Origin of the sequence: Vreelandella piezotolerans (assembly GCF_012427705.1) — a bacterium.
GTDB lineage: Bacteria > Pseudomonadota > Gammaproteobacteria > Pseudomonadales > Halomonadaceae > Vreelandella > Vreelandella piezotolerans.
Map to the genome: position 1 here is coordinate 3,503,302 of NZ_CP048602.1, position 57,089 is coordinate 3,560,390.

At 58.9% G+C, this 57,089-nt stretch carries 54 protein-coding genes (2 of these 54 only partly in view); 19 read left to right on the top strand and 35 right to left on the bottom strand.

Annotation, left to right across the window (positions count from 1 at the left end):
• Positions 1–224, top strand: partial view of a sulfite exporter TauE/SafE family protein gene (locus tag GYM47_RS16050; RefSeq protein ID WP_153842954.1) — the 3' portion only. Its footprint begins 517 nt before the window's first position; the window shows 224 of its 741 coding nt (coding positions 518–741); its start codon lies beyond the left edge, outside the window; the stop codon is at positions 222–224.
• 25 nt (positions 225–249) lie between these two features.
• Here the strand turns inward: GYM47_RS16050 and GYM47_RS16055 are convergent, their stop codons facing one another.
• The 3 genes from GYM47_RS16055 to GYM47_RS16065 form a co-directional block, all read right to left on the bottom strand.
• Positions 250–1,143 carry an EamA family transporter gene (locus GYM47_RS16055; protein ID WP_139525880.1) on the bottom strand — a complete coding sequence of 298 codons (894 nt, stop codon included), beginning with the start codon at positions 1,141–1,143 and terminating at the stop codon, positions 250–252.
• Between the two features lie 39 nt (positions 1,144–1,182).
• A complete protein-coding gene (locus GYM47_RS16060; protein WP_153842953.1) occupies positions 1,183–1,920 on the bottom strand; it encodes an HAD family hydrolase in 738 nt (245 codons plus the stop codon).
• Positions 1,921–1,995: 75 nt separating this feature from the next.
• Positions 1,996–4,695, bottom strand: a complete 2,700-nt coding sequence (locus GYM47_RS16065) for a bifunctional diguanylate cyclase/phosphodiesterase (RefSeq protein ID WP_153842952.1) — start codon at positions 4,693–4,695, stop codon at positions 1,996–1,998.
• 203 nt (positions 4,696–4,898) lie between these two features.
• Between GYM47_RS16065 and GYM47_RS16070 the strand changes: the two genes are divergently transcribed.
• Positions 4,899–6,428, top strand: a complete 1,530-nt coding sequence (locus tag GYM47_RS16070; protein WP_153842951.1) for a sensor domain-containing diguanylate cyclase — start codon at positions 4,899–4,901, stop codon at positions 6,426–6,428.
• Between the two features lie 9 nt (positions 6,429–6,437).
• Here the strand turns inward: GYM47_RS16070 and GYM47_RS16075 are convergent, their stop codons facing one another.
• From GYM47_RS16075 to GYM47_RS16095, 5 genes are all read right to left on the bottom strand, one after another.
• The gene (locus tag GYM47_RS16075; protein ID WP_139525884.1) at positions 6,438–7,742 is read right to left on the bottom strand and encodes a TRAP transporter large permease; all 1,305 of its coding nucleotides are present in this window, start codon (positions 7,740–7,742) and stop codon (positions 6,438–6,440) included.
• 23 nt (positions 7,743–7,765) lie between these two features.
• On the bottom strand, positions 7,766–8,329 hold the full coding sequence (locus GYM47_RS16080; protein ID WP_153842950.1) for a TRAP transporter small permease: 564 nt from the start codon (positions 8,327–8,329) through the stop codon (positions 7,766–7,768).
• Between the two features lie 76 nt (positions 8,330–8,405).
• Positions 8,406–9,395, bottom strand: a complete 990-nt coding sequence (locus tag GYM47_RS16085) for a TRAP transporter substrate-binding protein (protein WP_153842949.1) — start codon at positions 9,393–9,395, stop codon at positions 8,406–8,408.
• Between the two features lie 13 nt (positions 9,396–9,408).
• Positions 9,409–10,401, bottom strand: coding sequence for a LysR family transcriptional regulator (locus GYM47_RS16090; RefSeq protein ID WP_153842948.1), 993 nt, complete (start codon positions 10,399–10,401; stop codon positions 9,409–9,411).
• 4 nt (positions 10,402–10,405) lie between these two features.
• Positions 10,406–10,564 carry a hypothetical protein gene (locus GYM47_RS16095; protein ID WP_153842947.1) on the bottom strand — a complete coding sequence of 53 codons (159 nt, stop codon included), beginning with the start codon at positions 10,562–10,564 and terminating at the stop codon, positions 10,406–10,408.
• A 364-nt stretch (positions 10,565–10,928) separates the two neighbouring features.
• Here GYM47_RS16095 and GYM47_RS16100 point away from each other — a divergent pair, with 364 nt between their 5' ends.
• Genes GYM47_RS16100 through GYM47_RS16110 form a run of 3 tightly spaced genes read left to right on the top strand, consistent with a single transcriptional unit; the run spans position 10,929 to position 13,308 of the window.
• Positions 10,929–11,681 (top strand): 5-oxoprolinase subunit PxpA, encoded by a 753-nt coding sequence (locus GYM47_RS16100; protein WP_153842946.1) that lies wholly within the window; start codon positions 10,929–10,931, stop codon positions 11,679–11,681.
• Positions 11,678–12,382 carry a 5-oxoprolinase subunit PxpB gene (gene pxpB, locus GYM47_RS16105; protein ID WP_153842945.1) on the top strand — a complete coding sequence of 235 codons (705 nt, stop codon included), beginning with the start codon at positions 11,678–11,680 and terminating at the stop codon, positions 12,380–12,382. The genes GYM47_RS16100 and pxpB overlap by 4 nt, the downstream gene beginning before the upstream one ends.
• Entirely contained in the window at positions 12,379–13,308 is a 930-nt protein-coding gene (locus GYM47_RS16110) for a 5-oxoprolinase subunit C family protein (RefSeq protein ID WP_153842944.1), read from the top strand. Before pxpB ends, GYM47_RS16110 begins: the two co-directional genes overlap by 4 nt.
• Before the next feature lie 41 nt (positions 13,309–13,349).
• Here GYM47_RS16110 and GYM47_RS16115 read toward each other — a convergent pair whose 3' ends face one another.
• From GYM47_RS16115 to katG, 3 genes are all read right to left on the bottom strand, one after another.
• A complete protein-coding gene (locus tag GYM47_RS16115; RefSeq protein WP_153842943.1) occupies positions 13,350–14,870 on the bottom strand; it encodes a sodium:solute symporter family protein in 1,521 nt (506 codons plus the stop codon).
• Complete coding sequence (locus tag GYM47_RS16120; RefSeq protein WP_153842942.1) at positions 14,863–15,051, bottom strand: hypothetical protein; 189 nt, start codon at positions 15,049–15,051, stop codon at positions 14,863–14,865. Before GYM47_RS16120 ends, GYM47_RS16115 begins: the two co-directional genes overlap by 8 nt.
• A 136-nt stretch (positions 15,052–15,187) precedes the next feature.
• Entirely contained in the window at positions 15,188–17,344 is a 2,157-nt protein-coding gene (katG, locus tag GYM47_RS16125; protein ID WP_153842941.1) for a catalase/peroxidase HPI, read from the bottom strand.
• Positions 17,345–17,793: 449 nt separating this feature from the next.
• Here katG and GYM47_RS16130 point away from each other — a divergent pair, with 449 nt between their 5' ends.
• From GYM47_RS16130 to GYM47_RS16150, 5 genes are read left to right on the top strand one after another with little or no spacing between them, the layout of a single operon-like run.
• Positions 17,794–18,264: a GspH/FimT family pseudopilin gene (locus GYM47_RS16130; RefSeq protein WP_153842940.1), complete on the top strand. Its 471-nt coding sequence runs from the start codon at positions 17,794–17,796 to the stop codon at positions 18,262–18,264.
• A gap of 19 nt (positions 18,265–18,283) precedes the next feature.
• A complete protein-coding gene (gene pilV, locus GYM47_RS16135) occupies positions 18,284–18,691 on the top strand; it encodes a type IV pilus modification protein PilV (RefSeq protein WP_153842939.1) in 408 nt (135 codons plus the stop codon).
• A 1-nt stretch (position 18,692) separates the two neighbouring features.
• On the top strand, positions 18,693–19,727 hold the full coding sequence (locus GYM47_RS16140) for a PilW family protein (protein WP_231125582.1): 1,035 nt from the start codon (positions 18,693–18,695) through the stop codon (positions 19,725–19,727).
• A gap of 1 nt (position 19,728) precedes the next feature.
• The gene (locus GYM47_RS16145; RefSeq protein ID WP_153842938.1) at positions 19,729–20,175 is read left to right on the top strand and encodes a pilus assembly PilX family protein; all 447 of its coding nucleotides are present in this window, start codon (positions 19,729–19,731) and stop codon (positions 20,173–20,175) included.
• Positions 20,176–20,219: 44 nt separating this feature from the next.
• Positions 20,220–23,603 (top strand): pilus assembly protein, encoded by a 3,384-nt coding sequence (locus tag GYM47_RS16150; protein ID WP_153842937.1) that lies wholly within the window; start codon positions 20,220–20,222, stop codon positions 23,601–23,603.
• Between the two features lie 91 nt (positions 23,604–23,694).
• Here the strand turns inward: GYM47_RS16150 and GYM47_RS16155 are convergent, their stop codons facing one another.
• The 3 genes from GYM47_RS16155 to GYM47_RS16165 form a co-directional block, all read right to left on the bottom strand.
• A complete protein-coding gene (locus GYM47_RS16155; RefSeq protein WP_153842936.1) occupies positions 23,695–25,137 on the bottom strand; it encodes an NAD(P)(+) transhydrogenase (Re/Si-specific) subunit beta in 1,443 nt (480 codons plus the stop codon).
• Between the two features lie 16 nt (positions 25,138–25,153).
• Positions 25,154–26,725, bottom strand: coding sequence for a Re/Si-specific NAD(P)(+) transhydrogenase subunit alpha (locus tag GYM47_RS16160; RefSeq protein ID WP_153842935.1), 1,572 nt, complete (start codon positions 26,723–26,725; stop codon positions 25,154–25,156).
• A 216-nt stretch (positions 26,726–26,941) separates the two neighbouring features.
• Entirely contained in the window at positions 26,942–27,865 is a 924-nt protein-coding gene (locus GYM47_RS16165; protein ID WP_153842934.1) for a LysR family transcriptional regulator, read from the bottom strand.
• A 134-nt stretch (positions 27,866–27,999) separates the two neighbouring features.
• Between GYM47_RS16165 and speB the strand changes: the two genes are divergently transcribed.
• Complete coding sequence (gene speB, locus GYM47_RS16170; RefSeq protein WP_422822487.1) at positions 28,000–28,920, top strand: agmatinase; 921 nt, start codon at positions 28,000–28,002, stop codon at positions 28,918–28,920.
• On the opposite strand, the gene GYM47_RS16175 is transcribed toward speB, so the two are convergent.
• From GYM47_RS16175 to GYM47_RS16200, 6 genes are all read right to left on the bottom strand, one after another.
• Positions 28,912–29,148: a hypothetical protein gene (locus GYM47_RS16175; RefSeq protein WP_153842933.1), complete on the bottom strand. Its 237-nt coding sequence runs from the start codon at positions 29,146–29,148 to the stop codon at positions 28,912–28,914. The two genes, speB and GYM47_RS16175, sit on opposite strands and share 9 nt — an antisense overlap.
• 43 nt (positions 29,149–29,191) lie before the next feature.
• Entirely contained in the window at positions 29,192–29,773 is a 582-nt protein-coding gene (locus GYM47_RS16180) for a hypothetical protein (RefSeq protein ID WP_153842932.1), read from the bottom strand.
• A 102-nt stretch (positions 29,774–29,875) separates the two neighbouring features.
• Positions 29,876–30,691: a hypothetical protein gene (locus GYM47_RS16185; protein WP_168444474.1), complete on the bottom strand. Its 816-nt coding sequence runs from the start codon at positions 30,689–30,691 to the stop codon at positions 29,876–29,878.
• Positions 30,692–30,918: 227 nt separating this feature from the next.
• Positions 30,919–31,776, bottom strand: coding sequence for a CsgG/HfaB family protein (locus GYM47_RS16190; protein WP_153842930.1), 858 nt, complete (start codon positions 31,774–31,776; stop codon positions 30,919–30,921).
• Positions 31,777–31,851: 75 nt separating this feature from the next.
• Complete coding sequence (locus GYM47_RS16195) at positions 31,852–32,313, bottom strand: curli assembly protein CsgF (RefSeq protein ID WP_196781567.1); 462 nt, start codon at positions 32,311–32,313, stop codon at positions 31,852–31,854.
• 377 nt (positions 32,314–32,690) lie between these two features.
• Positions 32,691–34,454 (bottom strand): ABC transporter transmembrane domain-containing protein, encoded by a 1,764-nt coding sequence (locus tag GYM47_RS16200; protein WP_153842929.1) that lies wholly within the window; start codon positions 34,452–34,454, stop codon positions 32,691–32,693.
• 133 nt (positions 34,455–34,587) lie between these two features.
• On the opposite strand from GYM47_RS16200, the gene GYM47_RS16205 reads away from it, so the two are divergent.
• Positions 34,588–34,980, top strand: a complete 393-nt coding sequence (locus GYM47_RS16205) for a DUF4149 domain-containing protein (protein ID WP_153842928.1) — start codon at positions 34,588–34,590, stop codon at positions 34,978–34,980.
• On the opposite strand, the gene GYM47_RS16210 is transcribed toward GYM47_RS16205, so the two are convergent.
• A complete protein-coding gene (locus tag GYM47_RS16210; RefSeq protein ID WP_153842927.1) occupies positions 34,956–36,272 on the bottom strand; it encodes an MFS transporter in 1,317 nt (438 codons plus the stop codon). The two genes, GYM47_RS16205 and GYM47_RS16210, sit on opposite strands and share 25 nt — an antisense overlap.
• 42 nt (positions 36,273–36,314) lie before the next feature.
• On the opposite strand from GYM47_RS16210, the gene GYM47_RS16215 reads away from it, so the two are divergent.
• From GYM47_RS16215 to GYM47_RS16225, 3 genes are all read left to right on the top strand, one after another.
• Entirely contained in the window at positions 36,315–36,527 is a 213-nt protein-coding gene (locus GYM47_RS16215) for a hypothetical protein (RefSeq protein ID WP_153842926.1), read from the top strand.
• 45 nt (positions 36,528–36,572) lie between these two features.
• Entirely contained in the window at positions 36,573–37,742 is a 1,170-nt protein-coding gene (locus tag GYM47_RS16220) for a M20 metallopeptidase family protein (RefSeq protein WP_153842925.1), read from the top strand.
• 67 nt (positions 37,743–37,809) lie between these two features.
• A complete protein-coding gene (locus GYM47_RS16225) occupies positions 37,810–39,315 on the top strand; it encodes an AbgT family transporter (protein WP_153842924.1) in 1,506 nt (501 codons plus the stop codon).
• A 52-nt stretch (positions 39,316–39,367) separates the two neighbouring features.
• Here GYM47_RS16225 and GYM47_RS16230 read toward each other — a convergent pair whose 3' ends face one another.
• The 4 genes from GYM47_RS16230 to GYM47_RS16245 form a co-directional block, all read right to left on the bottom strand.
• A complete protein-coding gene (locus tag GYM47_RS16230; protein WP_139525910.1) occupies positions 39,368–40,264 on the bottom strand; it encodes a LysR family transcriptional regulator in 897 nt (298 codons plus the stop codon).
• Between the two features lie 223 nt (positions 40,265–40,487).
• Positions 40,488–41,993: a tripartite tricarboxylate transporter permease gene (locus tag GYM47_RS16235; RefSeq protein ID WP_139525911.1), complete on the bottom strand. Its 1,506-nt coding sequence runs from the start codon at positions 41,991–41,993 to the stop codon at positions 40,488–40,490.
• 12 nt (positions 41,994–42,005) lie between these two features.
• Complete coding sequence (locus GYM47_RS16240) at positions 42,006–42,455, bottom strand: tripartite tricarboxylate transporter TctB family protein (protein WP_139525912.1); 450 nt, start codon at positions 42,453–42,455, stop codon at positions 42,006–42,008.
• Positions 42,452–43,444, bottom strand: a complete 993-nt coding sequence (locus GYM47_RS16245) for a Bug family tripartite tricarboxylate transporter substrate binding protein (RefSeq protein ID WP_139525913.1) — start codon at positions 43,442–43,444, stop codon at positions 42,452–42,454. The genes GYM47_RS16240 and GYM47_RS16245 overlap by 4 nt, the downstream gene beginning before the upstream one ends.
• A 139-nt stretch (positions 43,445–43,583) precedes the next feature.
• On the opposite strand from GYM47_RS16245, the gene GYM47_RS16250 reads away from it, so the two are divergent.
• Genes GYM47_RS16250 through GYM47_RS16260 form a run of 3 tightly spaced genes read left to right on the top strand, consistent with a single transcriptional unit; the run spans position 43,584 to position 46,701 of the window.
• Entirely contained in the window at positions 43,584–44,252 is a 669-nt protein-coding gene (locus tag GYM47_RS16250; protein WP_139525914.1) for a response regulator, read from the top strand.
• Complete coding sequence (locus tag GYM47_RS16255) at positions 44,249–45,658, top strand: sensor histidine kinase (RefSeq protein WP_139525915.1); 1,410 nt, start codon at positions 44,249–44,251, stop codon at positions 45,656–45,658. The genes GYM47_RS16250 and GYM47_RS16255 overlap by 4 nt, the downstream gene beginning before the upstream one ends.
• On the top strand, positions 45,658–46,701 hold the full coding sequence (locus GYM47_RS16260) for an ABC transporter substrate-binding protein (RefSeq protein WP_139525916.1): 1,044 nt from the start codon (positions 45,658–45,660) through the stop codon (positions 46,699–46,701). Before GYM47_RS16255 ends, GYM47_RS16260 begins: the two co-directional genes overlap by 1 nt.
• Before the next feature lie 128 nt (positions 46,702–46,829).
• Here GYM47_RS16260 and GYM47_RS16265 read toward each other — a convergent pair whose 3' ends face one another.
• A complete protein-coding gene (locus GYM47_RS16265) occupies positions 46,830–47,270 on the bottom strand; it encodes a universal stress protein (RefSeq protein WP_139525917.1) in 441 nt (146 codons plus the stop codon).
• 174 nt (positions 47,271–47,444) lie between these two features.
• Between GYM47_RS16265 and GYM47_RS16270 the strand changes: the two genes are divergently transcribed.
• Complete coding sequence (locus tag GYM47_RS16270) at positions 47,445–48,347, top strand: LysR family transcriptional regulator (protein ID WP_096921917.1); 903 nt, start codon at positions 47,445–47,447, stop codon at positions 48,345–48,347.
• A 20-nt stretch (positions 48,348–48,367) separates the two neighbouring features.
• Here GYM47_RS16270 and GYM47_RS16275 read toward each other — a convergent pair whose 3' ends face one another.
• From GYM47_RS16275 to GYM47_RS16315, 9 genes are all read right to left on the bottom strand, one after another.
• Positions 48,368–49,174, bottom strand: a complete 807-nt coding sequence (locus GYM47_RS16275) for a universal stress protein (protein ID WP_139525918.1) — start codon at positions 49,172–49,174, stop codon at positions 48,368–48,370.
• 34 nt (positions 49,175–49,208) lie between these two features.
• On the bottom strand, positions 49,209–50,396 hold the full coding sequence (locus tag GYM47_RS16280; protein ID WP_139525919.1) for a benzoate/H(+) symporter BenE family transporter: 1,188 nt from the start codon (positions 50,394–50,396) through the stop codon (positions 49,209–49,211).
• Between the two features lie 78 nt (positions 50,397–50,474).
• On the bottom strand, positions 50,475–51,206 hold the full coding sequence (locus tag GYM47_RS16285) for an ABC transporter ATP-binding protein (RefSeq protein WP_153842923.1): 732 nt from the start codon (positions 51,204–51,206) through the stop codon (positions 50,475–50,477).
• Complete coding sequence (locus tag GYM47_RS16290; protein ID WP_139525921.1) at positions 51,203–51,970, bottom strand: ABC transporter ATP-binding protein; 768 nt, start codon at positions 51,968–51,970, stop codon at positions 51,203–51,205. The genes GYM47_RS16285 and GYM47_RS16290 overlap by 4 nt, the downstream gene beginning before the upstream one ends.
• Before the next feature lie 2 nt (positions 51,971–51,972).
• Positions 51,973–53,028, bottom strand: coding sequence for a branched-chain amino acid ABC transporter permease (locus GYM47_RS16295; protein ID WP_231125581.1), 1,056 nt, complete (start codon positions 53,026–53,028; stop codon positions 51,973–51,975).
• Positions 53,029–53,040: 12 nt separating this feature from the next.
• A complete protein-coding gene (locus tag GYM47_RS16300) occupies positions 53,041–53,901 on the bottom strand; it encodes a branched-chain amino acid ABC transporter permease (RefSeq protein WP_044630589.1) in 861 nt (286 codons plus the stop codon).
• Between the two features lie 64 nt (positions 53,902–53,965).
• Positions 53,966–55,138, bottom strand: a complete 1,173-nt coding sequence (locus GYM47_RS16305) for an ABC transporter substrate-binding protein (protein WP_139526233.1) — start codon at positions 55,136–55,138, stop codon at positions 53,966–53,968.
• Positions 55,139–55,239: 101 nt separating this feature from the next.
• Positions 55,240–55,728, bottom strand: coding sequence for a benzoate 1,2-dioxygenase small subunit (gene benB / locus GYM47_RS16310; RefSeq protein WP_096921910.1), 489 nt, complete (start codon positions 55,726–55,728; stop codon positions 55,240–55,242).
• Between the two features lie 32 nt (positions 55,729–55,760).
• Positions 55,761–57,089, bottom strand: the 3' portion of a protein-coding gene (locus GYM47_RS16315; protein ID WP_139525922.1) for a Rieske 2Fe-2S domain-containing protein. 39 nt of this gene lie beyond the right edge of the window; 1,329 of the gene's 1,368 nt are visible here — the last part of the coding sequence; its start codon lies beyond the right edge, outside the window; it ends in the stop codon at positions 55,761–55,763.

The window sequence follows — 57,089 nt, forward strand, 5'->3', positions numbered from 1 at the left end:
TGACCTATGCGGTAGTGAACACCATCAAGCTCGGACCGTACATGTGGCTAGGCGAGGTCAACATGACCAGCGCCTGGGCCTCGCTGCTGCTGGTGCCCGTGGCGTGGATCGGCGTACGTAACGGTCTTTGGCTACAGAGTCGCGTCAATGAAAAGCTGTTTTACCGTCTGGTGATCATCGCCATGTTCATAGTGGGGATCAACTTGGTGTGGGAGGCGCTCTAGTTGAGAGAGCAAGAAGGCGGCGCAACTACAGCGCCACCATCACCAGCCCCGCCAGCATCACCAAGGTGCCGAGTGTTTTAGCGGTGGAGGTAGGCTCTTTCAACCACAGCACGCCCATCAACACGCCCACCGGAATCGAGAGCTGGCGCAGCGCGACCACGTAGCTCACTTCATCGGTCATCGCCATGGCCATCAATACAAGCCCGTAGGTGCAGGTCATCATCAGCCCGGTCGTCACTAACACGGGCAGGCCCTGCTGGCGAAGTACCGGCAGGCGGCGGCGCTCGGCAGGCAGCAGGGCCAGCAGCGGCACTGCCCAAGTCAGCGTCATCACCGCTTGCAGCACCATAAAGACGGCTCCGGCGGTGAGCCCGCTGTGACCCGCGCTCTGCATCAGGCCCAAGGCCTGCTTATCGATGAGCGAATAGCCCACCGTGCCCGCCGCCGCCAGCAGCGCGAATCCCATGGCGGGCGTGACATAGGTGGACACCCGACGCGCCTCCGGGTGGCTGAGCGGCAGACAGAGCGCGCCCAAGACCACCAGTGCCATCCCCAGGCCATCCCAGGCATCCAGCACGCGGCTACCTAGTAACGCAATGGAGACCAGCGGCACCAGCACGACGGGCAACGCCCTGGCGATGGGGTAGAGCACGCTCACCTCCCCCCGTGCATAGGCCCAAGCCAAGCCGCCCATATAGAGCATCTGACATAGCCCCGAGAGTGCCAGCCACCCCCAAAATGCGCCTGGAAGCGCCAGCAGCGATGGTCCTAGTACCACTAGCGGCAGCATCACGACGCCGCCAGCGCCATAGGCCAGCACGAACGCCCCCAGCGAGGGCGTGTTGCGTTTGCCCAGCACGTTCCACCCGGCATGCATACACACCGAGACCAGTACCAGGGCGAGGGCCGCTGGACTCATGTGGTCGCCTTGACAACGACAGTACCTATGAAACGACCATCATGTTTTAGCAAGACTGGAGTATTCACTATTAACGGAGCTAGATAAGCGGTCATTACTAAAAGAGAATGCCCGCCAGTCTAAGCGTCGCCACCCTTCTACGCTAGCCACCTCGGCCAAGACCGGGTCGGGGTTGACCGCCACGGCGCAATCCACGTACTGCAACAGCGGCAAGTCGTTGCGCGAGTCGGAATAGAACGTGGTGTGGCTCGGCGTGATGGTGTGCTCCGCCAGCCACTGCTGAAAGCGGATCACCTTGCCGCCTCGGTACGAAAGCACGCCTTGGCTGCTCCCGGTGTAAACTCGACCCTCTTCGGACATAGTGATCTCCGGCTCCACCGCCAGCACGTGCTCGATGCCGAGCACTGTCGCGATGGGCGCCACCAAGTGGCGAGAGGAGGCGGAGATCAGTATCAAGGTATCGCCCGCTTTTCGATGGCTTTCTAGGCAGCGCCACGCTTGATCGAAAATACGCGGCTGCAAATGAGTAGCGACGAAGCGCTCGACTTCCTTTTCCACCTCAGCCACTCGCCGCCCCTTCAGGGGTGCCAGCGTCATGGCCAGGTACTCGTCTAGCTTGAGCTTGCCCGCATGGTAGGCCTGCTGCATCTGTTCGGCGCGTGTCATGAAGCGTTCCGCGTCGGTGACCCATCCTTGCTCGATCATCCATAAATTCCAGCGGTCGCTGCAGTCTCCGTCCAGGAGCGTGTCATCAAGGTCAAACAGGGCCAGGCGCATGGGAACTCCTATCGTCGCGGTTTGGCGCGCGTAGGGTATGCCAAGCATGATGACAGTAAGATGACGAACGTGCGCCTAGCGACTCAGCCAGGTTTGGGCGAAGCGATCGGCTGGCAGCGGCTTGCCGAAAAAGTAACCTTGCGCCTGATTACAGCCCATCTCGGCCAGAAGCGCCGCTTGGGCGGCACTCTCGACACCTTCGGCAAGGGTTTTCATGTCCAGCGTGTTGGCCATGGCAATGATCGTCTGCACGATGGCCCGATCGTGGTGGTTATCGAGCATTTCGCGCACGAACGAGATATCGATTTTTAGCGCGTCGGCGGCAAAGCGGCGCAGATAAGAGAGCGAGGAGTACCCGGTGCCGAAGTCGTCAATGAACAACGCATAGCCTGCCTGACGCATGGCCTGGGTAATGATGACCGCCTGATCCGGGTCGCGCATGAAATCGCTCTCGGTCAGCTCAATGGCAATCGCGCTGGGCGAGACGCTGGAGGTGAGTGCGGCAATATGAGTCGTTAGTCGCGGGTCGGCAAACTGCTGCGCGGAGATATTGATCGACAGCCGCCCCGGAAGCGGTGTGCCCGCTGCTTGCCAAGCGCTCAACTGACGCGCGGCCTCTTCCAGCACCCAGTCACCGAGTAAACGAATCAGCCCGCGCTCCTCGGCTAGGGGGATGAACTCCCCAGGGCTGACCCACCCCCACTCTGGGTCGTGCCAGCGGCACAGCGCCTCTGCACCGGTCAGCGCTTTCGTGTCTAAATCCACCTGGGGCTGGAAGTAGAGCTCTAGCCGCTGCTCTAAAATCGCCATGTGCAGCCGCTCGGTCATCCATTGGCGGCGTTCCAGCGTATGGCGCATGGCTTGCGTGTAGGGGGAGATATTGGTTTCACGCTTTTTGGCGTGATGTAGTGCAATACTGGCCGCATTGAACAGCTCGCTGGTGTTGGCCACATCGCCTGGGTAGCGCGCAAAACCAATGCTTACGTCCAAATTGAAGACGCGGTGCTCTAGACGAATCGGCCGTCTCACCAAGCTGCAAAGCTGCTTGACAAGCTCATCCAGCGCTGCGCGTTCGACGCGCGGTAACAGCAGCGCGAACTCATCCCCCGATAGCCTCGCACAGTGCAGGTTGGCTATATCCAAGTGGCGCAAACGCGCCGCCACCGTTGCCAGCAGTTGATCACCGACTTGATGTCCGTGCAGGTCGTTGACCTCTTTGAAGCGGCGCAAATCCAACAGCAGCAGCGCCAGCGGCGACGCCTGCTGCTCGGCCCGCTCGCCTATATCACGCAAGAGATCCATGAACTGCACCCGGTTGGGCAAGCCGGTCGTGCTGTCGGTGTAGGCCAACTGGTGCATGTGGCGGTGGTCGCGGCGTCGCTCGAGCTCGGCAGCAGCCCCCGTGGAGAGAATCTGCAGCACGGAGGTAGCAAAGGCATTGGTGGTTAACGGCGTTTGGTAAAACACCATCATCACCCCAATGGCTTCCCCTTTGGCGTTATCCAAGCGGCGTCCGATCCAGGCTTGCGCGTTCATCGTGGCGCCCGGCAGGCTAAACCGCTGCCCCTGCTGTACGACGCTCTCTTGTTCGAGCACCACGCGTTCGACGGGCGTGCCGCGCAGCAAGAAGGTGTGGTTTTTACGGGTCTGGCCAGCGACGACCAGACTCACGGTATGCCCCGTAGTGGCAGGCAACAGATTATTGGGATGAGAATGGCCCTGTGGTGCAGGCGGCACCGGTTGGTCCAACAGAGCGATGAATCCCGCATCGGCTTCCAACAGCGTGGTCAGCGTGGCAATGAGTTGCTGAAAGTAATCGTCGCCCACCCTAGAAGTGACGGTCGAGGCCACTTGAACCACCGCCTGCTGTACCCGCTGCGCCTCTTGCTGGTCGGTCACATCCGTAATGAAGCCTTCCAAGCAGAGTACCTCGCCTTGATTGGAAAAGACGGCCTGCCCTTGCTCCCACATCCAGCGCTCGCTACCGTCGCGGTGCCGAATGCGAAACGTCACGCGATAAGGACGGCGCTGGCGAATCGCAGCCGCTACCTCTTGCGCCAGCCGCGCTTGATCATCTGCGTGCACCAGGCTGGCAAAGGTCGTCACTCGGCTGTTTTCCAACTCTTCCGGCCGATAGCCGGTCAGCGCTTCGGCACCTTGGCTGACGAGCAGCATGGTCCAGTCATGATCGTTCAGGCAGCGGTAGGCCATGCCGGGCAGGTGATCGAGCAAGGTGTTCAGCCGTCGCTCGCTCTCTTTGGCGGCGGCCTCGCTTTTGCGTAGCGCGTTTTCTGCTTGACGCCTGCCTAGCTCAGCACCCGCTTGTGCGGCGGCAATTCGCAACACTTCGTTTTCTAGTCCATCGAACGCCATGGGGCGATTGCTCAGCACCGCTAGCAGACCGATGGCCGCCCCATCCGGCCCAAATAGCGGCAGGCCCATGTAGCTATCGGCACCGAGCTGGCGCAAAAGATCGTCTTCAGGAAAGCGGGATTGTACGTCGCAGGCGTAAAGGCATGGTTCATGGCCAACCACGGTCTCGCAAGGCGTGCCTGCCAAGGGGTAGGTGATATTGGCTTGTAAACCATTGCTTGACCAAACGGCCAGGGTTTCCGCTATATTGGCATCAGTGACGACCGCGATCAACGCATGATCGACGGCCAGTAAACGAGCAAGCTGTTCCACCAGGGAGGCAAAGAAGTTGGGCTGACTGCTACGCCCCACCCCTTCTGCTAGCTGGCGAAAAATCTCTGCTGCTTCTTTTCGTGTGTGCATCGTTGCACTCGCTTATGTCGTTATAGAGCAGCTAAGCTTTGCCACTGTTTTAACAAAGCACGGCGACGTTTGCACCATAAACAGCTACCTTTTGGAAGACGCCGATCGCGCCAAGCGGTATCGGCCAACCTGACAATATGATAAAAAAAACGATCGTTATTCAACTGACTGCCTACTTCGCTGCACGGCATTGAGGAGACACTATGACGGGGCCTACTGCCGTCAGCGAAACGCTTTATACCTCGCTGGCCAACCAGCTTCCCAGCTTTCTCAGCAACGCTTTGCTGCAGTGCAAGCGGCTACCGTCTTTGCCGGCGGTGGCGCTCAACGTGCTGGAGATCACCCGCACCTCGGATGCCACCTTGAGCGATTATGCACGCGCCATCGAGCACGACCCGGCCCTGACGGCACGGGTGATGAGCGTGGCCAATAGCGTGCACTATCTGCGCGCCGCCCAGCCGCCTCATACGTGTTTCGAAGCCACCCAGCGTATGGGGCTAGATGTCACGCTGGCCACGGTGCTGAGTTTTTGCCTGTTCGAAAATGACCACTCGGCACGCGGCCGCCAGCACTTCTGGCGGCGAGCCATTACCTCAGCCGTTGCCGCGAGTTATCTCGCGCAACAGCTCTGCCCTCACCAAGCGGGCAGCGTGTTTACAGCAGCACTACTGCAGGACATTGGCATCCTGGCGCTACAAACCGCCTACCCCAACGACGCTGAGCGGCTATACGGGACCGAGCAGGCCTCTCATGGCCATACCCAGCAGGTCGAAAAACGCTACTTTGGCTGCGACCACGCGCTGATCGGCGCTTGGTTACTCGCGAAATGGGGCGCTCATGACGATTTGATTCGCGCCATCCAGCGCAGCCACGAAGGGCTCGAGACCGACAATCCCTCGGTTCTCTGCCTGCGCGTCTCGGGTGCACTTGCCGATGCTTGGTTATCGGCCGATCCCGCCCAAGCATTAGCGGGCGTAATGCGTCAGCTTCGAACGTTGGCCACCGCTGACGAGTGGGCCCTTGCCGGGCTTTTGGCACACCTCGAATACACTCTGCCGCCCTTGATGGAGACTCTGGGGCTAAGCCAACCCGTCTCGATCGATAGCGTTAGGCTGTTACAAGAGGCTCAGCAGCTGCTGTACGAGCATACGCTGTCGCTTAGCGCCCGTCTGGACGCTCAGCAAAAGGCGCGGGATGCGCTGCTCGACGATTACGCCCAGCTAGAGCAGCGCAGCCGGATCGATCCGCTGACCCAACTGGCCAATCGCGCGTGGCTAGAGGAACAGCTGCGAGAGCGCTTCCACCTTTGCCTATCGACCAAGCGAACCATGTCGGTGGTGTTCATTGACCTCGATCACTTCAAAGTGCTCAACGACCGTTTCGGTCATCAGGCAGGCGACGAGGTACTGGCCCGCTTTGGTAAGATGCTCGCCTCGCTGGTGCGCGTGGGCGATCTAGCGGGCCGCTATGGTGGCGAAGAGTTCCTGGTGATTCTGCCGGATGAAAATGCCGAAGGCGCAAAACGCTTTGCCGAACGCATTACTCGGCGCTTGCAGGAGCGGCCCATGGCGCGGATCGAACAAGAGCCGCTCTATGTCTCGGTATCGATTGGCGTGGCGTGTTTGACCGACGGCGGTTTTGGTAATGAACGCGAGCTGATCGATGCCGCCGACCAGAGCATGTACTTCATCAAGCGCTCTGGCCGGGGCGGGGTGTCGGTCTATGGTCAATGACTCGGCCAATTAGCCGGTCATGGCGTAAGGCAGGTAAAGCGCAATGCTGGGGAAGAGATGCATCAGCGCAATGGCCAGCATCATCAGTAAAAAGAACGGCAGCGTCGCTTTGGTGATGGTCAGAATATCCTTACCGGTCAAGCCTTGAATCACGAATAGGTTAAACCCGACCGGCGGTGTGATTTGCGACATTTCGACCACGATCACCAAATAGATGCCGAACCAGATCAGATCGAAGCCCGCCGCGCTCACCACCGGCATGATAATGGCCGTCACCAGCAGAATCAGCGAAATACCGTCCAAGAAGCAGCCCATGATGAGCAGCAGCAGCGTGAGTGCCACCAGCAGCATGGTGGGCGATAGTCCCATCTCGCCAATGGCCTGAGCCAGCTTCATGGGCACTTGAGTAAAGCCCATGGCCGAGGTCAAGAACGATGCACCGGCAATGATGAAGGCGATCATGCAGGCCGTGCGCACTGCCGCAAAGAGAGAGTCGGTAAAAATCGACCGGTCGAAGTGACCATTGAACCGAGCAATGATCATCGATAGCACCACGCCCACCGCAGCCGCCTCCGTTGGCGAAGCCAGCCCGCCGTAAATCGATACGATGATGCCGCCAATCAGCAGCAAAATAGGCACCAGCGCCCAGGTATTGCGCAGCTTTTCAGCGATGCTCATATCCGATTCGTCGGCACCCGTCAGGCCAGCACGGTTGCCTTTGAGCAGCGCCCACAGCACCAAATACGTCATGAACATGGCCAAGATCATCAGGCCGGGGCCAATGCCCGCCATGAAGAGCCGCGAGATCGACTGCTCGGTGACCACGCCATACACGATCAGCACGATCGAGGGGGGTATCAACAAGCCCAGTGTGGACGCGCTGGCCAGCGTGCCAATCGCCATGTTGCTGTCGTAGCCGCGGCGTTCGAGCTCCGGCAGGGTCATTTTACCCACCGTGGCACAGGTGGCGGCTGACGAGCCACATACCGCTGCGAACATGCCACTGCCAATGATGTTGGTATGCAGCAGGCGGCCCGGCAGACGGTTGAGCCACGGCGACAGCCCGCGAAACATGTTGTCCGCTAGCCCCGAACGGAACAGAATTTCGCCCATCCAGATGAACATGGGCAGCGCCGTTAAGTCCCAGCCGTAGCTGGCGCCCCAAAAATCAGAGGCCAAAATGGGGCCTGGATCGAAAGGGCTAAAAAATTGTAGAGCAATCCATGCGGTGCCGATGAGCGCAAAGGCAATCCACACCCCGCTGCCCAACAGCACCACGAGGGTCACAATAGTCGCTAAACTGAGTAGTAGCACGAGGGTATCTCCCGAGTCGCCGCTTAGTGCGCGTCGTTATCGTCGATGGACATGGCTTCACGGAAGCTTGACGGGTCTCGCAGGGCAATACGCCCAGCCATCCATAGCGCCTCCAGCAGCGCCAGGGCCAGAAGACCAACGCCAACGGCCAGCACCACTTGCGGGATCCACAGAGGAATCGACAAGAAGCCCGACGACACATCGTTGTATTCCAGGCTCTCCCTCGCCAAACCGATCAAGCCATCGGTCAGCAGCACGCTGATGACCAGCGCAATCAGCAGACCAAACACCTCGAACCACACGCGCACCGCCGACGGCAGGCGTGAAATGAGCAGCGTGACCCGTATATGGGCGTGATGTACGAAGGTGTAAGCCAGACCCAGAAACGTCGCGCCGACCAATAAATAGGCGGCCATTTCCGAGACGCCGGTGATACTGATGCCGAGTCGACTAAGGCCCACCAGCACCAACAGAGCATCCACCAAACGGAAAGTGACTTGCAGCGCAATGAGCGCACAAATGGCCACCATGCACGCTGCTGCGCCCCAGGCACCCAGGCGGTAGAGTTTGTCGAATTTAAACGTCATGTTCGCAGTCTCACAGAGCGCGTAGGGAAAGGGGCAGCCCGCGGGCTGCCCCAGGCGTTACCGTGGCAACGAAGGGTTAGTTGCCACGCTGGGCGCGGTAGGCTTCCAGTGCCGCTTTGGCTTCGTCATCGGCGCGGGACTGCCAATCGGCGAACAGCTCGTCACCCGCCGCTTGCAGCGCAGCAGCTACCTCAGCGTTGGGTTCGGACACGCTGATGCCGTTCTCTTGCAGCGCCGAGAGGCTCTCGTCATTGTTCTCACGGCTCATTTGCCAGCCGCGCTCTTCGGCACGGGCCGCCGCTTCCATCAGCGCTTCTTGAGTCGCTTCGTCAAGACGATCGAAGCTACGCTGGCTGATGAAAACGATGTTCTTCGGCAGCCACAAGTTGGCATCGGTGTAGTCGGTGACGTAGTCCCAAGCGGCCATGGAGTTGCCGGTAGAGCTCGACGTAATCATCGCGTCGACGCGGCCGGTGCTAAAGGCCGTGGGGATATCCGACTCTTCGGTTTCGGTGGGGCTACCGCCTAGGTTATCGACGAAGCGCTGGGTGTTGATGTTCGGCGCGCGCACGCGAAGCCCCTCGAACTGGGCCGGATCCGTCAGCGGTTCCGCCGTATAGATGCCCTGAGCAGGCCAGGCAACGGCATACAGCGGAATCAGCCCTTCATAGGCGAACAGCTCGGTAATCATCGGCTTAGTCGCTTCCCACAGCGCGTAGGCGTCATCGTAGCTACCGGCCACACCGGGCAGCGTATCGACTTCAAAAATCGGGTCGTCGTTAGAGAGAATGGAGAGGAACACCTCACCGGCGTCGATGGTGCCGCGACGTACAGACGGTTTGATTTCACCGTGGGATACTAGCGAGCCACCGCTGTGAACGGTAATGGTGAGCTCGCCGTCCGTGGCTTCCGCCACATCTTCCGCGAACTGCTTGGTGTTTTGGGTGTGGAAGCTGGCATCCCCGTAGGGCGTGGCCATGGTCCACTCGGCGGCTTGAGCCGTGGCGGCAGCGGCAAGGCTGCACGCCGTGGCAAGAAGCAGGGGGGTCGCAATGCGAGTACGCATAGGTAAAGTCCTCTTATTCATAGGGATGGAGGTGCTGCACAGGGGTGGAGGAGGCGGCGTTAGGGGTCACCCAACGCCCGGTAAAACACGTGTTAGTAATCTCGTTATGCTTTTCAGTGGCATACTCACGCGCGCACTCTTGGGCCAATCGGCCCACGCCGCGACAAAAGCGCGGATGATTGGCGCTGCGCCAAATCACATCATAGTGCATGGCGGGTAACGGCGCGGGGAGCGCCAGACGATACAGCTCGCCCCGTCGCCACTCGTCCAGCACGGTAGCGACCGGCAGCGCGCCGATGCCTAATCCCTCGGTCGTCAAGCGAACGATGGTCATCAGCGTGCTCACGCTATGAATACGTGGCTGCGCCACCCCCTGGGCGGCGAGGTAGCTCACCAGCTCCTCATAAGGGCGCGCCAGCTTGCCAAAAGAAATGAACGGCAGCGTGGTGCACCAGGCGTGGGGGCGTTCGCTAAGTCGCTGGGCGTGGCGTGGCGAGACGAACATGCCCATCTCGTAAGGGCTGAGCGTCTCTTGGTCGATCTGCTCCGGGGGCAGGTAGCCGTTCATGGCCAGCAGGATATCCAGCTCATTGCCGGTCAAACGCTCATTGAGCGCGGGCGAGTAGTCGACGGTCAGTTCGATGATCAGCTTGGGATAGCGCTCGGTGAGGCGCTGCATAAAGCGCGGAAACCAGCTATGGGCGATGGTTTCGATGGTGCCCAGACGTAGCGGCGCCGAAAAATCCTCTTCGCTGTCGAACAATTTCAGGGCTTCATCGCGCTGAGCCAGCATGCGTTCGGCATGGAGAAAGAACTCTCGGCCACGCATGGTGGGCTGAATCGGTCGCGCCGAGCGTTCGAGCAGCAGCTCGCCCACCGTGCTCTCTAATCGAGAAATACGCTCCGACACCGAGGGTTGAGTGATGTGTAACCTGGCGGCCGCTTTACGGAAAGAGCCAAGTTTCACCGCCCACACAAAGGCATCGAGTTCCTTAAAATCCAGCATCGTCTCACCAGCCTGTCAAAAACGCACTCGGGCAAAGCACCCCAGTAGGCGCATTCACCACGCCGCCCACCGTTGGTAACCCAGGTGAAGCGTCGCTATGCAGATGTATATGCAACCTGCCGTGCTGGGCACAGGCAAGCTGTCGCGGGGCTGGCAACCGCATGTGGCACTCCTCAGACATCACCCTTTCCTAGCCATTGTTATAGGTAGCGCAAACGCGCGACATCCGGCGGATCAGGGCGTCTCTTTTGTAATCTTTTTTGAGTCGCTTTCAATAGTTGATAATCGTATCACGCTCTAGCGTCAACTATTTTTCCACTAAATAACAGCATGATAGGAACAGCCGATACTCAATATCGCTAAAAACGATTGGCACTTGGAACGCGCTCTCCATATATTATTTTTGCGCTAACAACACCATAAATAGGCTCACTAATACATCATCACTATGAGCAAATAGACTGTCTCATTTGGCTAATGAATAGCGATATCAATTACTAACAACACACAACCCGGCAGGAGACGTTATGGCGATTCCGCTGCTTAACTGCGATATGGGCGAAAGTTTCGGTAACTGGTCGATTGGCTTGGACGCTGAGGTCATGCCCCACGTTGACTGTGCCAACATTGCCTGCGGCTACCACGCATCCGACCCCCATGTGATGCGCAAGACAGTGAAGCTTGCTGTTCAGCACGGCGTAAAAATCGGTGCCCATCCCGGTTACCCCGATTTAATGGGCTTTGGCCGCCGCTCCATGGCCTGCTCGCCTGCCGAAGTGGAAGACATGATGCTCTACCAAATCGGCGCCCTGGCAGGCATTTGCCAAGCAGAAGGCACCGCACTGAGCTACGTCAAACCCCACGGGGCAATGTACAACGACATGGCAGCCGATGTGGCACTACTGGAAGGCGCCATGCGCGCCGTGAAGGCGTTCGATGACCGCCTGCCGCTGATGGTGATGGCCACCGCCGATCCAGCGCCGCATCGTCAGCTAGCGGAAAAAATGGGCATCACCCTCTGGTTTGAAACCTTCGCGGACCGCGCGTATGAGGCCACCGGGCACTTAGCCTCACGCCGCCTGCCGGGGGCCGTGCACCACGACCAAGCCACCATCGTCGCCCAAGCCGTCGCCTTGGCCAAAGGTGAGACTCTCACCGCCCGCGATGGCAGCGCCCTGCAGTTACCCTGCGATACGCTGTGTGTACATGGCGATAATCCCGAATCCGTGGCTGCCGTGCGCGCCATTCGCGAGGCCTTTACGGCGTTGGAGTCCGCGTGAAACTGCGCTTAGAAACGGCGGCGATGGACGCCCTAACGGTGCGCTTGTTCGACGCCATCGATGAAACCAATATGGCGTGGATCATGGCCGCCGACGAGGCGCTGCGGCGCGCTTTCGATCACGCGCTCATCGACCTGATCCCGTCATACACCACCCTGCTGGTGCATTACGACTGCCAAAAGCTCACCTTTGCCCAGGCCACGACCCTCGTACGCAGTGCCCTACGCAATTTAGCCCCTGCCGACTCCCAGCAGGGCCAGCTCCACGAAATTCCCGTATGGTACGACGAGCGCGTTGGCCCCGAATTGCCCATCGTTGCCCAGCGCGCCGGCCTCAGCGTCGAGGCGCTGATTGAGCGCCACTGCAGCCACGACTACTGCGTGTTTGCACTGGGCTTTGCCCCTGGCTACGGCTTTATGGGCTTGGTGGATGAGGCGATTGCCGCGCCGCGTTTGAAAACGCCCCGCCGCCGTGTCGCGGCGGGCAGCGTCGGCATTGCCGACCGACAAACGGCCATCTACCCGCTGCTTTCACCGGGCGGCTGGAACATTCTGGGTAGAACCGCCGTGCCGCTGTTCGAACACGCCAAACGCGGCGAGCCGCTGCTGCGCCCGGGCGATAAAGTGCGCTTCAAGGCGATATCCCAATCCGAATTCGAAGCGGCCGGGGGCGACACCACCCCGCTGGAGGAGCGCTCATGAGCCGTCCTACCCTGACCGTCAAGCAAGCCGGACCGCTGGCACTGATTCAAGATGCGGGCCGCTTCGGCGTCGGCCACTTAGGCGTGACGCAAGGCGGTGCCGCCGACTGGATCGCCTTCCGCTGGGCCAACTGGCTTTTGGGCAACTCGCTGGAGAGCGCCGCGCTGGAAATCGTCATGGGCGGCAACCTGACGCTGGTAGCCAATAGCGACGTGCGCCTCGCCCTGGCAGGTGCCGACCTTGCCGCCACACTGGACGACCAACCGCTGGCGCCCAACGCCAGCTTTATGATGCAAGCGGGCCAAACGCTGGTCTTTCGCCAGCCGAAAAAGGGCCTACGCGCGTACCTCGCCTTCCCGGGCGGGCTGGATGCGCCAACCGTGCTGGGCAGCCAAGCCTGCACGGCAAGGGAGCAAATCGGCGGCCTGCACGAAGATGGCAAACCGCTTAAAACCGGCGACCAGCTCACCTGGAAAGGCAGCAGCGCCACGCCGCGTCAGTTACCGCAAGGCACCCAGATCCCTCTTGAGGCAGAAGACACCGTGCTGGACATGGTGCTGGGCTCCCAGGCCGCGCACTTTGCCGGACGCAGCCTGTTTGACGCCTTCAACCAGCCATGGACCGTGGATCAACGTGCCGACCGCATGGGTATTCGGCTCACCGGCAAAGCGCTGAACAGCCGCCTAGACGGCATCGTTTCTGAAGGGATTCCGCTAGGGGCCGTGCAGATTCCTCCCGACGGCCAGCCGATCATCCTGATGAACGACCGCCAAACCATCGGCGGCTACCCGCGCCTGGGTGCTTTGACCCCCATAGCCTGCGCCCGCCTCGCCCAGTGTTTGCCGGGTACCAAGGTGCGTTTGCAGCCGATCAGTGCGACCCATGCGCAGGCGGCGTATCGAGCGCAGTTACGGCAGTGGCAGTAGGCTGAAAAGCCCCTCATCAGGGGCTTTTAGCGCTAAGGGGCCTAAGGAGTCGACTGCTTGGTCGTTGAATTACTGGCAGAGCGGCGCTTGTGACCCAGCTCTTCCTCGATGGCGGCAAAAAAGGCATCGGTAGAGGCTGGATGAGGCTGGGTCGCAAGGCTAACGCCCACAAACAGCACACTCGCGACCACAATGCCCCATACACCGGCAGGCAGGCCCAGCAGTGAATTGCCGGTGGCATACATCAGCAGCACAAAGGCGCTGGTGCCCACCACGCTGGCCAATGCTCCGGCGCCTGTTCCTCGTTTCCAATAGAAAGCACCGATCAGTGCAGGCACCATGGCCACCAAGCCCGAGGAGGCGGCCACCGATAGCACTGCAATGAGATCGAGCTGTAGCTCAGCGAAGGCGAGCGCCATGAGTGCAATGACCGGTATGACGAGCTTTCCGACTTGGAGTTGGCGCTTTTCATTCACGTTCGGCTTGAGGTTGGCGTAAACATCGCGTGAGACCATGGAGGCCAGCGTCAGCATGATCGAGTCGATGGTGGAAACGGCGGCCGCCATGATGCCGATCATCACGATCACGCCCAAGACGGGTGGCACGAACTCTGAGCCCAGTAGCGTAGGCGTGGCTAAATCGGCGCGTTCTAGACTTGGGAAAGCGGCCAAGGCGGAGAATCCCCACAGCACAGAGACCAAGGTATAGATAAAACCGAACACCAAAAAGCCGATAAGCATGTGGCGCATGGAACGCAGCGACGAAGGCATGAACAGCCGCTGGCTGACCTGCGGGTTGGAGAGACTAAAGAAGAACCAGGGAATGGTGAGCCCTAAAAACGTCACAAAGCTGAACAGCCCCGGGCCGGGTACCGTGAGTGACTGCGGATGCTCCGTTGCCAGCGTATCGAAGAGAGCGCCGAAACCACCCAAGCCCTGGATCACTAGGAAAGCCACCAGGGTCGAGGCGACGATCATCATGATGGCCTGCAGCGAGTCGGTCCACATGACGGAACGGATACCCGCGATATAGGAGAAGAAGATGGCGATCGCGGTGGCCAGCACCACGCCGGTGGTAAATGTGATCGCGCCATCGGTAATCCCCTGCAACAGGTAACCCACACCCGCAAGTTGAACCGCTGAGTAAGGAATCAAGAAGATACAGCTGGCAACGGACACGGCCATGGCCACATGTTGGCTGTTATAGCGGTGGCCGAGCATCTCGCTGGGCGTGACAAAGCCAAATGCCTTGCCGACGGCCCAAAACTTGGGTCCGAAAATGGCCACGAGGGAAACACCGGCAAAATAGATGATTTCAAAGCCGAGTGCGCCAACGCCGCCCGCATAGGTCAGGCCTGCCAAGCCCACCATCATGAAAGCACTATAGGTCGTGGCACTGTAACTCAGCGCCGAGACGAAACCGTTCATTTGCCGATTGCCCAGAAAGTAACCGGACATGCTTTCCGTGTGTCCTTTCGTCGTGGGACGACGCGACAGCACCGCAATGCCGAGAGCAATCAACAGGTAAAGCGCAATGCCTCCCCAAATGAGCGTCTCAGTCATCACTATGTTCCTTGAAACCTTGAGTGATCAACACATTCAGGGCGATGATGACCAACCCCGCCACGGTCCAGAACAAAAAGCTGCCGTACCACCGCGACACGTCGCTCAACAGCGTGTAAGGCACTACATAGCTCGATAAGACAACGGCCCATACGAGCCATATCCATTTACTGCGTTTCATCGTCGATCTCATGTTGTTACATCAAAGGGAAGCAAACGCTACTGTAGCAAAGCTGACGAACCAGCGATGCCTAAGTACGCATACAAAAAAGGCACCCGACTGGGTGCCTTAGAGAGTGCGACGCACGATTGTTGACTTACGACGCGACGTCGAAACGATCGGCGTTCATCACTTTGGTCCAGGCGGCGACGAAGTCATTGACGAACTTCTCACCGTTATCGTCCTGGGCATACACTTCTGCGTATGAGCGCAGCAGCGAGTTGGAACCGAACACCAGATCCACGCGCGAGGCGGTCCACTTCACGGCCCCGGTCTTGCGATCACGGATCTCGTAAGCGTTGCTACCCACCGGCTTCCACGTGTTGCCCATATCGGTCAGGTTGACGAAGAAGTCGTTGGTCAACTGACCTTCGCGGTCGGTGAAAACGCCGTGCTTGGTGCCACCATAGTTGGTGCCCAGTACGCGCATACCGCCCAGCAGCACGGTCATTTCCGGCCCCGTCAAGCCCATCAGCTGCGCACGATCCAGCAGCATCTCTTCAGGCTTCACCACGTACTCTTTCTTCTGCCAGTTGCGGAAGCCATCGGCCAGCGGCTCCAGTGGCGCGAAGGAGTCCGCGTCGGTCATCTCGGCGGTCGCGTCGCCACGGCCTTTCAAGAAGGGCACGCGCACGTCATAACCCGCTGCTTTCGCAGCTTTCTCGATACCGACGCTACCGGCCAGTACGATCACGTCCGCCACGCTAGCGCCGGTATCGGCAGAGATCTGCTCGTAGACGCTCAGTACCTTGGCCAGGCGCTCCGGCTCGTTGCCCTGCCAATCCTTCTGCGGCGCTAAACGGATACGGGCACCGTTGGCACCACCGCGCATGTCGGAGCCACGATAGGTACGGGCGCTGTCCCAAGCGGTAGAGACCATGTCGCTGATGCTCAGACCGCTTTCCGCGATTTTCTGCTTGATGACTTCTTCGCAGTAGTCAGTGCTGCCTGCCGGGATAGGGTCTTGCCAAATCAGGTCTTCTGCTGGCACTTCCGGGCCGATGTAGCGCGCTTTAGGGCCAAGGTCACGGTGGGTCAGCTTGAACCACGCTTTCGCGAAGGTTTTCTTGAAGTACTCCGGGTCGGCCATGAATTTTTCGCAGATGGCGCGATAGGTTGGATCCATCTTCATCGCCATGTCCGCATCGGTCATGATCGGGTTGTGGCGAATCGCGGGGTCGCTGGCGTCGACCGGCTTGTCTTCTTCTTTGATGTCGATCGGTTCCCACTGGTGGGCACCGGCGGGGCTTTTTCTCAGTTCCCACTCGTAGCCGAACAGCAGGTCAAAGTAGCCCATGTCGAACTTCGTGGGGTTGGTGGTCCACGCACCTTCGATGCCCGAGGTCACGGCGTTGCTCGCCTTGCCCTGCATGTTGGGGTTGCCCCAGCCAAAGCCCTGGTTTTCAACGTCAGAGGCTTCTGGCTCAGCGGCCAACGCAGAGGCATCGCCATTACCGTGACACTTACCGACGGTGTGGCCACCAGCGGTCAGAGCCGCCGTCTCTTCGTCGTTCATCGCCATACGGGCGAAGGTTTCACGCACCTGCTGAGCGGTTTTCAGCGGGTCCGGCTGACCGTTGACGCCTTCCGGGTTCACATAGATGAGACCCATCTGAACGGCAGCCAGCGGGTTTTCCATGGTTTCGGGCTTATTCACGTCGCCGTAGCGCTCGTCAGAGGGCGCAAGCCACTCTTTTTCATTGCCCCAGTAAATGTCTTTCTCGGGCTCCCAAATATCGGCGCGACCGAAGGAGAAGCCGTAAGAGGGCAGTCCCATGGACTCATAAGCCACGGTACCGGCCAGAATCATCAGGTCCGCCCAGCTGATCTTGTTGCCGTACTTTTTCTTGATCGGCCACAGCAGACGACGCGCTTTGTCCAGGCTGACGTTATCCGGCCAGGAGTTGAGCGGTGCAAAACGCTGGGCACCGGTGCCGCCACCACCACGGCCGTCGGCAATACGGTAGGTGCCTGCGGAGTGCCAAGCCATGCGGATCATCAAACCGCCGTAGTGCCCCCAGTCAGCGGGCCACCACTCTTGGCTGTCGGTCATCAGCGCGTGGACGTCTTTCTTCAACGCGTCGAAGTCGAGCTTGCGGACTTCTTCGCGGTAATTGAAATCGGGATCCATCGGGTCTGATTTGCGATCTTGCTGATGCAAAATATCCAGGTTCAACCCTTCCGGCCACCAATCTTTGTTAGAGGTACCGGTTGAGGTGTTACCGCCGTGCATGACAGGACATTTACCGCTCATAGTTCTCTCCCTTATTGCTCTTGGCCTTGGAGATACCAAGGGAACAAATGCAGTGCACCTCCGCACTAGGCTGGACGTTAAACGCGACCATCACTAGCACCGGCGTGCGTTATTCACATGCCACAGTTTTAAAGCACCTTTGCAATAGCCACAATTTGCATTTTACGACCAATGTAATAGCTCTCGGCTATTGGAAATATCCTCCCTCTTGTCGATAGAGCTTTATGCTGACGCGCCTTTCGAGCATAGCGCGACTTTAATGAACGCGTATGTCGAATATCCGCAGGGCGTGTTGCCTTGTTGCACCCATGCCGTATGGTATAAACGCTATACTTTCCTACCACAAAATCAAATATCGATATAATGAATTCAGCCGACCTGGGCATTACCGTGACTAGACACGCCAGCCACAGCACTTCTCTTGATGTGCTTGCGCAGAGTAATCCCTCATGCTGACGGCTAGACGTTCCGCACATGGCTTTACCCTGCTGGAACTTTTGGTGGCCCTGGCGCTATTCGCTACGCTGGCCACCATTGCGATACCCAATTTTGCTAGGATCATTCAAGAAAACCGCGTCGTGACGACCACCAACGACTATAAAATTGCGCTGAGCTTTGCCCGTAGTGAAGCCGTGCGACGCAATCAGTCCGTCGACTTACTCCCCGTGGCCGAAGGTTGGGATAACGGCTGGGAAGTACAGGCCGATGAGGTGGTGCTACGTCGCTGGGCGCAGGAGGTAGACGACATTACGATTGCGAATGCGCCCGAGCGTTTTACGTTCAACAGTCAAGGGCGCCTGGTGTCGGCAGCCTTTGCTTCCCAGCGCGTCTCCGTCACGCTGAATGAGATAGGGCGCTGCGTGCGTATCGAGCCGAGCGGCATTTCCCGAGTACTCACTAATCGTCAAGCCTGCGACTAATTCATTAGCGAGCCACGCCATGCCAACACGACAACGGGGTATCTCACTGCTGGAGTCATTGATTGCGCTGCTGGTGCTGTCGATTGGCCTATTGGGTGTGCTTGGCTTGCAAACCCAGTCGCTGGTGCATAACCGTGCTGCCTATTTCGAGACTCAGGCCACCAACATGGCCCAGGACATGCTGGATCGCATTCGCGCCAACCGTGAGAAAGCAGCCGACTATGCGCTCACGTTAGGCGGAGAGGTCGACGGCAGCGGATTGCCCGCGACTGATCAAGCCGAGTGGGTCGCGGATGTGAGTACCATGTTCCCTGGCGGCGTAGGCGGCATCGAGATCGACAATCGGCGTATTAGCGTCACCGTGCGATGGGAGGACGCCACGTCGCCCAACGATATTCGGCAAGTACAATTAGCGTCGGAGCTATAGCGTGGGCAGAGGCAAACCTCGAACGACTCAAGCAGGCTTTACGCTGGTGGAGCTGTTAGTCGCCATGGTCATTGGGCTACTGGTCATGGCTGGGGCAACCCAACTCTTCATCTCCTCTCAGCAAAGCTACCGTTTTCAAACCGCACTGGCCGACATGCAGGACACTGGCCGCTTCGCGCTGGATACGATGGCCCGCGAGCTACGTCAGGTGGACTATAGCGGTGGCTGTGCGCTACCACAGACGACCGTCCATCTGCGCAATATGGCCGATGCCAGCAGCCTCCCCTTACCGTTGCAAGCATGGGACACACCCAACAACCATGATTTTACGGCCAGCTTGGTCACCCCCCTCGACGAGCAGCATGTGCTCGCGTTTCGTGGCGGTCTCCTTGCCCGGACGGGGTTTATCGATACGTCGTTGGAAATTGCCGCGATCGATAGCAGCCAACGACTCACCTTGAATCGAGAGACCGATACCGCCTTTCATCAACGATTGGTGCTGCTTCAGGGCCTGCTGAATTGCGATATTTTCTATAACACCACGAGTGACGCCCGCACCCTGCAGAAAAGCGCGGCAGCAGGCTGGCAGGGCAACGTCGACCCCAGCGAAAGCGAATGGGGAGAGGCGAGCGATATTACCTATGCTGCGGGCCAAACCGTATCGCTGAGCGCCTTGAACAGCGCCCTTTACTACATTGGCCGAGATGCCAATAACGCGAATGTGCCCTCGTTGATGCGCTTGGATGTGAGCCAAACGACGCCTCGTAATGAGGTCGTGGCCAGCCATGTGGTGGCGATGCGAACGTCCTTTCTGATCGACGGCGCCTACATACCACCCGACGAGATCGATGAGGCAGAGTGGCCCAATGTCAGGGCGGCGCGCATCACGCTCATCGTACAAAGTGACCGTCCCAATCTACGGAATGCCGACACCACGCTGGCGATCGGCAATTTTCGAGGAGACAACGCTTTCACCGGCGGCAACGGACGGATTTATCAAGCCTTCACGACGACCATCGCTTTGAGGAATCGTTAGCATGCAGAGCCACGCATTGACGCATCAGCGAGGAATGGCGCTCGTGTTGAGCCTGATTTTCCTTGCCATCGTCACCATGTTGAGCCTCTCTTCCATGCAAGGAGCGATCACTCAAGACCGTATGGCCTCGAGCCAGCGCGACTACGGTGTTGCCTTTCAAGCAGCAGAGGCCGCACTGAGCGAAGCCGAAACGCTGCTACAAAACGGCGCCCCTCCTGGCAATGGATGGCGCAACCACGACATGGCGATGGAAGAACTCACCCGTAACCCACGCTACCGCATCCAGACGCTGGCACCGCTAGGATCACTGACCAACAACGACGGGACGGAGGCGGTCGAAATGCTTTATCGGATAGAAACTCAAGGCTTTGGCCGTGGTGAAGATACCCGTGTCACGCTCGAGGCCCTCTACGTTCGCCAGCAGCCAGTGGAGGTCATCGTGCCATGATACAAAGATCCGCCCTGACACTTTTTGTATGCACTGTGTTCGTAATGTTGATCGCCACGAGTGCGCCCGTGCTGGGTTTTTCTCCTCCGCCACCACCTGATTACGACCCGGATCAGGAGGTCGATCTAGGAGACGATGATCCTGATCCAACGCCGGAGGAGCCTGATCCTGAGCCCCCCATAGGAGGCGGAGGCGATGAGCTCGTCGATGAAGATTACGACATCCCAAACGACCAAACGGGACTCTCCCCTGCTCCGTTGAACGTGGTCAGCCGTGTGCCACCTAACGTGTTATTGATTCTGGATAACTCAGAGAGTGGACAAGAAGGCCTAGATGGCCGTGTCGCCGTAGGCAACAACGCAGGCGATAGGGAGAACCTAGCCGCCTGCCAACCCAACACGTTCAATGCCTCTCAATGTCCAGCAGGTGCTCGTTCACCCCTCAGTAAATCCAGCATTATGAAGCGCGTGGGACGTGATCTCATTGAGCGATACCGAGGCGAATTAAATCTTGGGTTGATGGCATACCAGCAGAACCCCGCCTCGCTCACCCGAGACGCGGCTTTTAGCGGCAATACAGTCGTCTGGCGCTTAACAGAACGTGCTTTGGCCGCACGGTACTCCAGCAACGCTAACCCAAGCTGGTACGACCCAAGCTTCGACGGAGCCTGGAACGCTAGCACCAAACGTTACAGAGCACGGCTCCCGAACACCGACATCTACACGTTTTTCAATGTTGGTGTACCTGGCTACATGTTTGAGGAAAACTTCACGTCTGGCTTACCACGCAATGACGTCACTGAGTACTGGCGTCGGATATCCAACCCAACCACCACATCCGATCAGCTTTCAGAACGCTTTCGTGGACTGACCACAGGTTTTTCAAGCTCTCCAGCTATTGGCGATGGTGTCTCTTACAGCAACCCGGTTCGCTCAAATTTTACGCTGCCGCTGGTGGACAGTCTTCGCCAACGGGGCATACCAAACTGGGGGGCGCACACAGCCTCCATACAACTCAACCAATGGGAGTGGCGGACGACATCATCACCGGGACTAGGCTATCTGCATGTTCCCATTGGAGGGCTCAATAACGATGGCACGGTAAACAGTGCCCATTGGAGTGCCATCGAGACAAAACTGGGTGCCCAGCGCCATGAGTGGAACGGTAGCGGTAACCCCATGACGGATCCTTCTTGGCCACTGCTGGCGACAGGTTTGACCCCTATCGAAGGCACGATGTATACCGCCCGCGACTACTTTTTGAACACGAGCAGCAGCGCGTTCGGCCCCAATCAGGGACGCCGTGCGGGTATAGCGATTCCCAACATCAATAACCCCGATGCGCAGCAGTGCTTAGTGAATGCCAATATTTGGCTAACCGATGGTTTGCCGTCGGTAGACCGCTTCGGCAACTCACTAGGCAACAATGTTAGCGGCGCTTTAGCCAGCGCCGAAGCGGCCATTAAACGGCTATACGACGATACCAATGCACAGCTGCCTAACCCGGTAAGAACCTATGTGGTGGGCTTTAACCTACCGCCGGATATCGCCAATTTACCCAACGTCTCCGACGACCCACTCGGCGATCTTGCCCGCGCAGGGGGTACCGATCGCGCGTACTTTGCCAACGATGAAGCCTCGTTGAACCAGGTCATGCAGCAGGTGCTGGGCAATATCATCGCCGCCTCTCAGTCCAATACCTCCGCGGCGGTCAATGGCGACGAATTTGGTCTTGAAGATGGCAACTTGCTCTATACCGCAGGCTTTCGCAGTGACGATTGGTCAGGGCGTTTAGCCGCTTCGGTGATCCAAGCCGATGGTACTCGTAGCGAACGCTGGAATGCTGAAACCGAGCTCGCCGAGCAAGCAGGCAATCGGCGGTTATTGACCTATCGACGGCTGGAGAGCGGTGCCCGGAGCGGCGTTATACTAAGTGCCGACAACAGCGGCTTAACCAGTACCGAAGTGCGCTGGCTACAGGGCGAAGACGTGCAGGGGCTGCGGCCACGCCAATCGCTGCTGGGCGATATCATCAACGCCAACCCGGTGTTCTTAAAGGGGACTGATGAGCGTATGCCGCTCCTGCTGGTGGCCGCCAACGACGGCATGCTGCACGGCTTTAACGCGGAGACCGGTCGGGAACTGTTTGGCTTTTTACCCGCTGAGTTGACCCAAGGCGAGGCGCCCGCCATTCGCTCATTGATGCAGCCTGACTATAGCCATCGCTACTTCATGGATGGCACACCTGCTGTGCGGGAAGTGAACATCTCTGGTGGCCCGACTGCCGCGGCCGTCGGCACCATGGGCGCGGGTGGGCGGACGGTGTTTGCACTCGATGTGAGCAACCCCAGCAACATGAGCGCTGCTGACGTGCTTTGGGAGTTTCGCCATCCCGAGTTGGGCACGGGGGTTTCTCAACCCACGATCACGCAACTGACCGACGGCACCTGGGCCGCCATTTTTGGTAACGGCTATAACAGCATGGGCTACCAAGCGTCACTTTTCGTAGTGAACCTTGCTACCGGTGAGTTGATCAAGCAAATAAAGACAGGCGTAGGCAACACGGATACTCCCAACGGATTGGCCACCCCCACCGTCACTGCTTGGCCGAGCTATAACGGCGCACGCTTTGCCTACGCGGGCGACTTGGCAGGCAATATGTGGCGCTTCTCGTTAACCGGCAGTGGCACCGTTAACCAGCTATATCAAGGCAGCGCTAGCCAGCCCATCACATCAGCCCCCGCCGTCACGCTGAGCAGCGGCTCGCCGGATACGCTAGTGGTCTCCTTCGGCACCGGCAGCTATTTCCGCAACGGCGACATTGGTGACGCTTCGATACAGCAGCTCATTGGCCTGCGAGACCAAGTGAGTCGCAGCGCGACCATTACTCAAAGCGATCTACTGCTTCAACGCATTACGGGTGAAAACTCACAGAGTGGCTTTAACCGCCGCGCCAGCACCAACTTCGCCCCTGACAGTAACGACGTGGGATGGCGCTTGGAGCTACCTGCTGGAGAGCGCGTGATCACCGCCCCGTCGATCTCAACCAGCCTCCCACGGCGGGTGCGCTTCTCGACGCTGCTTCCCGATGAATCCGACCCCTGCGGCGGTGGGCGCAGCGGGTTCTTCATGTCGCTACTGGCCGATACCGGCGGCAGTGGCGGTTCGACCGCTTTCGACTTCAACGGTGACGGACGGCCAGACAGCGACGCCACCATCAACGGTGACGCCATCACCGGCTTGCAAGCGGGCACCGGCGAGCGCTTGGTGAGCGTGAATGACGGGGAGATCGAACGTCTCTTCGTGGGCAATCCAGAGGATACGAACGCTTCACCGAATGGCGATGGCTCCATCACGATTGGTTTTAGCGATGATCACTTGGGGCGTCGCTCCTGGCGGCAAGTGACCGGCGAAGAGAGCGATACATAGACGAAAAAAAAACCGGGGGAGCCATTGGCTCCCCCGACGAACGACGAGCAACTGCTCAATCGTCGAGTCCTACACGTCCGTACTTACAGGCTCAATCCACCAGTGGTAGCAGCGCATTCAGGCTTTCGCGAGCATCACCGTAGAACATCCGGGTGTTCTCCTTGAAGAACAGCGGGTTCTCGATACCCGAATAGCCGGTGCCTTGACCACGTTTGCTGACGAAGACCTGCTTCGCTTCCCACACTTTGAGCACCGGCATGCCCGCGATGGGGCTGTTGGGGTCCTCTTCGGCGGCAGGGTTCACGATGTCGTTGGAGCCGATGACGATGACCACGTCGGTCGTGGCGAAATCGTCGTTGATCTCGTCCATTTCCAGCACGATATCGTAGGGCACCTTGGCTTCCGCCAACAGCACGTTCATATGCCCCGGCAAGCGCCCAGCCACCGGGTGGATACCGAAACGTACGGTCTTACCCGCCGCGCGCAGCTTGCGAACGAGATCGCTGACCGCGGTTTGCGCCTGCGCCACCGCCATGCCGTAGCCCGGTACGATGATGATGCTATCGGCGTCGTTCAGTGCGGTAGCGACGCCATTGGCGTCGATGGAGACCTGCTCGCCTTCGATTTCCGCGGCAGGCCCTTGAGCCCCCCCAAAACCACCTAGAATCACGCTGACGAAATTGCGGTTCATCGCCTTACACATGATGTAAGAGAGAATCGCCCCGGAGGAGCCCACCAGCGCACCGGTCACGATCAACAGGTCGTTGGAAAGCGTGAAACCAATCGCCGCCGCCGCCCAGCCGGAGTAGCTGTTCAACATGGAGACCACCACCGGCATATCGGCTCCGCCGATGCCCATGATCAGGTGATACCCAATGAAGAACGCCAGCGCCGCAATCACCAGCAGCGTCCAGAAGCCTGCGCCGTTGAGGTAGAGAATCGCCAGCAGCAGCGATAGTACTGCGGCACCCGCATTCAGCATGTGGCCGCCGGGCAGTTGCTTGGGTTTACCGTCTACCTTGCCCGCCAGCTTGCCGAAGGCAATGACCGAGCCGGTGAACGTCACCGCGCCAATGAAGATGCCCAGCACCACCTCGATTTGCAGGAACATCAGCTCGTCGGGGGCCTTGGTGGCCACCAGCGCCGCAAAAGCGGAGAACTGGTCCAGCGACGCCTCAGCGGCACGAGCTGCCATCACCCGGCGGCGTTCCAGGTCTGCGCTCCAGGCAACGAAGACCGCTGCCAAGCCTACGAAACTGTGCAGCGCGGCCACGAGCTGGGGCATTTCGGTCATCTCGACCTTGCCCGCTACGTAAGCACCAATGGCTGCGCCAATCAGCATCATCGGAATCAGCCACCAGTAGCCGCCGATACCGGGGCCAAACGCGGTGAAAAACACCGCGACCGCCATACCGACGATGCCGTACCACACGGCGCGCTTGGCCTTTTCCTGATTACTCAAGCCGCCCAGCGACAAAATGAACAGCACGCTGGCCGCAATCGCTGCGGCAGATACGAATCCTTGCTCTAACATATCGTCTCTCCGCCGCTTAGGATTTTTGGAACATGGCCAGCATCCGGCGTGTCACCAGGAAGCCACCCACGATATTGATCGACGCGATCAGTACGGAAATACCCGCCAGCACGCTAACGACCGCGCTGCCGGAGCCAATTTGCAGAATCGCCCCCAAGATGATGATGCCGGATATCGCGTTGGTCACCGCCATCAGCGGCGTATGTAGCGAGTGGCTCACTTTCCAAATCACCTGGAAGCCGATGAAGCAGGCCAGCACGAAGACGATGAAGTGCTGCATGAACGAGGCCGGGGCGACCCAGCCGAGCAGCAGCATCAGCGCACCGCCTATCGCCAGCAGGCTCACCTGACGCTTAGTTTGCGCTTTGAATTCGGCAAGCTCGGCGGCCTTTTTCTCTTCGGGCGTTGGCTCTTTCTCTTTTTTCTTCGGCTTGGCCGCGCCGATAGCTTTCACCTTCGGCGGCGGCGGTGGGAAAGTAATCTCGCCTTGGTGCGTCACCGTGGCCCCCCGAATCACGTCGTCGTCCATGTCGTGGTGGATCACGCCGTCTTTCTCGGGGGTGAGATCGGTGAGCATGTGGCGAATGTTGGTAGCGTAAAGCAGTGAGGCTTGCGTCGCCATGCGCGAGGGGAAGTCGGTGTAGCCGATCACCACCACGCCGTTATCGCTCACTACGCGCTCGTCAGGCTGAGTCAGGTCGCAGTTACCGCCCTTCTCGGCGGCCAAATCGACGATCACCGAACCGGGCTTCATGGCCGCGACCATGTCTTCCAGCCACAGCTTGGGCGCAGGCTTACCGGGAATCAGCGCCGTGGTGATGACGATATCCACGTCCGGGGCCTGCTCGCGGAAGCATTCCAGCTGCTTCTCGCGGAATTCAGGGCTCGAAGGTGCCGCATAGCCCCCGCTTTCGGAACCATCCTGGCTATCTTCGAAATCGAGGAACAGGAACTCGGCGCCCATGGACTCGATCTGCTCGGAGACCTCGGGCCGTACGTCGAAGGCGCGCACCACGGCCCCCAGACTCGTCGCCGTGCCAATCGCCGCCAAGCCCGCCACCCCAGCACCGATCACTAACACTTTGGCGGGCGGTACTTTGCCGGCGGCGGTCACTTGGCCGGTAAAGAAACGGCCAAAGTTATTGCCCGCCTCGATCACCGCGCGGTAGCCCGCAATGTTGGCCATGGACGACAGCGCATCCATTTTCTGCGCCCGAGAGATACGCGGCACCATGTCCATGGCGATCACGGTGGCCCCCTGGGCTTTGCAGGCTTCCAGCAGCGCTTCGTTTTGCGCGGGCCAGAAAAAGGCGATCAGCGTTTGACCTTCGCGCAGCCGCTTGGCCTCTTCATCAGAGGGTTCGCGAACCTTGATGACCACTTCAGCGTCGCGCCACAGCGCGTCGGCGCTCTCGATCACGGTCACGCCAGCGTCACGATAGGTGTCGTCATTGAATCCCGCGGCTAGGCCAGCCCCCGTTTCGATGAGGCACTCATGGCCCAAATTTTGAAGATGCTTTGCGCTCTCAGGGGTCAGCGCGACCCGCGCTTCTCCCCGGGCACTCTCTTTTGGTGCGCCTATTTTCACACGCTTTCTCCCTAGGTTGTCCCGCGTCCAGCGCCCGCCCCTCTCCTAGCCAATCATCGCTAGCATCATGGAGCGCTGCTTTAATTCGTTGCGGCGCAAAAAAACGCGCCAGCTAGCAGTTTAGGATCTAACGCCAAGCCTGCCAGTGGCCATTCAACCTTTGCTTCAACTGAGTTGTATTTCTACAACATATTGATATCGAAACAGCGCCATGAATTAACGACTGGCATTCTTCGCAAACGCCGTGAGCTCCTGGTAAAGCCAGACGTTGGCAGGCGCGTTGGCGTAGAGGGTGTGCTGGATCAGCGTCATGGTCAATTCGGGAAGCTCGTCCGGCGGCGCCACCATGCGCACGGGCAGCATAGCGACGAAGCGCTCGGCCATTTGGCGCGGCAAGGTGATGATCGCATCGGTCAGCGCGACGACCCGTGCGGCGGCGATGTAATTGAGGTTCTTCGAAATCACGCGACGCGTCAGCCCGTGCTCAGCCAGGCAGTTTTCGATACGGCTGGGCAACAGGCCGCTGATGTCGGCGAGCTCGACGTGGAGCTGGCGGGCAAATGCCTCCAGCGCCAGCGCGTCCCCCACGTGAGGGTTGTGCTGGGCCGCCAGACACACCAGCTCTTCGTGCATCCAGGGCGTTTGCACCACGCCATTGGGCAGCGATGACTGGCTGTCCAAGCCAACCACCATATCCACCTGGCGCTGCTCTAACGCCTCACTCAGCACCTCCGGCGTAATCAGCTCGATGTAAAAACTGATGCCGGGCGCATAGCCCAACAGCTGGCTAAGAAACGCCGGATACATGACCTCTTCGAAGTAGTCGGTGGTCGCCAGCGTAAAGCGCCGGGTGCTGGTGTCGGGCGCGAACGTGGCGGGTGGAGCCAAGCCCGCTTGCAGCGCCGCCAGCGCCTGCTGCACCACCGGCAGCAGCGCCATGGCGCGGGGCGTCGGCTGCAGGCCCTGCTCGGTGCGCACCAACAGCGGATCGTCGAGCGCTTCTCTCAGGCGCTTCAGCGCATGGCTGAGCGCGGGCTGGCTGAGATGGAGCTTTTCGGCGGCACGGGTGACGTGGCGCTCGCGCATGAGCATCTCGAAGACCAGCAGCAAGTTCAGGTCAAAATGGCGGAGCGACCGCATAGCGCCTCACTATTCATATGATGAATGATTTCATTCTAAACATTCATTTCATTCATCGCGAAAAATTCCTTATCGTCGCGCTTCTTCGAGCCCACCACCTTTTCCAGACACACGACGATAGGAGAACCCATTAGGTGACCCCAGCGCAGATCATGCCCAGCCTGTTTGGTGATGTTATCTCCACGTTCATGGGCGTACCCAAAGCCACCGACCCGAACGCCACCGATGCCGAGGTGGTGGTCAGCGGCGTGCCGTTCGACCTCGCATGCTCCGGCCGTTCCGGCACCCGTATGGGGCCGAACGCCATTCGCCAAAGCACCGCCAACCTGATTTGGGAAGGCAAGCGCTGGCCGTGGGATTTCGCGTTGGAAGATCGCCTGCGGGTATGCGATGCCGGTAACCTGGACTACGCCTACGGTGAACCGGAAAGCCTGGTGGATAACCTGGAAAGCCACGCCATGCGCTGGTTGAAAGCGGGCAAGAAAATGTTGACGCTGGGCGGCGACCACTACATCAGCCTGCCGCTGCTGCGCGCTCACGCCCGCGAGCACGGCCCGCTGGCATTGATTCACTTTGATGCCCACACCGACACCTACGAGCAAGGCACGCGCTTCGATCACGGCACCATTTTCCACCATGCCCTCAAAGAAGGCTTGGTCGTGCCGGAGCACTCGCTGCAAATCGGTATTCGTACCAGCTATGACCGGAGCAACCACCCCTACGAAGTGCTGGATGCCGATTGGGTCAACGACCACGGCCCGGCGGCGGTGCTGGAGCGCATTCGTGCGCGAGTGGGTCACCACCCGGCGTATGTCACGCTGGATATCGACGGCCTAGACCCCGCCTTCGCACCGGGCACCGGCACGCCGGTATGCGGCGGCATGTCCACCGACCTGATGCTGAAAGTGATGCGCGGTATGGTGGGGATGGAGCTGGTGGGCATGGATCTCGTGGAAGTGAACCCGGCCTACGACCACGGCGACATTACCTCGCTGGCCGCCGCGACGCTGGGCTTGGAGTTTCTCTATACGCTGGCAGCGTCCAAGTCAGCCTAAGCGCAGGGTCACGTCGATGACCAGCAGCAGCGCGAGCGCCCCGACGGCGGGCCAGGGGCTTTTCAAAACGACGCCAAACAGGGTGAGCGGAATCAACACGGTCAGCGCTGCCAGCACGTGCGGCAGCGCTGCCGTGCCGCTCGTCCACATACTGCCAATGACGATCAATCCCAACAGCCCTAAACAGAGCCCCAGCCACACGCCGCGTTGCCGATTCGGTGATGGCACTGCGTTCGTCTCTTTTCGTTATGTTGGGCGTGAGTATGTGCGTTTAATATGCAGACCACTGTTGTACGATAACGTCGCTCGCATGCTGTACGATTTCAGGGATATGATGCCCTCCTTCTTGGCTAAGCTGTAGCCTACTCTCTCCCATTTGGATGATGTTGGTGTGGTTTGCGTTACCCGTCTGCTGCAGGTTCGCAGTGTTGCTGTTGCCATATTGTTGTATATCCGCTGTATTGAAATTACCAAACTGCCCAACCGCTGTTAGGTTGTCATTACCATGCTGAGTAAGCGACATCGCGTTTTCCAAGCCTTGTTGACTTACAAAAGCTTGATTACGCTCCCCTGTTTGGTCAATTAGCATCCAATTCGCATATCCAGACTGTAAAGCTGGGCCATCATCAAGACCAAGAATCGTATGATGGTCGCCTAGCTGTTGGAACTGTGCACGACTGCTATCACCCTCTTGGTAGAGCGATGCCTTCAAGCCAGTGCCTTCCTGTATCATCCGGGCATTATGGTTGTCTCCGACCTGTTCGATATATGCCAGATGGGTATCGGCCTGCGCCACGACACTTGCCATAATAAAAAGGAGTGTACTGGCTATCATCTGTGTCTTGGGGCTCATCGGCACTCTCCTCACCCAACAACCTCCGCGCTACGCTACGGGAGGAACATGAGCCCCTCCCGTAGTGGCGAATGCGATATTGCCACCGCCTTTTTGCGTCTTTTAATACTGTACTTGAGTACCCGTATTGTTATTGCCCGTTTGCATCATCGTCGCGGTATTGCTGGATTGATACTGAGAAATAGAGCCAGTGTTGCCATTGCCCGTTTGTGTGAGCGTCGCCACGTGGTAAGAACCCTCTTGGCCTACAGTGGCTGTATTACCGTCGCCATACTGACTTACGTAAGCCGAGTTATCGAGACCATCCTGCATAACGGTCGAGACGTTGCTGTCACCTTGCTGGTACTGCTCTGACACGTTCCCATAGCCCGCCTGGTCAGCCGTTGCCTCATTCCAGTCGCCCACTTGTTCTTGCGTAGCCGTATTACCATACGTAACGTCAGGGACGAACCACCCGGCATCGCTCACCTGAGTAATGCTGGCCATATTGGAATCACCAACCTGAGTTTGCCCAGCGGTATTAAGTGACGTCACAGCCAAAGTGAAAGCTCCTTCTGCGCTGGAGTTCTGCTCAATCATCGCATCGTTATCGTTACCCGTTTGCGATTGCGTGGCCGTATTGAAGGAGGTGATTGCGCCTGTCAAAAAGCCAGTCGCATCACTATTTTGTTGGATAGACGCATCATTACTATCGCCTATCTGGTCTTGTTCAGCCGTATTATTGAAGGAGGCAGCCGCACCAGAGCCTATCTGTTCAATGTCCGCTACGTTTGCGTTACCGTCTTGCTGTTGATCTGCGGTGTTGAGATTACCTTGCTGCATAATGTCAGCGAGGTTGTCATCTGCAAAAGCCGCACCTGAAACCGCGGTGAAGGCTGCTGCGATGCTGGCTGCCATTAGTGACTTGTTAAATTTCATGATACACCTCACCATTGTAGTGTCCCTTGGGACTTGGATTTGGTTACGGCCTATGCCGCAACCAGCCTGGGTGTGACGGGGTACATCCCGCCAAGGTGGTCCGTCACGCCCAATTCTTTAGCTCCAGCGGTTTGTTGACTGCCTGTTGCGAGACCGCCAGAGGTGAGCCGAGCCATCACCTTTACATGGCCATGCTAGCCATAGCGTTACTTGTTGGGCCTTAGAACTTATTGCACCAACTCGCCTTGCCTATCACGATAGGCGGCCAGGGCTGCCGCCCCCTCTGCCGCGTTAGCGAAACTCCATAGCCCCCGTTCAGAGCCCTCCATAATCATGGCATGGACGGCTTGCTCAACCGCCTCACGCAGGGCGACTAAACGTGGTTCGTTACGAGAAAAGCCGGCTTCCAATTCGAGAATTTCATCGGCATCCACGAAGCGAAATACATCGCCTTGAGCTTGTACCGAATAAATGCGTTTTGAGGCCACCACCGTTCTCCATACTTCACCGGTTTGACTACTAATCGCTCGTAGAAACACAGTGATCACGTCCTCACGGTATCTAGAACTCGCGCCAATACCGAGAAAGCGTGCGCCTGCTCCGCCGGTCAGCGTATTGGTGTCGTAACCGATAATGCCGCCCTCTAAAATGACGCCCGCATAGAGCAGCGGAGATGGCGGAGGGAGCGGGTTACCGTTTGCATCCGCAAAGCTTTGCCGCTGGTCTCGAATAATCTGCCGCTCAGTTAGCACACTGGAAAGCCGGTTACGCTCTAACACCCTAAACCACCTACCCCCGCCTGCGTCCTGGAGAGCGCGAATGAGGACTGCCGCCCCGCCTTGGGAAACTGCCTTTGAATAGTGGGGCGCCCCGGCTTCCGTTTCGCGATGCTGCCCGGTCATATCAGGAAAATCATAAACAGCAGCGACAACGGGCTCAGGTGGAAGCGGAAGTGTGGCCAAACTTGGCGTCGTACGAGTCTCAGGAGTGAAGGGCTGCAAACGTTGTGGAGAGGCACACCCGGCAAGTGCAACGGTCAGCGCCAATACCAGCATGAGATTTGGTGTCAGTGGCAATTTCGTCATGTCGACGTCCTGTTCGTACTTGGCTGAATAATCAAGGCCGCCAAGCGGCTCACTGGGCGCTGCTGCTTTTTATCATTACTGCACTTGTAGTGTTGGAACGGTCACTTCCGTTTGGCTGCCATCTGTGGTGTTCTCGATCACAAGATGAACGCCCTCGAGGCCACGACTGAAGGAAATCACCTGCTCACCGAAAACAATGCGGCCCTCTTCAGCAGCGTTCTCACCAAAAATGGCTTCATTAACTTGCTGTGAAAGACTGCTCAGCATGCGACTCTGGAGTTGACGTACGAACTGGTCTGCAGGGCTATTGCTATACCGAGAGGCTGCCGATGAGCCGGTCTCTTTGTGTTTATTCTGTCGTTCGGCCAGGCCAATCAGGTGGGCTGAATTGAACGCATCGCCACCGAAGGAGGGGTTATTAGGGCGATATACATAATCAGAGCTTTTAGCGCTTACTCCCCAAACACTGCTCACAGCACCTAAGAAAATAAGCCAAGCAAGCCGCCTGTTGAACCTTTTTGTACATTTAACGTTCACATAAGCCCCCTATAGTTCGTCGGTTTTTACACTAACCTCTAGTACAACAACATCATGAGATAATCGAAGCAGCATCAATGCTTCACATAATGATGACGTTATTATTAATAGAGAGCCTTCAAAACAACCATGCAACAAATAACTAAAAAATATCCACCCACTCCCATAACATCTAGAAGCGCTTCTGCATCTTTGTTTTGCTATGTTGATTTTGGTTATTTTGAGGATTTTAACTATAAGGTTAACTTACTATTCTAGCCGTGCATTTTAGCCACACGGAAAAAAGCCTGAATAACCAGAAAAACAATATGTCAACATGACGCGCCTAGTCACCTAAACGTACAGCCAAGTATTGCATACACTCTACCCGTGACTATTTAATTCAGTTGACTAAACTGCAGCGCTGCCAAATGGCGATAAAGATCGCTGTGCTCCATCAGCGTCGCATGCGTGCCTGATGCCACTAGCCGTCCTTCTTGAAACACGAGGAGTCGATCCGCATGCACCACAGTGGCCAAACGGTGGGCAATCACGATGCTGGTTCGCCCCTGCATCAAACGGTCGAGGGCTTTCTGCACCAGCCGTTCGCTTTCGGCGTCCAGCGCGCTGGTGGCTTCGTCCAGCAGCAGTATCGCGGGATCTTTCAACAATGCGCGGGCAATGGCCAGCCGTTGGCGCTGTCCGCCCGAGAGCTGCACCCCACCCGGCCCCAGCGGCGTGTCGAACCCTTGTGGCAGCGCCTCGATGAACGCTAATGCGTTGGCATCCTGCGCGGCTTGCCGAAGCTGTGGCTCGGTGGCTTCTGGGCAGCCGTAGCGCAGGTTATCCGCCACCGTGACACTGAACAGCACCGGTGACTGGGCCACCAGCCCCAGCGCGCCGCGCAGCTCACCAAGCGCCAGGGTGCGAATATCGACCCCGTCTAGCATGACCTGTCCTTGGTCCGGATCGTAAAAACGCAGCAGCAGCGCCAGCAGCGTGCTTTTTCCCGCTCCGGAAGGCCCCACCACCGCGACCCGCTCGCCGGGATGAATATGCAGATCGATCGCGTCCAAGGCAGGCAGCTCGCGGCCAGGGTACGTGAAGCGAACCTTCGCTAGCGTTAGCGCCCCTTGCAGTGGCTGAGCTAACGTTACTGGCTGCGTCGGCGACCTGATGGTGGGGGGCGTATCGAGTAACTCCAGCAAGCGCTCGGCCGCCCCAGCCGCCCGCTGCACATCCCCTGCCACCTCCGCCAATGTCGCGACGGCCCCCGCAGCCAGCACGGCATAAAAGATAAACGCGGACAGCTCTCCTGCGCTCATGCTCCCTTCCAGCACCGAAAGACCGCCTTGCCACAGCATCACGCCTACAGCGCTGAACACCACCAGCATGGCCACCCCGGTTAGCCACGCCCGCTGGCGGGTACGCGCCACGGCGCTACCAAAAGCTCGCTCGACGCGCTGGCCGTAGTAGCGTCGTTCCGACGTTTCGTGGGTGAAGGCTTGCACGGTTTGCAGGCCGCTGAGCACCTCGTCGGCGTAGCGCCCCAATTCCGCCACGTGGTTTTGGCTAGTACGCGATAGCTGCCGCACCCGTCGGCCGTACCAGACGATGGGCAGTAGCGTCGCAGGAATACCTACCAGCACCAGCGCCGAGAGCCAGGGCTGAGTCAGCAGCATCAGCACGACCGCACCGACCAGCATGACGCCATTGCGTAGCGCCAAGGAAATCGACGAGCCAAACAGGCTCTGCAGCACGCTCGTATCCGCCGTGAGCCGCGAGGCAATGTCACCGGCGGCACGCCCGTCGTGAGCGCTTTCGAAAAAGCTGGGTTCCAACGTCAGTAGATGCTCGAACACGTGCTGGCGCAGATCTGCCGCTAGGCGCTCACCGATCCAGGTCACTTGGTAATAGCGTAGCGCCGAGGCGGCCGCCAGCAGTGCCACGACACCGAGCATTAGCCCTAGCGTCGTGGCAAGCGCCTGAGCATCGGCCGCCAAAAAGCCTTGGTCGATGACGCGTTTCAGCCCATGCCCCAGCAGCAGCACGCTGCCCGACGCAATGAGTAGCGCACACCCCGCCAGCGCTACGCGCAGCTGGTAAGGGCGCAAAAAGTGCAGCAGCCGAAGAAGCGTGCGTCGATTGGCGGGTGAAGACATAAGCGGTCAGGGTCTCTGTGATCGGCAGCCGTTAGCGTTGTCTGGATAGCGTACGCGCCCGCCATGCTGTACATTAATTATACGAAAAGATAATCAAGAAACAGTGGTGTACTAAATACAGGAGGAAAGAGCCATGCTGAACCTCGTATCGCTTTGGCTAACGGCTATTTTATTTGGCGGAATGAGCCTGTTCTCCTTTGGCTTGGCGGCCTTTTTGCTGTCCGTTTTGCCGAACGACACCGCCAGGGCCACACTTCGACGCGCTTTTCCTCCTTTTTATCTGTTCGTGCTCGTCGTCTCCATGTTAACGGCCCTACTGATGTGGCGTATCGACTATGTGTCGTCGATTCTCATGGCGACCATTGCGCTGTCGGTGATACCTACACGGCAAGCGCTCATGCCTGCCATCAATCGCGCCACTGACTCAGGCCAGCATGCACGCTTCAAGCGACTTCACGGGCTATCGGTGGCCATTGGCCTGGCACACATCGCGCTCAGTGGCTACGTATTGGCGAGGTTCGTTTGAGCGCTGGTATCACCGGGCTCGGTGGTCACGCTCTCCTCGTAAGGCTCGCCATTTTCATCGAGCAGCTGCTGATCGTAAGCGGCTTGAAGCCCCGTGTCCTCCTCGCTGTCTAGTAGCGCGGGCGTCTCTTCGGTCAAGTAATCGATATGGCCAGGATAAAGAGGCGACAAAAGCGCAATGAACACGCCCGCCACGCAAAAGAGCGAAAACGCATTCGCGTAGCCTAGTTGGTCGACCAAAGCCCCTATCACGGGTGATCCAATGGCTTGGCCTAACGCACACGCCATGAACGGCAAAACAGGCCCTAGGGAAAGCCGACCTGGCAAGAGACGAATACCGGTCATCAGGTAAAGCCCTGTCAGACTCATATAGGCCCCGCCGAATATCAGCGCAGAGAACATGGCCAAGCCCAGCTGATTGGGGCTAGCGGCCAGCAGCACCAAGCTCGCTGAGAGCATCATCAGCATCAGCGCTTGGGTAATCGGTGGGTTATTGCGATCGGCTAGATCGCTCACCACGGCGCCTCCCAAACCTGCCACGCCTGCGGCAAACCATAGCCAGCCGGTCAAGTGCCCCGATAAGCCGCCCAACGACACCAGAAGATCTGGTGCAAACAGCCAGTACGGCGCTGCCACGAAGCCCATGGCAAATGCAAAGAGTGCCAGGCGTACCAGGCGAGACCACTGCTGGCGCGAGAGAGGCTCCGGTGGTGCAGCGTCGGCGGGCACCACACGAGAGACCGAAGGAATGAAGAGCCAAGCCGCTAACACGCCCAGGCCTGCAAGAACGGCAAAGGCGGCATACGTCACGCGCCATGCATCCGAAAGAAATACGACGGTCGGCACCGCCACGATGATACCGATACTCGTCCCCGCATTCATGATCGAACTGACGCGCCCATGCATGGTACGACTCACCAAGGCCTGCATGGCTGCCGTTAGCGCAGGCATCATCAAGCCCGTGCACACCCCGCAGATAAATACCCCTACGCCGAGCAGCGAGGCACTACCGGCCTGACTAATCACCGCTAGGCCAGCCACGCCCAGCGTTCCGGAGAGCATGGCTAGATATCGAGCGCCTAACCAGTCGGCCGCCATGGGCGCCATCAGCGTGGCCAGCACAAAGCTCAAAAAGGGCAACGCCCCAATGACGCCGATCATCGCGGGCGTGATCGACAGCTCCGTACTGATGGAGGGCACAAAGAGACCAAAGGCGAAACGTGCCAGCCCGTAACTGATCGCCACCAGCGCAGCACCAAAGAGAGCAAAGCCCATGTTCGATAAGGTTTTCATACACTGCACTCCGCCGCCGCGCTTCGCCTAAAGGTAATGTCCATGGGCATCGTGCAGGCAACACGCGTGATGAGCAATGCATGCCTTCCTTCATTGAATAAAACCATGCTTAGCTCGCTTAATCACACCCAATACTACGTTTTGTTCGAATTCCCATCTCCGACATTCATCAGCGCCTCCCCTGCGAACATCGTTGCTTTGAAAGCAACAAACACATCTCTTTTGGCACTCGTTCCTGCCCGCCAAGTCGCTTAGCGTTACCGATGCCCACAACGACACAGACAACGGCAAGGACAGGACATGCATTCATCCCCCTTTTTCACCCAGCCACAAATTGAAGACGCGGTGGCCGTGCGCCATCAGCTTCACCAGCATCCAGAGCTCAAATTCGAGGAAACCGACACGGCCAAACGGGTGGCCGAACGGCTGACGTCACTGGGCTATAAGGTCACCGAAGGCATTGCTACCACCGGCGTACTGGCCGAGCTGGACACCGGCCGTAAAGGCCCTGTGATTGCCTTTCGGGCCGATATGGATGCGCTGCCGATCAAAGAAGCCAACGGCTTTGCGCACCGCTCCCAACGAGAAGGGCTGATGCACGCCTGCGGCCACGATGGACACACAGCGACGCTGCTGCTCGCCGCTGAAGCGATTATCGCCCAGCGCGATCAGCTCTGCGGCTACATCAAACTGCTGTTTCAGCCAGGAGAAGAGGGTGGAAACGGGGCCGATAAGATGGTCAAAGCGGGCGTGCTCCAAAACCCGCAGGTAGACGCGATTTTTGGCTACCACAACCGCCCTGGCTTTCCCGAAGGGCAGCTGTTCGTCAAACCAGGCTCCGCCATGGGCGGTAACGACACCTTCAAAATCACCATTGAAGGCGTCTCCGGCCACGCAGCCATGCCGCATTTAGCAGTCGACCCGATCTATGTTGGCGCGTCTCTCGTTCAGCAGCTGCAAGGGCTGGTGGGCCGCCATAAATCACCGTTGGAAGCAGGCGTGATTACCGTCGCGGCGTTTCATGCTGGCGGCGCCGCCAACGTGATTCCAGGCCAAGCAGAGCTGCTGGTCAACATCCGCAGCGACCGGGAAAGCTCCCGCGCCGCGCTGGTCGGCAAGCTGGAACAGGTCGTGAACGGGGTGTGTTCCGCCCACGGCGCGCGCTTCCAACTAGAGCATCAGCACCAGATCCCTCCGCTCGTGAACGACGCCGCTTGGTCAGAACGCGTGCTGGCGATTGCCGCCGAGCACGGCGTCAGCGCCGATATTCAGCAGTTGGACTACATGCCCACCATGGGCGCCGAGGATTTTGCGTTCTACCTGCAAGAAGTACCGGGGTGTTTCTTCTTTGTGGGGAACGGCGACAGCGCCTATCTGCACAACGAACGCTACGACTTCAACGATGCCATTCTGCCCGTTGCAGGCGGCATGTTCGTGGCGCTCGCCACCTCACTGCTCAAGCGCGACTAACAGCGCTCGCCGCCACGCACGTGGCCTAACAACGTTCAACAACAAGGCTTAAAATAAGGAAACTGTCATGCAAGGTGTTCTCGCATCCATCGAACGGGTAGGCAACAAGCTGCCGCACCCGTTTATCCTATTCGCGATCTTGGCCGCGCTGGTGGTGGTCATTTCCGCCATGTTAGCGGCGCTAGGCGTCTCGGCGATCAACCCACAAACCGAGGCTGAAGTGACCGTTCGCAGCCTGCTCTCGGCGGATGGTGTGGAGTTCATGCTGACCAGCGTGGTCAGTAACTTCGTCAACTTCCCGCCGCTGGGGCTGATTTTGGTGGTGATGTTCGGCATTGGGCTGGCCGATAAAGTAGGTCTGATGTCCACGCTGATGCAGGTGAGCGTCGCCAAAGCGCCGCCCTCGCTGCTGACGTTTTGCGTATTTATGGCGGGTATTTGCGGCAGCATTGCTTCCGATGCCAACTACCTCATCCTGATCCCGCTGGCCGCGATGGTCTACTACTCAGTGGGCAGGCATCCCGTGGCGGGGGCCGCCGCTGCTTACGCAGCCGCCGGGGCTGGGTTTGATGCCAGCCTGTTCATTACCGTGGGCGATGCGCTGTTTGCGGGTATCACGACCGATGCTGCTCGGCTGGTGGATCCAGATGCCTACATTTCGCCCGTGGATAACTACTACTTCGTGGCCTGCTCGGTCTTCGTGCTAGCGGCCGTCGGCACCCTGCTGGTCGATAAAGTGGTGGAGCCGCGGCTGCAGCGCACGCTCCCCATGGGTAAAGATTTCAAAACCGAGGTGGTCACGCCGACGCTGACGGAAGCCGAAAAGCGCGGCCTCAAGCGCGTAGGACTGGCAACGCTGGCCTACATTGCCCTGGTGCTGCTGGTAGTGCTGCCCGAAGCCTCGCCGCTGCGCAACGAGGACGGCGGTTTGATTCCTTCGCCGTTTCTGCGCTCGCTCGTGCCGCTGATGTTTATCTACTTCGTCACCATTGGGTTGGTGTACGGCATCACCACCGGCAAGATTACCCGCAGCCGCGACGTGCCCCAGCGTATGGCGGAATCGGCCAGCGACCTCGCCCCTACTCTGGTGCTGTTCTTCGCGATTTCGCAGTTCATTGCCTACTTCCGCTGGTCGGAGCTTGGCCAGTTCATTGCCATCGAAGGTTCGAACGTGCTGCAAAGCACCGGCTTTACAGGACTTCCCCTCGTGGGGGCGTTCATCGCCATGAGCGCGGTGCTGAACGTCTTCATGACCAGCGGCTCGGCGCAGTGGGCGCTCATGGCCCCGGTGTTCGTGCCCATGCTGATGATGATCGACTTCGACCCCGCCTTCGTGCTGGCGATGTTCCGTATTGGGGATTCCAGCACCAACATCATTTCGCCCATGAGCCCCTACTTTTCGGTAGCACTGGTGTACATGCAGCGCTACAAACCGGACATGGGTCTGGGCACGCTGATCGCCACCATGCTGCCCCTTGCCATGGGCTTCTTGCTGGCGTGGTCGGCGTTTCTGATGTTCTGGCTGATGATGGGTTGGCCGATTGGCCCCGGTGTTTACATGATGGCGAGCTAGGGTCAATATGAAAAGTTGGTGAGCGCAGGCAATTTTCAGACAGAGCCTAACGCTACTGCATCGCCATCATTAGCTTCCATAAATAGTCGGCAGCGGGCGAGAGCCTTCTGCCGACACGCTTGACCAAGTTGCCCTGGCTGCTGGCCGCCATGGGGTGATCGATCGGGATCGCCTTCAACAGCCCCGCCTCGATCTCGCTGCGTGCAGCGGCCGCCGTCATGAACGACACCCCAATCCCCGCGCTCGCCATACGCCGCGAGACGGAGTGCAAATTACAGCGGTATGCGGGGGTGGCAGGCTGCCCCGCCGCGCCCAATAGCGCATTCACGAACTGCTGAGAGCCCGACACGTCGGGCAGAAAAATTAGCTTATGCTGCAGCAGTTCCGCCACGCTCACCCGCTCATGGTTGGCCAACGCATGGGAAGGTGCCACGAGCGCACACAGCGGCCCCCTTTCAAACGAGTGCACCACCAAGCGTGGGTCGGAGATCGGTCCATAGGTGATGGCAATGTCGACCTCGTCGTTGGCCACCATCTCATGGGGTTCGCGAGGGTAGTAAATGCCGGTTTTGATCTCGATAAGCACATCTGGGTAGTGCTCAGAGACCCGCTTCATCACATGGTTGATAAAGCTATCCACAAAGCCATCGCCCACCGACACCACCACTTTCCCGGCCTGCAAGTTACGTAGCCGCGACAGCGTATCGCCCAGCTCAGAGTTCAGCCGCCGCTGGGCCAAAAAGCCATCCACCACCAGCTGACCCGCCTCAGTGAGCATGACATGCCGCCCCTGACGCTCCAGCAGTGCCATGCCCAGCGCCTGCTCCAACGAGCGGATCTGCCGGCTCACCACCGACGGGTTGGTATGCAAATGCTCCGCCGCCGCGCGAATACCGCCGCAGCTGCTGACCTCCAAGAGATAGAAGGCGCGTTTGTCGAGTAGGGTCATGGAGGCTTCATCCAGAGCGTGGTGCACTCAAAGCGTGCTAACGATTGACGAACATCCTAGCGGTTGCGCGCGAACGGTCAATTCGATGAAGGCCATGGGGATAAAAAACGGCTGGGCGCGTCATGTAGCGTGCTTGCCGAGCCAGTCTATGCATGTGTAATAACGATCGCCCTGGCACCGCGACACGGCCCAGGGCGAGAAAGGCTGTCAAACGAGCACTGCGTTAGCGGGTGCTAGGTTGACGCGCGGCCAGCAGTTTGGGTATCCACCAGGGCAGCACCAGTAGCAGCACCGCGGCCACCCAGAGCCCTAAGGAAATGCCCGATTGCCATAGGATCCCGACGTCGCCACCGCTAATGGAGAGGGCACGGCGCAGGTTCTGCTCCATCAGTCCGCCCAGCACGTAGCCCAGGATGACGGGAGCCAACGAGAAACCCAGCTTACGCAGCAGATAGCCAAACACACCGATCAACAGCATCAAATAGATGGCGAAGAGGTCGGAGTGAAGCTGATACACCCCAACGAACGCCAAAATGGCAATGGCGGGCACGAGCACCCAGCGCGGAATGGTCAGCACCCGGGCGAAGACACCGGCCAGCGGCAGGTTGAGCATCAGCAGGACGATGTTGCCAATGTACAGAGACGCGATCAGCCCTCCGGCCACTTCAGGACGTTCGGTAAACATCATCGGGCCCGGCGTGATGTTGTAGAGCATCAGCGCACCGAGCAGGACCGCCGTCGTACCCGAGCCAGGGATGCCCAAGGTCAGCATGGGCACGAACGAACCTACCGCCGCGGCATTGTTGGCCGATTCCGGCGCTGCCAGCCCGCGCATGTCGCCGGTGCCGAAGGTGTTATCTTTATCGGAGAGGCGCTTTTCCGTGGTGTAGGAGACGGCCCCTGCCACCGACGCGCCGGTGCCCGGCAGTACGCCGATGATGAAGCCGATCAATCCCGAGCGGATGATGGCTCCTTTACACCACAGCACCTCTTTGAGACGGACGAAAACGCGCCCCAGCACCGGCAGCTCGCCGTCGTCGCCCTTGCGCTGCGAGTGCTCCAGCATCAGCAGAATTTCACTAATGGCGAATAAGCCGATGATCATCACGACGAAATCGATCCCGTCGTAAAGCTCGGGCATACCGAAGGTGTAACGCAAAACACCGCTGCCTGAGTCGATGCCGACGGTGCCAATCAGAATGCCGAGGACGGCGCCAATCGCCGTTTTGATGGGGTCTTTGCCCATCATCACCGACATGGACGAAAACGCGAAGACCATGAGGGCAAAAAACTCTGCCGGGCCGAACAGTACGGCCACCTTGGCCAGCAGCGGCGCAAAGAGCGTCAACCCTAGAATGGCAATGGTCGCACCAATGAAGGAGCTCACGGCGGACAGTCCCAGCGCTGGGCCTGCCAGCCCTCGCTGCGCCAGCGGATAGCCATCCAAGGTAGTCATCACCGCCCCGGCGTCACCCGGGACATTGAGCAAAATACTCGACATGCGGCCGCCGTATTCGGCGCCGGTGTAGACCGCGGCCAGCAAGATCAATGAAGACTCGGCGGGTAACCCTAGCGTATAGGCCAGCGGCATGAGAATCGCAATGCCGTTGATGGGGCCAATGCCTGGCAAGGCGCCAAACAGCGTGCCCAACAGCGCACCCAGCAACGCCAAGCCCAGATTGAGCGGGGTTAGCGCAACGCCAAACCCCTCGATAAGTAAATCGAACATCGTAGCAACCCGTTAAAGAAAGGAGGCGAACCAGTAGCCGGTGGGCAAGCTGATCCCGAGGGCCGTAGTGAACAGAAAATAACCGACCACCGCCATGAGGACGCCGGTCGTCAGTGCTTTCACCCAAGAGGCACCGAATAGCCTTGCCAGCGCCGTGACCGCCAGTAGCGATGAGACGATGAATCCCAGTTGCGTGAACAGCACGGCATAGGCCAACAGCAGCGCCAGTACCAGGAGTAGCCGAAGGGCCAACGTTTTATGGGGCCATTCCCCATTCGGGCCCGGCCTAAAGATCATGACCAAGGCGAGCAGTGCCAACACGATGGCGAGCACGATCGGAAAGGCCTTGGGACCCACGGGTTCGTAGCTAAAGGTGGTTTTTAGCTGCATGGCCTGGACGGCGATGAACGCCGCCAGACCGATGAGCGCAATACCCAGCATTCGGTCGGCGGCGATTCTCATTGGGTCAGACCTACTTCTGCGGCTAAACCTTGGAACTCAGCGACCTGCTCTTGGACGTAGCGATCGAAGTCGTCACCGAACCGCGCCATGGGGAACAAACCTCGCGCCTCACGCAGCTCGGCGAAGACCGGGTCTTCCGCCAGTTGCTGCATGCGCTCCACCCACGCCTGGTACGCTTCGTCACTGACCTCTGGCCCCATGTAGTACCCCCGCCAGATGGGCCACTCCACGTCATAGCCCTGTTCGGCAGCGGTCGGAATCTCTGCATAGGGGCCTTCCATACGCTCTTCGGAGAGCGCCGCCAACACGCGGATGGTGCCGCCCTCGAGCTGTGACCTCAGTTCGGACAGGTCACCGGTGAACACCTGAATATGGTTACCTAACAAGGCGGCCAGCGCCTCACCACCGCCCTCGAAGGCCACGTAGCGCAGGTCTCTGGGCGACATGTCGCCGGATTTCGCAATCAGCGCTGCCTTCATCCAGTCCTGGCTACCCACGGTGCCACCGGCACCGAAAGCAATCTCGTTCGGGTTCTCTTTCAGGTCCGCCATGAGGTCGCCAAGGTTCTGCCACGGCGCATCGGCGCTGACGACGATCGCGCCGTAATCAACGCCCAAGGCCCCTAGCCAGCGCACTTCATCGGCGTCGTACTCGCCAAACTTGCCCAGCGCCAGGTTCACCGCCGCACCGGTGCTGGCCGCCACGATAAGACCGGGGTCATCCGTGCGCACGCCGTTGACATGGTTATACGCCACCGCCCCGATGCCGCCGGGCATGTAGCTCACCATCATGGGACGACTGATCAAGGCCGTCTCTTGCAGGCCGTTCGCCGCCAAGCGACACGTCAAATCGTATCCACCGCCGGGTTTGGCAGGCGCGATACACTCGGTCGCGTCGGGGATGGCTTGAGCGTGTGCCTGGCCCATCAGCAGTGCACTACTCATCAGGGCGAGACGAGAGGTGTGGCGTAGCGTAGCGTTGAGCTTCATGACGAACTCCTATTGTTTTATGGTACGCGGGAGCAGGAAGGCCCGAACCCGTTCATACTGGAATGACCAGCGCCATGTTAGGCAGGCAACCTTTCATCAACCTGTCATTTACTTGATCACCTCCTGAGACTTTAGTCATATGCGCCTAATCATCGTCGAAGACGATCCGATGATCGCCCGCTCGCTGGATCACGCGTTATCCCCGCTGGGCAATAGCGTCGACGCCTTCTCACGGCTAAAGGATGCACGTGCGGCGCTCCGCCATGACCGCTTCGATCTCCTGCTGCTCGATTTGGGCCTGCCCGATGGCAACGGGCTAGAGCTGCTGAGCGAGTTACGTGAACGTGGCGATAAAACCCCCGTACTGATCCTGACGGCCAGAGATGGCATCGAAGATCGCGTCAAGGGGCTCGATCTAGGCGCCGACGACTACCTGGCCAAGCCGTTTTCATTGGCGGAGCTCGAAGCGCGCGTACGCGCACTGCTGCGCCGCAGCCAGCAGCGCAGCGATAATCGTCTGATGCTAGGACCGCTGTGCCTCGACCCAATGGCGGGCACGGCCACACTCGACGGGGTCACGCTTGCCCTGCCCCGCCGCGAGCGACGCCTGCTCGAAGGGCTCTTGCTGCACGCTGGCAGTATTGCCCCACGGGAGATGCTGGAAAGTCGCGTGTTCAGCTTTGGTGATGTCGGCTCTAATGCACTGGAGGTGTACGTTAGCCGGTTACGTAAGCGCCTTCAGGGCAGCGGTTTGCACATCCGCACGTTTCGTGGCCTCGGCTATCGGCTCGAGGAAGCGCCGACGTGACCCAGGTCGTAGGTTCGTTGAAGGCGCGTTTGGCGATTTGGCTGCTGGTCATGGTCTCGGGGCTAGGGGCACTGCTCTTGATGGAGGCCTATGGCGCCTCTCAGCGTGCCGCCGAACGCGCTTTCGATAGCCAGCTGGCCGCCGCCGCGCTGACGGTGGCCGATGCGATTCAGTGGGAAGGCCGCGACCCTGTCGTCAGCATTCCCCTCGCTGCGCTGCAGATTCTCGCCACCGCCCATCAGGAGCGGGTTTTCTACACCGTGCTCGATCACGATGGGCGACGCATTTCGTATAACCTCGACATCGTCATTCCCGAGGCCGATCAGGCCGCGGCAGCGGACGCCCCGATTTGGCGGGACACGACCCAGGCTGGCACGCGGTGGCGGCTGCATGGGCGTGAATACGACTCGGCTGGCTGGGACATTCAGGACCCGGTACAGATATGGGTCGGTCATACGACCGAAGGTCGACGCGTCTTGACCCATGAACTCTTCGAGCGCGCGATCCTCCGCTTCGTCGCCATGGTGCTGCTGGCCGCTCTCTTGATGCTGCTGGCGATGCGCGTGGCGCTAACCCCGATGCGCCAGCTACGCCATCGTCTGCGCCAACGTCAGGCCGACGACATGCGCCCCCTCGATATGCAGGTTCCGGAAGAGCTGCGCGAGATGGTCGAGGCATTGGATACTCTGTTCAGCCGACAGCGCAAGAGTCGCGACAATTTACTCCGCTTTACGGCCGACGCCAGCCATCAGCTCAAAACGCCGCTGGCCGGCCTACAAAGCACCAGCGAACTGGCGCTGCAGAGTCATGCTCCCGACGTGTGGTATCAGGCGCTTGTCGATGTCCACGAGGGTGCCCAGCGTACCAGCCGTCTAGCCGGACAGCTGCTCAGCCTGGCGCGACTTCGTCACATGGAGGAGGCAGAAGAGAGTCAGCCGCTCGACCTGGGGGCGCTGCTCCGCGACAGCGTGCTCGAGTGGGCCCAGCGCGACATGGCGGCTCAGCATGATCTTGGGCTCGCAGAGCTGCCTAGTGAGCCGATGGTCGTGCAGGGGCAAGCCTGGGCGCTGCGCGAACTGCTGGGTAATCTCATCGATAACGCGCTGCGCTATACGCCGCCGGGCAGCGAAATCACGCTAGGCCTTTACGCCAACGACGATGGGCTCGTGCTGTACATCGACGACAATGGCCCTGGGGTGGACGCCGAGGTTCGCCATCGACTGCGGCAACCCTTCGAGCGCGGCGGACGCCAGGATACTCACGGCTCGGGATTGGGCCTTGCCATTGTGGATAACATTGCACAGCGCCACGCGGCCACGCTCGAGATCAAAGAGCGCCTCCCCCAAGGGCTACGCATCGAGGTGCACTTTCAACCGTCAGTTCAACCGTTAGAGGAGCTAGCGTGATGCAGCGTGTATGGGTAGTGGCGTTACTGATAGGGGGCTCGCTCGCGTCCTTGCCCAGCCTGGCCGTCACGCCACTCGTGGTCGAAGCCGCCTTGGATCGGCAGGTGGTCGCACCGCTGCTGGCCACTTTCGAGCAGGCCCACCCGGGCATCGAGCTGAGCTACCGTGACAGGAGCACCTTGGAAGTGGACCGCTTAGTCGTGGCGGCCGACCCGCCGCCCGATGTGGTGATCAGCTCCGCCATGCCTTGGCAGATGAACCGCATCAATCAAGGCTACGCCCAACGGCTGGACTCCGAGCTGGCCAACGAGTGGCCCGAATGGGCGAAATGGCGTAATGAGGTGTTTGGGTTTACCTTCGAGCCGATCGTCATGGCCTACCGGCTCGATCTAGCGCGCCATATGCTGCCGCCGCACACCCATGCGGATTTACAGCGCCTACTGGAGACCCAGCGCGATACGTTGCAAGGCAGGGTCACCACCTATTCGCCGTCCGAGAGCGGGATCGGCTACACGCTCTTTCAGCAAGATGCGCGCTATACCGAGCGATTTTGGGACCTGGTCACCGCGCTTGGCGCAAACGATGCGCACCTCGCTCCCAATACCCGAACGATGCTCGAAGGGCTATCGGAAGGACGCTACTGGCTGGGCTATAACCTGCTGGGTTCCTACGCCATGGTGTGGGCCCAAGAGCATCCCGAAGTGATCGTTCAGGTTCCCCAGGATTACGCCTTGGTGGTAATGCGCACCGGCTTCATCCACCGTGATGCGCCCAACCCTCGCGCCGCCCAAGCCTTCATGAACTTTCTGCTCAGCCGTGATGGCCAGCGGGTGCTCGCAGCACAAACCCCGCTGTTCAGCGTCCGCCCCGACATCATAGGACCCTATACGGCGCAGCGCCTTCGCGACCAAGTCGGCGACCGCCTCTACCCCATTCCGCTCAACGCCTCGGTGCTGGCTTTCGTCGATCCCCAACGCCGCCAAGCGTTCATGGCGCGCTGGGCGCGTGAGTTCGACCGCTCTTGGCGTGAGGGGGATCAGTGATGACTGCTAATGGAAGCCCAGCGTCCGCTATGGTGGTACTCAAGGCGGGTCATATTTTGAGGTAAATAAAAAAGTTCTCTGAATACCTGACATCGGCCCATGGGTTCGTTGGGCGCCAGACGGACAACTCAACTAACTGTAATAACGCCACATTGTGCCAAGTGCCCTACCTTATGCGATACGCTTCCCGCGACCATACCGCCTAAATCACTGAGTCCGCGACTACCCATCACGATCACGTCGACGCCTTCGCGCCTTGATACTTCCAATATGATATCGACAGGCCTGCCTTGTTCGATCATTGTCTCGATATTGCGGATGCCTTTCGCTTTAGCAAACGTTTCGGCTTCTTCAAGCAGTGCCTCGCCCGCTGACGCCAAGTGTTCGGACGTTGCATCACTTGCAAGCACGCCGACACCCCAGATCAGCTTGGTAGTGTTACCAACCACCTCAGGAATATGCAGCACGTAAACCTTCGTACTGTTTTGCTCTGACAATTTGCACGCCACGGACAGCGCATGCTGTGAGTGTACAGAACCATCGATAGGCACCAAAATCTTGGTATACATAACATCTCCGACATTGACTAAAGTATGAGAAATATCCTTCAGCAAAACTGATAGCTTATACTTTTTAGGTATTTTGAGCGCTCTGCCAGAAAGATTAATTATAGCTAGAAAATGCCATTTCCATTGGCATTTCTCCAATATCTTTCGGACAGAAAGCCATACCCAGGAGGTATAATGGAGCTACGCCATCTTAGATACTTCTGCGTGGTTGCCGAAGAGCTAAACTTCACGTCTGCCGCAGAGCGGCTCCATATGTCGCAACCTCCGCTTTCTCGTCAGATCAAGCAGTTGGAGCAAGAGGTAGGCACGGAACTGTTCGAGCGCAGTTCACGAGGCCTACAGCTCACCCCATCAGGCATTTTCTTTCAACAACACGCCATACAAATATTAGAAAAAGTCGATGTTACGGTGGAGGCTACTCGCCATATGGCGCGCCATAAACGTCAGCTATTTGGGATTGGCTTTGTGCCTTCGGTTTTCTATGGGCAGTTGCCCACGCTCGTGCGTGATTTAAGACAAATGGACAATGTCGAGCTATCGTTAGCGGAGCTGACGACGGTGCAGCAAATTCAGGCTTTGAAAGCCGGGCGGATCGATATGGGGTTTGGCCGTATCAGAATCGACGACCCCGATGTGGAGCAGGACATTCTTTTCGAGGAGCCCATTATCGCGGCGTTACCCAGCGGCCACCCGCTCGAAGGAACGACCCCCAGCTGTGAAGAGCTTGCCCGCTACCCCCTCATTCTCTTTCCCGCCAAACCACGCCCGAGCTTAGCCGACATGGTACTTGGCATTTTTCGTAGGCGAGGCTTGAAGGTTCAGGTCTTTCAAGAAGCGAACGAGGTGCAAACGGCACTCAGCCTCGTCGCTTCTGGCATTGGCATCACGCTCGTACCGGAACAAGTCAAGCGTGTGCAGCGAGATGGCATCACCTATGTCTATTTAGCGGATAGCAGTATCACTTCCCCCGTTATCTGTAGCCGTCGCCGTGGTGAAAAGCCATCTCACGTCATGCAAACGGCCAATGCCATTTTGGATGTGCTAGTCGATAACCGACGCTCGGGACGGTATCCGTAGCCTCACACGCATCGATCGCACTAGGGACGGAGCACGACGACCGGGCACGGCGCTTCATGAACGACCTCGTGACTGACGCTGCCTGCCACTACCTGAGAAAGGCCGCTGCGGCCATGGGTCGTCATCGCCAGCATGGTATGGTGACTATCTGCTAGGTAGCTCACGATAGACGCCGCTGGGTCGCCATGAAGCACCTCCCAGTCAACCTCCAGTGCTTGGTCTTTTCCAACGCGGCGCGCCAACCCCGATAAATACGCCGACTCCGAGACATCGGCGGGGGCCAACGATGTCGGTTTGTTGAACGTTGGGGTATCGAGTACTTGTAGCAGCTGTAAGCGCGCGCCTAATCGTTTGGCTAGTTCGGCCGCATGGGGCAGCATTTTTTCAGAGAGTGCAGACCCATCGACACATACCGCCAATACATCGACGTGCTGGTGAGCGCGACCACTATAACGTGGTCCGCATAAAAAAACGGGCCGTCGAGAACGCCGAACCACGCCAGCCGTCACGCTTCCGATCAGCATTTCCGGCACCGGGCGACGTCCATGAGCCATCATGCATACCCCCACCTCCTCCCGATTGGCCAGCGCTCCCAGGTAGTCCTTGACGCTGTGATGAGCAATCACTTCCAGCGCCATATCGTCGACACGTTGCGCCTTGAGGCGTGCTTTTAGCAGCGCCGAACGTGAACTGACGTCTGCTTGTTCGAGCACCACGGAGACGGCCTTCATCTCTACGCCCAGCTGCGACGCGAGGCGTCGACCAAATTCGATGGAGGTCACCGCTCCTTCACTGTCATCAATAGCCACGACGATCGTCTTCATCATTCCTCTCCAGTGACGGTGTCAGCCGCCTTTGTTGTTATTGCGTGTCATTGTTCAGTGGCGCAAAGCGCCGGTGCAGTAGGTTGTACGCCAGTCCGCCAACGACCACGCCCCAGAAAGCCGACCCGAGCCCCAAAAAGCTCACCCCGGATGCCGTGGCGACGAAGGTCAACACCGAGGCTTCCAAGTGGCTCTTCTCGGCGGCGAACGCGCTGATGTTGCTGCTTATCGCCCCCATCAACGCCAGTCCCGCCAGTACCGCCACGAAGGCATTCGGCAGCGAAGTAAATAGCGCCACGATGGTGCCTGCAAACAGACCGCCCACGAGATAGAACACACCGTTGGCCACGCCGGCAACGTAGCGCTTGTCCGGATCTTCATGCGCTTCTTTGCTGGTGCAGATTGCGGCGGTAATGGCCGCGATCACCGTCGTGATGCCGCCAAAAAAGGCTGTCAGCAGCGACGTTACGCTGGCCACCGTGACAATGGGCTTGGCAGGCGTCGTGTAGCCCGAGGTACGCAATATCGCCATGCCCGGTAGGAACTGGCCCGTCAGGCTGACGAGTACCAGCGGTATCGCCAAGCTCAAGGTCGCCTTCCATGTCCAATCGGGCTGGATGAACTGCGGCTGCGCCAACTGAACGCCGACACCCTCGAGGCTGGCTCCCTCCAAGAGAACCGCCAACACGACACCGACCAACAATAGGCAAATCAAGCTGTAGCGCGGCGTCAGACGTTTGAAAACCAGATAAGCGATCATCATTCCAATCACCAACGTCGGCACATTGCGCAACGACTCGAAGATGCCGACGCCGAATTGGAACAAGATGCCGGCCATCATGGCACTGGCAATGCCGGGAGGAATCAGCTGGATGATACGATCGAACGATCCGGTGATGCCGATCACGAATAACAGGATGGCGGCCGTCAGGTAAGCGCCCACCGCTTCGTTGAGCGACAGCTCTGGAAAAAGCGTCACCAACAGGGCGGTTCCCGGCGCCGACCACGCGGTCACCACCGGCACCTTCAACCACATGCTCAGCAAAATCCCCGAGATGGCGGCCCCCATGGAGATGGCCCAGACCCAGGAGGTCATCATCGTGCTCGAGATGTCAGCACTCTGAGCGGCCTGAAAAAAGATGGCCAGCGGTCCAGAGTACGAGACCAGCACGGCCACGAAGCCTGCGGTGATCGCAGACACCGACCAGTCTTTGTGTAATTGCATACCCACAGTATCCCAACGCGATTAAGGGTCACTACCCTGTGTAATGGCCTGGCAAAGAGAGCTCGGCCAGGCCTTCCATTACGCAACGCCCAGGTGCGTTTCCAACAGTCCTGGGTTATTCCTGAGCCCCTGTGAATCACCGCTGTACTTCACTTCCCCTTTCACTAACAGCAAGTGCTTCTCAGCCACTTCCAGCAGGTTATCGATGTTTTTATCGACGATGATCGTCGAGATGCCCGTGGCCTTGATAGTGCGAATGATGTTCCAGATTTCATCGCGTATCAGCGGCGCCAAGCCTTCGGTGGCTTCATCGAGGATCATCAGATCGGGGTTCGTCGTCAGCGCTCGACCAATCGAGAGCATCTGCTGCTCCCCGCCCGACAGCAGCGCGCCATCATGGTTCATGCGTTGCCCCAGGCGCGGAAACGTGTCCAGCACGCGTTCCATGGTCCAGGGGGTCTCTCCCCGCTCATTGGGGCGCGCCGCCATAATGAGATGCTCACGCACGCTGATCCCAGGAAAGATGCCACGCCCTTCGGGTACGTAGCCGATTCCCTGACGCATCAACTGCCATGGGCGTCGTTTCGCGGTCGACACGCCCTTGATATAAACGTCCCCACGGCGTGGTGGCACAAAACCGAGGATCGACTTCAACGTGGTGGTTTTTCCCATGCCGTTACGCCCTAACAAACTGAGCGTCTCTCCGGGCATTAGGGTCACATCGACGCCGTGCAACACATGGCTTTCGCCATAGTAGGCGTGCAGCCCGCGGGCTTCGATGAGGGGAGTCACGGTTGCGTCTGTGGTCATGCGGTTACTCCTTCGTCGTGACGTCCCAAGTAGACATCGCGCACCTTGTCGCTGGTACGTATCTGCTCCGTCGGGCCGCTTTCTAGGACACAGCCATCGACCATGACCGTGATGCGATTGGCCAAGCGGAAAACCGAATCCATATCGTGCTCGATCAACACTAGGGTGTAGCGGTCGGTCAAACTGGCGAGCAGCTCCGTGACCTGCGCCGTCTCTTCACGCCCCATGCCGGCCATCGGTTCGTCCAGCAGCATCAAGGAGGGTGCCGTAGCCAGCACCATGGCGATCTGAAGCTGGCGCTGCTCGCCGTAACTCATGTCCGAGGCGGTCGTGTGCGCCCGGTGGTTCAGCTGACAGGTTTCCAGCACCTCTTGGGCGCGCTCGCTCACCTGCTGCGCCGTGTGACGGGAACGCCAGCTGCCCAACACGCCGCCCATATGGATGCGTGCCGCTAGCTCACAATTCTGCAAGCAGCTAAGGCGTGGAAAAATATTGGTTTTCTGATGGCTGCGCCCAATGCCCAAGCGTGCAATTTGGCGAGCACTTTTGCCTTGAATCGCTTTTTGTCGATAGAGCACCTGGCCTTCCGACGGGGGGATCTCACCGGAGAGCAAATTGATCAAGGTGCTTTTGCCGGCGCCGTTGGGGCCCAAAATTGCATGTATTTCGTGGGCTTTCACATCAAAGTCCACGTCATTGACGGCAACGAGGCCACCAAAACGACGCGTCAAGCCCTGGGTGGCTAATACGATGTCATCACTCATGGCTAGTCCACCTTACTCTGTGTCACGGGCTGGGCGGAGACGGTCGCCTTTTCCGGCGCGTCATTGGCTGTCGTGCGGCGTTTGCGTGCCCAGGGAGGCGCGATCATCAGGCCTGCCACACCGCGCGGCAGCACCAACACTGCCACGATGATGGTCAGCCCCATCAAAATGGGCCAATGTGTCGTGGCATGCTCATAGACGAACAGCAGTATTTCATACGCGAAGGCACCTAGAATGGGGCCAAAGATGGTGCCTATGCCGCCCAGAATCAGCATCATCAGTACCTCGCCGGACGTGTGCCAGCCGAGCTGGGCTGGATTGGCGAAGCCGTACTGCATCGCCGCCAGCATGCCGGCAATCGAAGCCATCACCCCGGCAATCACGAAAGCGATCAGCTTGTAACCACTGGTGGCATAGCCCAGGGCCTGCATGCGGTGCTCGTTATCATGAATGCCGTCCAGCACCTGACCGAAGTAGGAGCGGGTCAGCCAGCGCAGAAAGAGGTACCCCGCCAACAGCGTTGCCAGGCAGAAGTAGAAGAAACTGTAAGGGTCATCCAAATCGACTAGCAGGGTATCGCCCACGGCCAAGCTGGGGCGGAACATGATGAAGACACCATCGGTGCCCCCCGCGAACTGAGACGTGCTAATGAAGTAGTAAAGCATCTGACCGAACGCCAGCGTCGTCATGATGAAGAAGATACCTTTGGTGCGAATGACCAAGAGGCCGACGATGAGCCCAACACAGGCCGACACGCCGATCACCAGAGGCAGCATCCACCACATGGAGGCTGGGCTAAAGTCAGGGCTGGCGAGGGCAAGCGTATAGGCGCCTAACCCGAAAAAGAGCGCGTGCCCCAGGCTCACCAGACCCACGATGCCCACGAGCAAATCGAGGCTCATGGCAAACAGCGCGAGAATCAGCATCAAGGTCAGCTTCTCCAGCATGAAATTGGCCTGATTGCCGAAGACCGCCTCGCCCCACAGCGGAAAGGTTGCCACTAGCGCCGTCAGTACCAACATGAGGTAGGCAACGCGCTTGGGATATCTATGTAACATTGCTTGTTCTCCTCACGCGAAAAGACCGCGCGGTTTCACCAAAAGAACCGCTGCCATGATCAGGTAGATCACCATGCTGGCGAGACTGGGAATGAGCACAGCGCCGAAGGTCGTGGCCATACCGATGATGATGGCCCCCCAAAAGGCACCCTTGATGGAGCCAATCCCCCCGATGACCACGACCACGAAGCAGGTGATCAAAATACTGTCACCCATGCCGGGGGCAATCGACGTGAGCGGCGCGGCAATCATGCCGGCAAAGGCGGTGAGCGCCACACCCACGCTAAAAATCAGTGTGAAGAGCGTACGGACATTGATACCGAGCCCCTCCACCATATCGCGATTCACGGCACCGGCCCGGATGATGATGCCCAGACGGGTATGGCGAATGACGCCATAGATGACGCCGGCCAACACCAGACAAACGCCCATGACGAAGAGCCGATAGACCGAATACTGCAGGTTGTCGGTGAGTTGGATACTGGCGTCGAACGGCGCAGGTACCGGCACGCGATGCACGTCGCCGCCCCAGATGATTCGCTGGGCTTCGTTGAGCACTAAAATCAACCCAAAGGTCAGCAGCACTTGATAGAGATGGTCGCGCTTGTAGAGCGTGTCGAGAAACAGCCGCTCGATGACCAGGCCGAGTGCGATAGCGATGGGGATCGCAACCAAGATGGCCAACCAGAAGTTGCCGAAACGCATGGTCAGGTCATACACCAAATAGGCACCGATCATGTACATGGCACCATGGGCCAAATTGATGATGCCCATGATCCCAAAAATCAGCGTTAACCCACTGGCTATCAAAAACAGCAGCAACCCATACTGGAGCCCATTGAGCAGCTGGACACCAAAAAATGCGAGATCCATAAGACCCCTCCGAGCATAAAAGGGGAAGCGGGATTGCCCCGCTCCCAAGCTGTACGAAGTGTCGTTACATCTGACAGGCGTCGTCGGGCACTTCTAGATTCTCGGCAGCAATGCTGACGACCTCGTGCTTGCCGTCACGAATCTCGCGGAGGTAGACATTCTGGATGGGGTGGTGGGAATCCGAGAAGCTCATCGGACCGCGCGGACTAGCTAACTGAACATTTGCCAAGACATCGATTAGTCGATCGCGGTCTGACGTGTCTCCACCGAGTACATTGAGCGCCTGGGCTAGCATCATGCCGGTATCGTAGCCTTGCACCGCGTACGTATCCGGCGCTTCTCCGTAGGCGTCTTCATAGGCGGCCACGAACGAGCGGTTCGCGTCGTTTTCTAGCGTCTCTGCGTAATGAAGCGTGGTCATGACGCCTTCACCCGCATCGCCCAGGGCGGCTAGATTACCTTCGGTAAGGAACCCGGACCCCAGCAGCGGGATGCTCTCGTTGAGCCCCGCCGCCGCGTAATCCCTCACGAAGCTGACACCACCGCCCCCCGCGAAGAAGGTGTACACGGCATCCGGCTGAAGGCTGGCAATCTGCGTCAGGTAACTCTGGAATTCGGTGCTCGGAAACGGCACGAGAATTTGCTGGACGATGTCACCGCCTTCGGCGGTAAAGGCCTCTTCAAAGCCCTCCAGGTCTTCTTTCCCCCCTGCATAGTCCCAGGTAATGGTCACGATGTTTCTATGCCCTTGCTCGTAGGCCACTTTTCCCATGGGATAGCTGTCTTGCCACATACTAAAGGAGGTGCGAAACACGTTCGGCATGCACAGTTCGTTGGTCGCCGCCCCAAGCCCTGCATTCGGAATGATCGTAATGGCGCCGGTTTGTTTGGCCACGCGCAGCATGCCCATCGCCACGCCTGAGTGTACCGGACCTATCACGAAATCCACGTTGTCACCGTTGACCAAACGACTCATGTTTTGCGGAGCCTTGGAAGGATCGGCTTCGGAATCCAACTCGACGTACTCGACGTCGCGACCGCCCAACTGCCCCCCCTCCTGCTCGATGGCCAGCTTCAAGCCGTTAGTGATGGCTTCGCCCAGCGCTGTATAGGTGCCTGAATAAGGCAGCATCAGCCCCAGTTTCACGGGATCTTCATTCGCCGAAAGGCCCATGGCCGACAGCGTCAGAGTGGTACCCAGAGCAGCAACGAGAGTGGTCTTTTTGACATTTTTCATTATGGATTCACCAGGATTGTGTTGTTTTAGATTGTTATGTCCATCGCGCTTCGCGTTGATGGAAGACACGATCAGCGACGTCCCTGTCTCATCGATGCGGCTTATACGTGATACACGTCGATGACTTGATGGATGTAGTCGTTGTTCAGCTGCACGACTTTTCTTGTGATTAGCGGGCGCTCGCCCGAGACGTCCAGGGTGTAGAAGCTCGTGCCGAAGAAGCTGTCCGTCTTCTTGTAGCGGTGGCTCAGCGTGTGCCAGTTGAACCGCAGCTCGGCCGTCTGGTCGTCTTGCGACAGGATTTCGAGGTTGGTCACCTGGTGCGTGGTGCGCGGCTCCGGCGTGCTCGCCCCGCTGCGCTCGGTCTTGATCCGGTAGACCCGATCTTCCAGCCCTTCGCGGTTGGGGTAGTAGATCAACGAGATCTCGCTGTGCGGATCGCGGGTGAGCTGATCATCGTCGTCCCAGGCGGGCATCCAGAACTCGGCGTCCTTACGATACAGCGCAAGCCACTCGTCCCACTCGCGGTCATCTAGTAGGCGCGCTTCGCGGTATAAAAAGGCTTGGATGTCGTGATAGCTGATGCTCATGGCGTTCTCTCCTCTCTTCTGGCATCGGACGTTTAGGCGGTCGCCGTGGCGATGAACTGGCGACGCTCTTTGTCGATGGCGCGCAGCATTTCGCTGACCCAGTGTTGGTGGTGCAGCACGTAGAGCCCTTCGTCTTCGGGGGAGGCGCCGCTGAGCAGCGGTTTCATGTCGATGGCCTGGGCGTTCTCATCAGCCCCTTCGATCCATTGTTGGGCGCCGCGGGAGAGGTCGTTCCATTCGGCCAACGCGCCGTTGTAGCCTTCTTGGCAGGCGCGGAACTCTTCGAGGTCGTCCGGCGTGCCCATGCCGGAGACGTTGAAGAAGTCTTCGTATTGGCGGATACGTACGCGACGGTTTTCGGCCGACTCGCCTTTGGGGGCGAAGCAGTAGATCGTAACTTCGGTTCTGTTGACGTCGATGGGGCGCAGCACGCGGATCTGTGTGGAGAACTGGTCCATCAGGTAGACGTTGGGGTAGAGGCAGAGGTTGCGCGTCTGGTTGACGATGGCGTCGGCACGCGCCTCGCCTAGCTGCTCTTGGATCCACTCTTTTTCTTGGTAGACCGGGCGCACCTCGGGGTTGAGTAGCCGGGTCCAGAGCATCATGTGGCCGTTTTCGTAGGAGTAGAAGCCGCCTTTACTCTTCGACCAGCCGTCGGCGTCCACCGCCTTGGTACCACCGGCGTCGTAATTGCGGCGCTCCATGGTGGAGGCGTAGTTCCAGTGCACGGAGCTGACGTGATAGCCGTCGGCGCCGTTTTCGGCCTGCAGTTTCCAGTTGCCGGTGTAGGTGTAGGAGGAGGTGCCACGCAGCACTTCCAGACCCTCGGGGGCTTGGTCGACGATGTTGTCGATGACCTTGGTGGTTTCGCCCAGGTGCTGCTCGAGGGGCAGCACGTCGTCGCTGAGGCTGCCGAACAGGAAGCCTTTGTAGTTCTCGAAGCGCGGTAGGCGCTTGAGGTTGTGGGAGCCGTCTTGCTTGAACTGGTCGGGGTAGGCGCCAGTCTTTTCGTTTTTGGCTTTGAGCAGCTGGCCGTCGTTTTTGAAGGTCCAGCCGTGGAACGGGCAAGTGAAGGTGCCTTTGTTGCCGCGCTTGCGGCGGCATAGGGTGGCACCGCGGTGGGCGCAGGCGTTGATCAGGCCGTGCAGTTCGCCCTGCTTGTCGCGGGTGATGACGATCGGCTGACGGCCAACGGTGGTGGTGAAGTAGTCGCCCGGCTCGGCCACTTGGCTCTCGTGGGCCAGAAAGACCCAGTTGCCTTCGAAGATGTGCTTCATCTCCAGTTCGAAAAAGGCGGGGTCGGTGAACATGCTGCGGTGGCAGCGGAAAATGCCGTGATCCGGGTCGTCTTGTACCGCTCC

Excerpts from the sequence above, each read along its gene's own strand:
- GYM47_RS16055 (WP_139525880.1), bottom strand. The coding sequence starts at position 1,143 with ATGAGTCCAGCGGCCCTCGCCCTGGTACTGGTCTCGGTGTGTATGCAT.
- GYM47_RS16060 (WP_153842953.1), bottom strand. The coding sequence starts at position 1,920 with ATGCGCCTGGCCCTGTTTGACCTTGATGACACGCTCCTGGACGGAGAC.
- GYM47_RS16065 (WP_153842952.1), bottom strand. The coding sequence starts at position 4,695 with ATGCACACACGAAAAGAAGCAGCAGAGATTTTTCGCCAGCTAGCAGAA.
- GYM47_RS16070 (WP_153842951.1), top strand. The coding sequence starts at position 4,899 with ATGACGGGGCCTACTGCCGTCAGCGAAACGCTTTATACCTCGCTGGCC.
- GYM47_RS16080 (WP_153842950.1), bottom strand. The coding sequence starts at position 8,329 with ATGACGTTTAAATTCGACAAACTCTACCGCCTGGGTGCCTGGGGCGCA.
- GYM47_RS16085 (WP_153842949.1), bottom strand. The coding sequence starts at position 9,395 with ATGCGTACTCGCATTGCGACCCCCCTGCTTCTTGCCACGGCGTGCAGC.
- GYM47_RS16090 (WP_153842948.1), bottom strand. The coding sequence starts at position 10,401 with ATGCTGGATTTTAAGGAACTCGATGCCTTTGTGTGGGCGGTGAAACTT.
- GYM47_RS16095 (WP_153842947.1), bottom strand. The coding sequence starts at position 10,564 with ATGCGGTTGCCAGCCCCGCGACAGCTTGCCTGTGCCCAGCACGGCAGG.
- GYM47_RS16100 (WP_153842946.1), top strand. The coding sequence starts at position 10,929 with ATGGCGATTCCGCTGCTTAACTGCGATATGGGCGAAAGTTTCGGTAAC.
- GYM47_RS16110 (WP_153842944.1), top strand. The coding sequence starts at position 12,379 with ATGAGCCGTCCTACCCTGACCGTCAAGCAAGCCGGACCGCTGGCACTG.
- GYM47_RS16115 (WP_153842943.1), bottom strand. The coding sequence starts at position 14,870 with ATGACTGAGACGCTCATTTGGGGAGGCATTGCGCTTTACCTGTTGATT.
- GYM47_RS16120 (WP_153842942.1), bottom strand. The coding sequence starts at position 15,051 with ATGAAACGCAGTAAATGGATATGGCTCGTATGGGCCGTTGTCTTATCG.
- katG (WP_153842941.1), bottom strand. The coding sequence starts at position 17,344 with ATGAGCGGTAAATGTCCTGTCATGCACGGCGGTAACACCTCAACCGGT.
- GYM47_RS16130 (WP_153842940.1), top strand. The coding sequence starts at position 17,794 with ATGCTGACGGCTAGACGTTCCGCACATGGCTTTACCCTGCTGGAACTT.
- pilV (WP_153842939.1), top strand. The coding sequence starts at position 18,284 with ATGCCAACACGACAACGGGGTATCTCACTGCTGGAGTCATTGATTGCG.
- GYM47_RS16145 (WP_153842938.1), top strand. The coding sequence starts at position 19,729 with ATGCAGAGCCACGCATTGACGCATCAGCGAGGAATGGCGCTCGTGTTG.
- GYM47_RS16150 (WP_153842937.1), top strand. The coding sequence starts at position 20,220 with ATGTTGATCGCCACGAGTGCGCCCGTGCTGGGTTTTTCTCCTCCGCCA.
- GYM47_RS16155 (WP_153842936.1), bottom strand. The coding sequence starts at position 25,137 with ATGTTAGAGCAAGGATTCGTATCTGCCGCAGCGATTGCGGCCAGCGTG.
- GYM47_RS16165 (WP_153842934.1), bottom strand. The coding sequence starts at position 27,865 with ATGCGGTCGCTCCGCCATTTTGACCTGAACTTGCTGCTGGTCTTCGAG.
- GYM47_RS16180 (WP_153842932.1), bottom strand. The coding sequence starts at position 29,773 with ATGAGCCCCAAGACACAGATGATAGCCAGTACACTCCTTTTTATTATG.
- GYM47_RS16185 (WP_168444474.1), bottom strand. The coding sequence starts at position 30,691 with ATGAAATTTAACAAGTCACTAATGGCAGCCAGCATCGCAGCAGCCTTC.
- GYM47_RS16190 (WP_153842930.1), bottom strand. The coding sequence starts at position 31,776 with ATGACGAAATTGCCACTGACACCAAATCTCATGCTGGTATTGGCGCTG.
- GYM47_RS16200 (WP_153842929.1), bottom strand. The coding sequence starts at position 34,454 with ATGTCTTCACCCGCCAATCGACGCACGCTTCTTCGGCTGCTGCACTTT.
- GYM47_RS16205 (WP_153842928.1), top strand. The coding sequence starts at position 34,588 with ATGCTGAACCTCGTATCGCTTTGGCTAACGGCTATTTTATTTGGCGGA.
- GYM47_RS16210 (WP_153842927.1), bottom strand. The coding sequence starts at position 36,272 with ATGAAAACCTTATCGAACATGGGCTTTGCTCTCTTTGGTGCTGCGCTG.
- GYM47_RS16215 (WP_153842926.1), top strand. The coding sequence starts at position 36,315 with ATGGGCATCGTGCAGGCAACACGCGTGATGAGCAATGCATGCCTTCCT.
- GYM47_RS16220 (WP_153842925.1), top strand. The coding sequence starts at position 36,573 with ATGCATTCATCCCCCTTTTTCACCCAGCCACAAATTGAAGACGCGGTG.
- GYM47_RS16225 (WP_153842924.1), top strand. The coding sequence starts at position 37,810 with ATGCAAGGTGTTCTCGCATCCATCGAACGGGTAGGCAACAAGCTGCCG.
- GYM47_RS16230 (WP_139525910.1), bottom strand. The coding sequence starts at position 40,264 with ATGACCCTACTCGACAAACGCGCCTTCTATCTCTTGGAGGTCAGCAGC.
- GYM47_RS16235 (WP_139525911.1), bottom strand. The coding sequence starts at position 41,993 with ATGTTCGATTTACTTATCGAGGGGTTTGGCGTTGCGCTAACCCCGCTC.
- GYM47_RS16240 (WP_139525912.1), bottom strand. The coding sequence starts at position 42,455 with ATGAGAATCGCCGCCGACCGAATGCTGGGTATTGCGCTCATCGGTCTG.
- GYM47_RS16245 (WP_139525913.1), bottom strand. The coding sequence starts at position 43,444 with ATGAAGCTCAACGCTACGCTACGCCACACCTCTCGTCTCGCCCTGATG.
- GYM47_RS16250 (WP_139525914.1), top strand. The coding sequence starts at position 43,584 with ATGCGCCTAATCATCGTCGAAGACGATCCGATGATCGCCCGCTCGCTG.
- GYM47_RS16260 (WP_139525916.1), top strand. The coding sequence starts at position 45,658 with ATGCAGCGTGTATGGGTAGTGGCGTTACTGATAGGGGGCTCGCTCGCG.
- GYM47_RS16265 (WP_139525917.1), bottom strand. The coding sequence starts at position 47,270 with ATGTATACCAAGATTTTGGTGCCTATCGATGGTTCTGTACACTCACAG.
- GYM47_RS16270 (WP_096921917.1), top strand. The coding sequence starts at position 47,445 with ATGGAGCTACGCCATCTTAGATACTTCTGCGTGGTTGCCGAAGAGCTA.
- GYM47_RS16275 (WP_139525918.1), bottom strand. The coding sequence starts at position 49,174 with ATGATGAAGACGATCGTCGTGGCTATTGATGACAGTGAAGGAGCGGTG.
- GYM47_RS16280 (WP_139525919.1), bottom strand. The coding sequence starts at position 50,396 with ATGCAATTACACAAAGACTGGTCGGTGTCTGCGATCACCGCAGGCTTC.
- GYM47_RS16285 (WP_153842923.1), bottom strand. The coding sequence starts at position 51,206 with ATGACCACAGACGCAACCGTGACTCCCCTCATCGAAGCCCGCGGGCTG.
- GYM47_RS16290 (WP_139525921.1), bottom strand. The coding sequence starts at position 51,970 with ATGAGTGATGACATCGTATTAGCCACCCAGGGCTTGACGCGTCGTTTT.
- GYM47_RS16295 (WP_231125581.1), bottom strand. The coding sequence starts at position 53,028 with ATGTTACATAGATATCCCAAGCGCGTTGCCTACCTCATGTTGGTACTG.
- GYM47_RS16300 (WP_044630589.1), bottom strand. The coding sequence starts at position 53,901 with ATGGATCTCGCATTTTTTGGTGTCCAGCTGCTCAATGGGCTCCAGTAT.
- GYM47_RS16305 (WP_139526233.1), bottom strand. The coding sequence starts at position 55,138 with ATGAAAAATGTCAAAAAGACCACTCTCGTTGCTGCTCTGGGTACCACT.
- benB (WP_096921910.1), bottom strand. The coding sequence starts at position 55,728 with ATGAGCATCAGCTATCACGACATCCAAGCCTTTTTATACCGCGAAGCG.